The sequence below is a fragment of the Mycobacterium sp. pV006 genome, assembly GCF_041287115.1.
Lineage (GTDB): Bacteria > Actinomycetota > Actinomycetes > Mycobacteriales > Mycobacteriaceae > Mycobacterium.
Window position 1 is genome coordinate 402149 of record NZ_JBGGKT010000001.1, and the last position, 56545, is coordinate 458693.

The window sequence follows — 56545 nt, forward strand, 5'->3', positions numbered from 1 at the left end:
AGGGGTCGTTGAGCAGCTGCCGCGCCTCCGGGTCGAGGGAGGCTTCGCGGGCCAGCTCGGTCATCGACGCCACGGTGCCGCCGGACACGCCACCGGCGAAGGTGCGCACCACGAAGTTGGTGTCCTCGAGCTGTCCGGTGCCGTCGCGTTCGGCCTGCCGGTACAGCGCGAAGACGGTCAGGTCCGACGGGATGGAGTCGAATCCGCACGAGTGCACGATGCGTGCGCCGGTGTCGTGTGCCTGCTTGTGATAGGTGTCGATGCACCGCCGGATGAACAGTGTCTCCCCGGTCAGGTCGGCGTAGTCGGTGCCTGCGGCCGCACATGCGGCCACGAGCGGCTCGCCGTATTTCAGGTAGGGGCCCACGGTGGTGACCACGACGCGGGTGCGCGCAGCCATGTCGGCGAGGGTCGACGGCTGGGAGGCGTCGGCGGTGATCAGCGGCCAGGACTGCGCCTCGGCCCCGAGGGTTTCCCGGACCGCGAGCAGCCGGTCGGCGGAGCGGCCGGCCAGGGCGATCCGCGCGCCGTGCTGGGTCGACGCCAGGTATTGGGCCGTCAGTTTGCCGACGAATCCGGTCGCGCCGTAGAGGACTATGTCGAATTCGCGCTCTTCATCAGCCATGCTTCGACGCTACTCCAGCATTTCGGGCCACTGCTCGTTTGCGCCCAGCACGTGACCGGCCAGGAACGCCAGCACCGCCTGGTACCAGAGCTTGGCGTGCTGGGGTTGGAGCACCCAGTGGTTCTCCGACGGGAAGTAGAGGAAGCGGTGCACGGTGCTGCCGTCGTCGGCTGCGGGCAGCCCCGACGCACTGAGCAACTCGTACCACAGGCGGAGCGCCTCACCGATGGGTACGCGGTAGTCCTTGTCGCCGTGGATCACGAGCATCGGCGTGACGATCTGGCCGACGAAGCGGTGCGGTGAGTGGGCGGCGGTCATCTCCGGTGTCATCTCGCGCGCCCACCAGTACGCGCTGTCGGTGGTGGGCCCGAACTGGTCGAGCGCCCACAGACTGGCGTGGGTGACGATCGCCCGGAAACGGTCGGTGTGGCCGGCGATCCAGTTGGCCATGTACCCGCCGAACGATCCGCCCATCGCCGCGGTGCGGGCCGCGTCGATCCGCGGATGCGCACAGGCGGCATCGGTGGCGGCCATCAGGTCCTCGTACGGTGCCGCACCCCAGGCGCCCCACCCGGCCTGAATGAACTGCTGGCCGTACCCGGTCGACAGCGCCGGGTCCGGCAGCAGCACGGCATACCCGGCGGCGGCCATCACCCACGGGTTCCACCGCCAGTGCCAGGAGTTCCAGCTACCCAGGGGTCCGCCGTGGATCCACACCAGCAGCGGCGCCGGGGTGGTGGCCTCGGGTAGCACCAGCCAGGACCGGACGGTGCGTCCGTCGGCCGCATCGGCGCTCACCTCGGTGAGAGTGCCGGGCAGGGCGGGCATCTCGACGCACGGCAGTGGGGTGACCGAACCGTCGGGGTCGATGCGCACCGGATGCGGCGGCGCGGTGTAGCTGCTGCGCAGGGCGTAGAGCACACCGTCCGGCGCGGCGTGGACGTCGGTGTAGGTGTGGTCGTCGGCGACCAGCGGCCGCACCGTCTTGGCGCCCGGATCGACGGTGAAGACAGGTCCGCGTCCGTGGTCGTCGGCGGTCACGATCAGCGACGACCCGTCGTGCGTCCAGGTCACCGAGGTCGGCCAGCGGTCCCAGTCACCGGTCACCTCGATCGGTTCGTCGTCGCCGAATCGCTTCAACCACAGGGTGATTCGGGGCGCGCGGTCGGGTGCGGAGAGCGTTTCCCGGGTGTAGGCGACGGCGCTGCCGTCGGGCGAGATCGCCGGGGCACCCAGGTCGGCGTGCGGATCGTCGACCACGGTGACGCGCTCGCCGGTGGCCAGGTCGATGCGCACCAGGACGCTACGTTGCGCGGCGCCCGGCACCGGCCGCCGCCACGTCGTCACCAGGAAGGTGCCGTCGCGGCTCAGGTCGACGTCGGCTTCCCGGACCGCGTCGCCGGGGTCCGGCGTCACAGTGCGGACCTCGCCGTTCGCGTCCACCCGCAGCAGGTGCGCGCGGCCCGGCCCGAGGTCGTGGTCCCAGTACCGCACGGGGTAACCGGTGTGCAGCACCGCCGAGACCTTGTTGTCCTTAAGCTTGCCGCGGCGCTTCTCGTCGTCGTCGAGGGTGTCCGCGCCCGCCAGCATCGTGGTGCCGACCACCAGGGTGTCCGCGGTGCGGGCCGTCAACGCGCGATCGACGCCGCCGGGGCACGTGAGCAACTCGCTGGCCTCGCCGCCGTCGGCCGGTAGACGCCACAGCGCGCGGGGCGGGGTGTCGTCGTCGGCGGTGGGACGGACCGCCTGGAAGAGAAGGTCGCCGGTGGCGGTGAAGCACGGCGCGGATTCGCCTTTCGCGCCGTAGGTGAGGCGTCGCGCGGGCTGGTGCCCGCGCGGGTCGAGTTCCCAGATGGCGCTGAGGAATTCGTTGGCCTTGTCGTTGAGTCGGCTGATCGTGGTGACCACGCGCCGGCCGTCGGGCGAGACGGCCAGCCCGGATACCCGGGGCAGCGCGAGGAAGTCGTCGAGATCGTGAAACGGACTGACGCCAGGATCTTTCGAAGCGGGGACCATGTCACCATCTTTCCTCTCGGTAGGGTCGCGTCAGTGTCAGGGTGAGGTCACCGCTTCTTGCGGTGGTTGGATCCTTTACACCTGGTGTCTGGCTCGTAGGGTGCCTGCCGCCTCCGGGTTGGCGAGCATGCGTTTTGTCGGCATCAGGTGTGAAGGACCGGCCGGCGTGACTTGATAGGAGCGTGGCATCGCCCCCACTGAGGTATGTCCGCCGACCGGCCCAACCGTCACCTCACAGTGAAGGAGGCAACCACCATGGTTGTTGTTGGAGCCGATGTACACAAGGGCACGCATACCTTTGTCGCGGTCAACGATGCGGTTCGCGAGCTCGCCGAGAAGACCGTTCAAGCGATCACCGTCGGGCATGCCGAGGCAGTTATGTGGGCCCGCGAACAGTTCGGGGGCGATGTCGTCTGGGCGATCGAGGATTGCCGGCATTTGTCTGCGCGTCTGGAACGTGACCTGTTGGCGTTGGGGCAGAAGGTGGTGCGGGTGCCGCCGAAGTTGATGGCCCAGACCCGGGCCTCGGCACGGACCCGCGGCAAGTCCGATCCGATCGACGCATTGGCGGTGGCGCGGGGATTCCTACGTGAACCGGACCTTCCGATGGCCTCTCATGACGAGGTGTCGCGGGAACTGAAGCTGTTGGTGGATCGCCGCGAAGTCCTTGTGGCGCAACGGACGGCGACCATCAATCGGTTGTTGTGGCGGGTCCATGAGCTCGATCCCGAGCGTGCACCCAAAGCTCGCTCGTTGGATCTGGCCAAGCATCGGGGGCTGCTGGGTGATTGGCTGGACACCCAAACCGGAATCGTGGCCGAGTTAGCCCGCGACGAGTTGGCCGACATCACCCGTCTCACCGAGACGATCAATGCGTTGGCCAAACGTATAGGTGAACGTGTGCGTAAGGTCGCGCCGGTCTTGCTGGCCATGCCGGGCTGTGGGGAGCTGACCGCGGCCAAACTGGTCGGTGAGGCCGCCGGGGTCACCCGGTTCAAAAGCGAGGCGGCCTTCGCCCGTCACGCCGGGGTGGCGCCGGTGCCGGTGTGGTCGGGCAACACCCGCGGACGGGTCCGGATGACCCGCTCGGGCAACCGTCAACTCAACGCCGCCCTGCACCGCATCGCAGTCACCCAGATCCGTCTCGACGGCCTGGGTCAGGCGTACTACCGCCACCGCTTGGCCCAAGGAGACTCCACCACCGAAGCCCTGCGCTGCCTCAAACGCCGCCTGGCACGAGTCGTCTTCGGCCACCTCCACACAGACCACAACAACCGTCAAGAGCCTTGCCAACTGGCAGCGGCTTGACATAGGAGAAACGCATGTCAGCACGGATCGTGGTCGTGGGCGCCGGTATCGCGGGCCTGACCACCGCGGTGGCGCTACGGCAGGCAGGACACACGGTGTCGGTGCTCGAGCAGCGCACCGACATGGGCAGCGGAGCCGGTATCAGCATCTGGCCCAATGCGCTGGCCGCGCTCGACGAACTCGGCCTCGGCGACGGCGTGCGCGAGGCCGGCGGTCAGGTGAGTGCAGGCGCGCTGCGGTGGCGCGACGGCTCCTGGTTGCGCCGCCCGGAAACCGAACGCATGGTCACCGCGCTGGGCGAGCCCCTGGTGGTGATCAGGCGCTCCGTGCTGACCGACATCCTTCGGGCGGGCCTGCCCGACGACGCGGTGCGCACCGGCGTCGCCGTCACCGGGGTGACGGCGACCGGATCCTCGGTGCGGCTGTCCACCTCCGACGGCGGCCCGGTCGAGGCCGACGCGGCGGTCGGCGCCGACGGTGTCGGATCGGTGCTGGCGCGCGCGCTCAACGGAGCACTGCGCAGCCGGTACGTCGGCTACACCGCGTGGCGCGGTGTCGCCGCCCACGCCGTGGACCCGCGCCTGTCCGGGGAGACGATGGGCGCGGGCACCCAGTTCGGGCACGTCCCGCTCGGCGCCGAGCACACCTACTGGTTCGCCACCGAACGGGCCGCTCCGAACAGCAGCGCCCCGGGCGGCGAACTGGCTTATCTACGCCGCAAGTTCGCGGACTGGGCCGAGCCGATTCCCACCCTGATCGACACCACGCCCGCCGCCGATCTCCTGCGCAACGATCTCTATGACCGCACCCAAGCCCGGCGCTGGGCGCGTGGACCGGTGGTTCTCGTCGGAGACGCCGCGCACCCGATGCGTCCCCACCTCGGCCAGGGGGGCTGTCAGGGCATCGAGGACGCCGTCATCCTGGCGCGTTTCGCGGGGGCGACGACCGATCTGCCGGAGGCTTTCGCGCGGTATGCGAAGTTCCGCAGGCGGCGGGTGCTGCCGTTGGTGTTCGAGTCGGCGACCATCGGGCGGATCGTGAATCTACGGCCGGCGGCGCTCAGCGGGTTGGCCAGCCGCGCCTCGGCACTGATTCCGGAGGCGGTCGTGACCGCTCATCTGTCCTCGATCGCCGGGCGGCAGGCTTTCCGGTTGCCGACCGAGAGAAAGGTCAGCGGGCGGCGCGCGGGGTGAAGATCGCGCTGCACATCTTGCGCAGGTCCACCAGACCGCCGAAGACCGAGGTCGGCATGCCCGCGCACCCGGTCGCCCGGACCGGGGTGGTGGCCGGACCCGAAGCGGGGACCGGGGCCGGGGCCTGATTCCAGCCGGAGGCGGTCAGACCCTTGGGGCCGCACTTCGGCCAGGCCTTGAGGCCCTGGGTGCGCAGCACGTTCTCGGCGACGCGGATCTGCTCGTGGCGCGGAGCCTGCGCCGGGTTGCCGTGCCCGCCGTTGGCCTTCCAGGTCGCCGGCTTGAACTGCAGGCCGCCGAAGTGGCCGTTGCCGGTGTTGATGGCCCAGTTGCCGCCGGACTCACAGTTCGCGATGGCGTCCCAGTTGACGGTGTCGGCGTGCGCGGTAGGTGTGTCGCCGAGGGCCATCGGCACGATGGCGAACGCTCCGGACAGTGCGGCGGCGGTGAGGCCCTTGGTGAGGATCTTGGTGATGTTCATCGTTGCGGTCCTTCCCCGACCGTTGTGACTCAAGGTCCGCGTGTGAAGTGGTGGAGCGTTTTCACGCTGCGGTTGCCTGGTCTGTCGGGTGACCCACATCACCTGTTACCGGAGGTGCGAAAGTTTTAGACGTTGCTTATCTGACGTAAGAGACCCCTGAGAACAAGAAAGCGGCGCCGGCACAGGGCCGGCACCGCCTTCTCGACGACGTGTGTCGTGGTCAGCCGCGCGAGCCACAGGTCGGCCAGGCGCCGATGCCCTGCGTCTGCAGCACGTTCTCCGCCACGCGAATCTGCTCTTCCCGGCTGGCGTTGTGGGGCGAACCCGAGCCGCCGTTGGACTGCCAGGTGCTCATGCTGAACTGCAGGCCACCGTAGTAGCCATTGCCGGTGTTGATCGCCCAGTTGCCGCCGGACTCGCACGCGGCCACGGCGTCCCAGTTGACGCTGTCCGCGTGGGCGGTACCGGTCGCCATGGCCATGGGCGCAACGGTGAGCGCGCCCGCGATGGTGGCCAGTCCGAAAGTCTTGCGGATGTTCTTCAACTTCGATCCTTTCGCCTAGCGCATGCCGACGAACGGCCGCGCATCGGCGCGGTCGTATGTCTTGGGGTCAGGTCGCGCCGTCTCGGTCAGGCACAACTGGGGTGGGCCGGAAACCCTCCGGTCTTGTCTCGAGACCGGACCGCGGAAGATCGATGCCTCACGCAGTGCCCCACACACGCTGGTTCGTGGTTTGGTTGTTTGCCCCCGTGGGAGCTGTTTGGGACCGTACAAACCCCTCGGACCAAAGTCATGTCGGCCTCCGGACGTGTCACGGGCAGATCACGGAATGATCACGGCCCAAATAGAGACATGTCTCCGCTGGTCATCGCGCTGATTGACGGAAGCGTCCGTTCCGATCGAAAAGATCGAATTCGTGAGCCAAATCACCTATTAAATGTGAGCTGGCACACGCTTGATCATGGACGGATACGGCTAATGCAGCCCAGATGTGCCACGTCGAGCCGATTCCCGGGCCGGCGACCGCTACCAACTCCACGATCGGTTCGCTAGCACCCTAGGGCGTCTTGCGCGCACAATGGCTGCTACACAACGGTATTCGATGCCGGCAGACGTCTGCCGCCCCATGAATAGTCGCGAAATAGCCAGCGCCGCCACACATCTCGATCCCCCGACGAGGTGGTTCCCTTATGAAGCGGCGAGAAACTAGTGCTCTCGGCACCGCAATTCCTCTTGACGCACAGCGGTTCTCGCAGCGGTAATTGGCGCGGTTACACGCAGTACTTAGATGCTATGACGCGGTATCAGCCACTGCGGCAACATGATTGACTTGCCGCAATGACGGCACAGGACGAAAGACCGCGATATCGACCGGTCGATTCGGTCTCGGTTATCTCGAAATGATCTCGAACAGGATCAGGACGGAATTTCGCTGTGTGGATAGGTAAATTCACACACTATTTGACAGGCTAATTTGCTGACCCAGTTGTGGCGGCTCGACCGCGGCGAGTTGGTCCGGAGTGTTGACGTTGGTGAGCGCGCGCTGCTCGGGCAGCACGATCCGTTGAGTGTCGACCCGATCCACGAGTGCGCGCATGCTGCGATGCCCCGCGTCGATCAGATCGGTCACGCGGTCGGCCAACCCGGTGCGGTACACCCCTGCCAGGTAATGGTCGCGCCCGTCCCAGGGCAACACCACGTCGACGTTCAGGCGATGCGCCGGCGCACTGAGCACGTCGATCACCTCGGCAGTCAGCAGCGGCATGTCCACCGCACAGACGAACGCGTATTCAGCCCCGGCGTCGGCGGCGGCGCGCAACCCGGTACCGGTCGCCAACAGGGGCCCCACACCGGGGGTCTGGTCACGCAGGATGAGGGCGCCGGCAAGCTCAGGCAGCGCCTGACCAGGTGCGGCGACGACGAACACGGGGCTGCATCGCGAGCTGACGACGTCGACCATCCGCTCGACCATCGTCACCGTGCCGGAAGGACCGGTGACGGGGACGGTGGCCTTGTCGCGACCCATCCGCCGCGACGCGCCACCGGCCAGGACGACGGCGGCCAGCAGCGGTGAGGACGTCACACCGTGACGTTAACCCACCGACGTGTGTCGGGGGCGCCAGGCGATCAGTCGACCGTCCACGTGTCCTTGCCGCGCAGCAACGCCTGCAGGGCGGCCATGTCGTGGGGCCGGGAATCCCGTGCGGAAGCGATCTGGTCGCGGGCGGCATCGTCGTAGGTCGGCTTGCTGACCTGACGGAAGATGCCCATCACCATGTGGTCGAGGTTCTGCTCGCTCAACCGCGACAGCGCGAAGGCGTACGCCGGGTCCTCGATGGTGGCGTCGTGCACCACGATCTGGTCGGCCGGCACGTCTGCGGTCTTGGCGATCTCCAGGCCGAACCCGGACTTCACCACGGCGTATGCACCGTCGGTACCGAACGTGATCGGCTCACCGTGGGTGAGGTTGATCAGCCGGTCCTCAGCACCTTCCTTGCGCAGCGCGTCGAAGGAGCCGTCGTTGAAGATCGGGCAGTCCTGCATGATCTCCACCAGGGCGGCGCCGCGGTGCTGTGCAGCACCGCGCAGCACCTCGGACAGGCCCTTGCGGTCGGAGTCCAGCGCGCGACCCACGAAGGTGGCCTCCGAGCCCAGCGCCAGGGACACCGGGTTGAACGGATGGTCCAACGAGCCCATCGGGGTGGACTTGGTGACCTTGCCGACCTCCGAGGTGGGCGAGTACTGGCCCTTGGTCAAGCCGTAGATCCGGTTGTTGAACAGCAGGATCGTGATGTTGACGTTGCGGCGCAGTGCGTGGATCAGGTGGTTGCCACCGATGGACAGCGAGTCGCCGTCACCGGTGACCACCCACACCGACAAATCCGGACGGGCCAGCGCAAGGCCGGTCGCGATCGTCGGGGCACGGCCGTGGATCGAGTGGAAGCCGTAGGTCTCCAGGTAGTACGGGAACCGGCTCGAGCAGCCGATACCGCTGACGAACGTGATGTTCTCGCGCCGCAGCCCCAGCTCGGGCAGGAAGTTGCGGATGGTGTTGAGGATGACGTAGTCACCGCAGCCGGGGCACCACCGGACCTCCTGGTCGCTGGTGAAGTCCTTGGCCTTCTGCGGCTGGTCGGTGGTGGGGACCAGGCTGGTCTTGGTCAGAGGCGTCAGGCCCAGGTCACGGTGGTCGTGGCCGATCAGATCAGTCATTTCGTCTCCTCGCGCGAGCGCTCGTCGGTCATGCGTTCGCTCCCACACCTGTCGCATCGGCGGCAGCCGGCACCTCGATGGTGGCCGCTGCCAGTCGTGCGAACTTGGCTTTCTCGTTTTCCTTATCGCGCAGCGTTCCCTCGAGCGCGGCATCGATGATGCCTTCGACCTCGTCAGCCAGGAACGCCATGCCCTCCACCTTGGTCACCGACTGGATGTCGACGAGGTAGCGGCCGCGCAGCAGCAGGGCCAGCTGACCGAGGTTCATCTCCGGCACGACGACCTTGTTGTACTTGTTCAGTACGTCGCCGAGGTTGGCCGGGAACGGGTTGAGGTGTCGCAGCTGCGCGTGGGCGACCTTGACGCCCTTACGTCGGGCCCGGCGGCAGGCCTCGCCGATCGGACCGTAGCTGCTCCCCCATCCGAGCATCAGGAGTTCCGCGTCGCCGGTGGGGTCGTCGACCTCGAGGTCGGGGACCTTGATCCCGGCGATCTTCTCCTGGCGCAGGCGCACCATCAGGTCGTGGTTCTTGGGCTCGTAGGAGATGTTGCCGGAGCCGTTGGCGGACTCCAGCCCGCCGATGCGGTGGGCCAGTCCCGGGGTGCCGGGCACGGCGAACTGCCGGGCCAGGGTCTCCGGGTCACGCGCGTAGGGCGCGAACGGCTCACCCTCCTTGGCGAAGGTGTGCTCGATGGCGGCGTAGTCGTCGATGTTCGGGATGCGCCACGGCTCGGAACCGTTGGCGATCGCACCGTCGGAGAGGATCATCACCGGCGTGTGGTAGTTGATCGCGATGCGCGCGGCCTCCACGGCGATGTCGAAGCAGTCCGAGGGCGAGCGCGGGGCCAGTACCGCCACGGGTGACTCGCCGTTGCGGCCGAACATGGCTTGCAGCAGGTCGGCCTGCTCGGTCTTGGTCGGCAGCCCGGTCGAGGGGCCGCCGCGCTGCACGTCGATGACGATCAGCGGCAGCTCGGTCATCACCGCCAGGCCGATGGCCTCCGACTTCAGCGAGATGCCCGGACCCGACGTGCTGGTGACACCCAGCGCGCCACCGTAGGACGCGCCGATGGCGGCACCGATGCCGGCGATCTCGTCCTCGGCCTGGAAGGTCATGACGTTGAAGTTCTTGTGCTTGGACAGCTCGTGGAGGATGTCCGAGGCCGGGGTGATCGGGTACGTGCCGAGCACCACCTGCAGGTCGGCCAGCTGACCGGCCGCGACGATGCCGTACGCCAGGGCGGTGTTACCCGAGATCTGGCGGTACTCACCGGTCTTCAGCTTGGCCGGGGCGACCTCGTAGGTGGTGCCGAACGCCTCGGTGGTCTCGCCGTAGTTCCAGCCCGCCTTCAGCGCCAGCACGTTGGCTTCGGCGATCTCGGGCTTGCGGGCGAACTTCTCGCGGATGAACGCCTCGCTGGCTTCGAGCTCACGGCCGTACATCCACGACAGCAGGCCCAGCGCGAACATGTTCTTGGCCCGCTGGCCGTCCTTCTTGCTGGCCCCGATGGCCTCCACCGCGCCGAGCGTCAGCGTGGTCATCGGAACCGCCTGGACGACGTAGTCCGACAGCTCGTCGTTCTCCAGCGGGTTGGCCTCGTAACCGACCTTGGCCAGGTTGCGCTTCGTGAACTCGTCGGAGTTGGCGATGATCAGACCGCCGCGCGGCAGGTCGGACACGTTGGCCTTCAGTGCGGCCGGGTTCATCGCCACCAGCACGTCGGGACGGTCACCGGCGGTCAGGATGTCGTAGTCGGCGATCTGGATCTGGAACGAGGAAACGCCCGGAAGGGTGCCCTGAGGGGCACGGATCTCGGCCGGGTAGTTCGGTTGGGTCGCCAGGTCGTTACCGAACAACGCAGCTTCGGTGGTGAACCGATCACCGGTGAGCTGCATGCCGTCGCCGGAGTCACCCGCGAACCGGATGACGACCTTTTCCAGCTTCTGCCGAGGCGCTCCGGCTGCGCCGCCGTTGTCTCCCACTCGCCTGCCTTCCGTTGCTGCTCGGCTCAAGTTTCGGCAATTGTCCACCGGGGTCACAATCACTGCGACTCGCCGTCGTTTGGACCGCACCAAGTTTTGGTGTCACTGCCAGTACCGATTATGGCACTTCTTTAAGGGTGCCCTATAACCGACGCACCGGCAGAACGCCCCGGGCGCAACCCGAACCCACTGTTCAACGGCTGTCCCGACCAGCACAGTGAGACAAAATTGTGTTGTTCGTCACGTTCATGGGACACGTCGCCCCGTCGCCGATTTTCTTAGAAAAGGTTACCTGCCAGTAGCTGACAGCTAGCGGCTTCGGGGCAGGTCGAAGGCTTACCGAAGGTCAGCGGCCGACCGTGCGAGAGCGCGATTCCGCAAATCTCACGCTGCATCGCCGGCGTCGACGGCCGGGGCCGCCCGCCGCTCGTGCCACCGCAGTCGCAGCAGCAACAGGCCTCGGTGGGCCCGCCAACCCGCAGACAGCGGGTCGCGCCACGCGGGCACATGTGCCCGCGGATCGCCGTGGTGCTCCATGTCCCCCATTGTGCCGTGGACCGGGACAGACGGCCGGTCGAGCGGGTCACGGTCCGGTGTCGGGGCCGTGAACATTCGTCTGCCCGGCCGCACACCACCACAATGGAGGGCATGCCGTCGCGTCGTTCCCGTGTCCGCGTCACCCGCTCCGACGAGTGGGTCGGCTGAATGGGCCGGGTCACCACGCGCCGACGGGTGCACCATGTCACCGGGGACACCTCGGTGGCCCGTCCCGACACCCTCGTCGTCGAGGAACCGCTGGAGATCCGCGTCAACGGGACACCGTTGACGGTCACCATGCGCACGCCGGGCGCCGACGTAGAACTCGCCCAGGGTTTCCTGCTCACCGAGGGCGTCGTCACGCGGCGAGACGACATCGCGACGGTGCGCTACTGCCGCGGCGCCGCCGACGACGGTTCGGGACGTTCGCAGAACACCTACAACGTGCTCGACGTGACGTTGGCACCCGACGTACCGCCGCCGGTGGTCGACCCGACGCGCAACTTCTACACCACGTCTTCGTGCGGTGTGTGCGGTAAGGCGTCGCTGGACGCCGTACAGCTGATCAGTCGCCACGCTCCGGGCGACGATCCGGCCCGGGTGACCGCCGACACCCTGGCGGGGTTACCGGAGCAGCTGCGGGCAGCACAGACGGTGTTCGCGGCCACCGGTGGCCTGCACGGGGCGGCGCTGTTCGGCACCGACGGCACCATGCTGGTGGTGCGGGAGGACATCGGCCGGCACAACGCCGTCGACAAGGTGATCGGTTGGGCCTTGGAGCAGCAACGGATTCCGTTGGCCGGGAGTGTGCTCCTGGTCAGCGGCCGCGCCTCGTTCGAGCTCACCCAGAAGGCGGTGATGGCGGGCATCCCGATCCTGGCGGCTGTGTCGGCGCCGTCCTCGTTGGCCGTCGACCTGGCCGCGCAGTCCGGGCTGACCCTTGTGGCGTTCCTGCGCGGCGAATCGATGAACGTGTACACCCGCGCGGACCGCGTCGCGCGCGAGCCCGCCGAGCAGACGCCAGAGCCCCCCGGAACTTCGTAGCCGGGGGGCTCTGGCGTCTGCTCGCGCAGCGGAATCGGGGATCAGGCGGTCTTGTCGCGACGCTCGTTGCGCGACGGCTTGCGCGGCACGATCGTCGGCAACACGTTGTCCTCGACGGTCTCCTTGGTCACGACGACCTTGGCGACGTCGTCGCGGCTCGGGATGTCGTACATCACCGGCAGCAGGACTTCCTCCATGATGGCTCGCAGCCCACGGGCACCGGTGCCGCGATGGATCGCCTGATCGGCGATGGCCTCGAGCGCGTCGTTGGTGAATTCCAGCTCCACACCGTCCATCTCGAAGAGGCGCGTGTACTGCTTGACCAACGCGTTCTTCGGCTTGGACAGGATCTGCACCAGCGAGTCCTTGTCCAGGTTGGTCACCGAGGCGACCACCGGCAGGCGGCCGATGAACTCGGGGATCAGACCGAACTTGATCAGGTCCTCGGGCATGACCTCGGCGAAATGGTCCTGTGTGTCGATGTCGGCCTTCGAGTGGACCTCGGCGCCGAAGCCCAGGCCGCGTTTGCCGACCCGGTCGGACACGATCTTCTCCAGACCGGCGAACGCACCGGCGACGATGAACAACACGTTGGTGGTGTCGATCTGGATGAATTCCTGATGCGGGTGCTTGCGTCCGCCCTGCGGCGGCACCGACGCCTGGGTGCCTTCGAGGATCTTCAGCAACGCCTGCTGGACACCCTCACCGGAGACGTCGCGCGTGATCGACGGGTTCTCGCTCTTGCGGGCGATCTTGTCGACCTCGTCGATGTAGATGATGCCGGTCTCGGCGCGCTTGACGTCGTAGTCGGCGGCTTGGATCAGCTTCAGCAGGATGTTCTCGACATCCTCACCGACATAGCCGGCCTCGGTGAGCGCGGTCGCGTCCGCGATCGCGAACGGGACGTTGAGCATCTTGGCCAACGTCTGCGCCAAGTAGGTCTTGCCGCAGCCGGTGGGGCCGAGCATCAGGATGTTGGACTTGGCGAGCTCGACGGGCTCGGACCGCGAGTCCCGGGACTTCTCGCCCGCCTGGATGCGCTTGTAGTGGTTGTACACCGCGACGGCCAGTGTGCGCTTGGCGGTGTCCTGGCCGATGACGTAACCCTCGAGGAACTCGCGGATCTCGGCCGGCTTGGGCAGCTCGTCGAGCTTGACGTCGTCGGCGTCGGCGAGTTCCTCTTCGATGATCTCGTTGCAGAGGTCGATGCACTCATCGCAGATGTAGACGCCGGGGCCGGCGATGAGCTTCTTCACCTGCTTTTGACTCTTGCCGCAGAACGAGCACTTCAGCAGGTCGCCGCCATCTCCGATGCGTGCCATGGTGCTGGGGTCCTACTTCCTGTTGCCGTCGATTGTCGATCGTCTCGGTGGGGGTTTACCGACGTCTCGAGTGTTGCCTCGACGCTACCCGCTGTCTTCGCCGCTGTGCGACCGATAACTCGAATAGCGCCTTTGGTATTTAGCTGTGGGTGGCGACAACATATCGCCTGCCGGGCCTCGGGTGGCCCCGGAACGCACACCGTGTCGCGGGCGTGTCGTCGTCGTTACCCGACCGAGAGTACCCAAGCGCGCAGCAACCGCCCGGCTCCCGCCGGATGATTCCGCGACGACCGGTCAGCGCGGGCCCGGGCCGACCGGACCGGGGCCTACGGGACCGGGCCCGACGGGGCCGGGTCCCACCGGACCGACGACTCCCCCGACCCCGGCCGGACCGGCGGGACCGACCACGGGATTCGGCGGGTTGACGTACACGTCGACCGCGATGCACATCGCGTTCGCGGCGCTCCAGTACGTGCCCTCCGGGCAGACCGGTTCCTGGGCCGCCGCGGCCGGTGTTCCCAACGGGAGCGCGACGCCCAGTAGGGCTGTCGACAGTGCGACTGCTGCTTTTCGATGACCGCTCATGACGCCCCCCTCACCGACGAACACGTCGGTATCAGCGTGACACGCTGCGGATCACCCCGGTCCGTTTTGCTCGCTTCCACCGCCGCAGACGCCGATACTCACGGTCGTGACCACCCTTGCCGAAGCGTTCGCCCTGGCCCGCGATGACAGCGGGCTGGCGGTGGTGTCTACGCTGCGCGCCGATCTGACCATCCAGTCGTCTCTGATCAACGCGGGACCGCTGCCGCATCCGGCGAACGGCGATCCCGTCCTCGGGTTCGTCACCTACGGGCGGGTGAAGCTGGCCAATCTGCGGTCGCGCCCGCAGATCGCTGCGACGTTCCGTCGCGGCTGGCAGTGGGCCACCGTCGAAGGCACCGCCGAACTGGTCGGTCCCGACGATCCGCAGCCCTGGCTGCGCGCCGAGGTCCTGCCGCGTCTGCTGCGCGACATCTTCACCGCGGCGGGCGGCACCCACGACGACTGGGACACCTACGACTGCACGATGCGCGAGCAGCGGCGTACCGCCGTCCTCATCACCCCAACGAGGATCTACAGCAACGGGTGACGGGCTGCGTCAGGCCTTCTGGGCCGAGAGCTTGCGGTACTCGAGCACCGTGTCGATGATCCCGTACTCCTTGGCCTGCTCAGCGGTCAGGATCTTGTCGCGGTCGGTGTCCTTGCGGATCTGCGCCGGATCCTTGCCGGTGTGCCGGGCCAGGGTCTCCTCCATCAGCGTGCGCATCCGCTCGATCTCCGCGGCCTGGATCTCCAGATCCGAGAACTGACCCTGGATGACGCCGCCGAGCGCGGGCTGGTGGATCAGCACGCGGGCGTTGGGCAGCGCCAGACGCTTGCCCGGGGTACCTGCGGCCAGCAGCACCGCGGCGGCCGAGGCGGCCTGCCCGAGGCAGACGGTCTGGATGTCGGCCCGCACGTACTGCATGGTGTCGTAGATCGCCATCAGGCTGGTGAAGGAACCACCGGGCGAGTTGATGTACATCGTGATGTCCCGGTCGGGATCCAGCGACTCCAGCACCAGCAGCTGCGCCATGATGTCGTTGGCCGACGCGTCGTCGACCTGCACCCCGAGGAAGATGATGCGTTCCTCGAACAGCTTGTTGTACGGGTTGGACTCCTTTACGCCGAAGCTCGAGTGCTCGATGAACGACGGCAGGATGTACCGGGCTTGAGGCATCATTTCAGGGTTCATTTGTTGAGTCCCGCTCCTGGTCCTTCGCCGTTGATGCTGGCGCTGGTGATGATGTGGTCGACGAAGCCGTACTCGAGGGCCTCCTGCGCCGTGAACCAGCGGTCCCGGTCGGAATCAGCTTCGATGCGTTCGATGCTCTGACCGGTGAACTCGGCGTTCAGGCGGAACATCTCCTTCTTGATCAGAGCGAACTGCTCGGCCTGGATGGCGATGTCGGCGGCGCCACCGGTGATGCCACCGAGCGGCTGGTGCATCAGGATGCGCGCGTGCGGCAGGGCGTAGCGCTTGCCCTTGGTGCCCGCGGCGAGCAGGAACTCGCCCATCGACGCGGCCATGCCCATCGCATAGGTCGCCACGTCGCACGGCGCGAGCACCATGGTGTCGTAGATCGCCATGCCGGCGCTGATCGAACCACCGGGCGAGTTGATGTAGAGGTGGATGTCCTTGGTGGGGTCCTCTGCCGAGAGCAGAAGGATCTGCGCGCACAGCCGGTTGGCGATGTCATCGTCGACCTGGGAGCCCAGGAAGATGATGCGCTCAGCCAGCAACCGCTCATACACCGAGTCGACAAGGTTGAGGCCCGATGAGGCGCCACGCATGTCCATCACGACTGGATACCTGCTTTCTGTGTGTACTTCCGACGCGGTGACCGGTCTTACGGATGACACTAACGAACCCGCGCCGCCGGGGAGTCCCCAGACGGCGCGCGTTCGCTCAGAGCATCACTTGGTGTCGTCGTCTGCCGCGGTCTCGTCGGCAGCGCTGTCCTCGGTGGTGTCTTCGGTGACGGTCTCGTCACCGTCGGCCTCGCCCTGCTCACCCGACGGACCGAAGAACTCGGTGGTGTCGATCTCGTTGCCGTCGGTGTCGGTGACGGTCGCGCCGTGCACCACCGCGGCGACGGTCAGACCGCGACGCACGTCGGCGAACATCGCCGGCAACTGGTTGTTTTGCTGCAGCACCTGGATGAGCTGCTGGGGCTCCAGACCGTACTGCCGCGACATCAGCACCAGACGCTCGGTGATGTCGTTCTGCCCGACCTGGATGTCGAGCTTGTCGGCGATCGCGTCCATCAGCAGCTGGGTCTTGATCGCCTTCTCGGCGTTGGTGCGGTTCTCGGTGTCCCACTCCTCGCGGCTGCTGCCCTGCGCGGCGAGGGTCTCGGCGAACTTGTCCTCGTCGTGGTCGAGGTCGTGGATCGCGTTGTGCAGGGTGTCGTCGATCTGGGCCTGCACGACCTTCTCCGGCAGCGGAACCTCGGTCTGGTTGAGCAGCTCCTCGATGGCCTTGTCGCGGATCTCCTCGGCCTGCTGAACCCGCTTGACCCCGCTGACCTTCTCGCGCAGGTCGGCCTTCAGTTCGTCGATGGTGTCGAATTCGCTTGCCAGCTGGGCGAACTCGTCGTCGAGCTCAGGCAGTTCGCGCACCTTGACCGACTGCACGGTGACGGTGACCTCCGCCTCCTTGCCCGCATGCTCGCCCGCGACGAGCTTGGTGGTGAACACCTTGCTCTCACCTTCGGCGAGCCCGATGATCGCCTCGTCGAGGCCCTCGATGAGCTGACCGGAGCCGACCTCGTGGGACAGGCCCTCGGTGTTGGCCTCCGGGACGTCCTGGCCGTCGACGGTGGCCGACAGGTCGATGGAGACGAAGTCGCCCTCCTCGGCGGCGCGGTCGGCGCCGACGAGGGTGCCGAAGCGCTTCTGCAGCGACTCCAGTTCGGCGTCGACGTCCTCGTCGGTGACGCTGATCGGGTCGACGGTGATCTTCAGCGCGGCCAGATCCGGCAGGTCGATCTCGGGGCGGATGTCGACCTCGGCGGTGAACACCAGCTCTTCGTTGTCCTCGAGCTTGGTGATCTCGATCTCGGGCTGGCCCAGCGGCTGCAGAGACGACGAGCTGACCGCCTCGCTGTAGCGGCCCGGCAGCGCGTCGTTGACGACCTGCTCGAGCACCGCACCACGGCCGACCCGGGCCTCGAGCAGCTTGCGCGGCGCCTTGCCGGGCCGGAAGCCGGGCAGCCGGACCTGCTTGGCGAGCTGCTTGAACGCGCGGTCGATCTCCGGTTCGAGTTCGGTGAAGGGCACCTCCACGTTGATGCGAACCCGCGTCGGGCTCAACTTCTCGACGGTGCTCTTCACGTTGTTGCTCCTCTATGTCTCTATGTCCAGGGCGGATGATTCCGGTCGGGGTGACAGGATTTGAACCTGCGGCCTTCCGCTCCCAAAGCGGATGCGCTACCAAGCTGCGCTACACCCCGGTCGTCGCTGCATGCAGCGTCGGACCACCCGGCGATACTACGGCCTGAACACCGCGCAGCCATATCCAGCCGGGTCGCACCCTGACTGGATTTGCGTTGAGTCGGCCGGTACAGTCTGCCGGTACTGTCAGCTGGCAGTACATGCGGGCGTAGCTCAATGGTAGAGCCCTAGTCTTCCAAACTAGCTACGCGGGTTCGATTCCCGTCGCCCGCTCTAAGAACCGGCAGCCGAGTGGTTGCCGCCCGGCTACGCCGTCGCGCGCGACTGTTGCGGTGCCAGGATTCTGCGCAGGAACGCGACCTGGTCCCGCACGACGCGCTCATGCCAGGGTTGCCTGGGATAGACGTCGAAGTGGTCGCAGGGGTAGTGGTGCACCGTCGCCCGCATGCGGGTCGCCGCGGCGGCGGCCGCCTCCGGCGGCGCAGTCCGGTCCAGGTCACCGATCTGCACGAGCGCCGGACAGTTCACGCGCGCAGCGCTGGTGATGGGCCGGTAGGTCCCCATGTCCAGCACCACCCGCGCGGCGAACTCGTTGCGCCAGGTGGGTCCGGCGATGTCGCGCATCCCGTCGGCGGCCCCGTCCGCGGTCAGTCCGGCCAGCTCCCCGGGCGGCGCGACAATCGGCATGAGCACGGGCGGGCGGCGGAGCAGACCGGCGACCACGTCGCGCGCCCCGCGCGCCATCACCCTTCCGAGGTAGCGGGGTCCGAGGGCGCGCAGCATGTTCGTCACCACGGGCAGACCGTCGGCCGCCGGGGTCAGCGAGATGACGCCGGCCAACCGGGCGTCCTCTGCGGCCACCCGGATCACGTGTCCCCCGGACAGCGACACGCCCCACGCGACGATCCGCGCCGCGTCCACCCCCGGCAGCGCGCGGGCGTGGGCGATCACCGCGTGGTAGTCGGCGACCTGGCGAGACAGGGAGACCAGTTGTCTCGGCTGCCCGGAGGATTGGGCGAAGTGCCGGTAGTCGAACGTCACCACGTCGGTGCCCGCGTCTGCCAGTGCCGCGGCGAAGTCGAACAGCCCGCTGTCCTGGGTGGCGCCGAAGCCGTGCGCCATGACGACGCAGGGCCGCCCCGCTGGACCGGTCAGCGCATCCGTGGCGGCCGCGAAGCGCCGCCCCGAAATGGTCTCCCCCGCAACGCGAATCTGCATCGGGTCGCTCGTCATTGTGCCGCCTCTCCGAATAGTGCCGTGTGCCAGATGTGGATGATCGCCGCGCTCAGCGGACCGGCGGCCTCAGGTCCCGCGTCGGACCGCACGAAGCGGTCCAGGACGCGTTCGTTCATCGAGATCAGCGCGTGTGCGAGCGCCCCGGGATCGGGGATGTCGATGGTGGGCTGGGCGGCGATGTACTCGCGGGCGAATTCCTCGTAGCGCTGTAACCAGCTGTCCCACAACGCTTTCGCCTCGGGATCGGCATCGCGGGCGTCGAGCATCGCCCGGAACAGGGTGCGATGGGCGAGCCAGGAATCGATGGTGCGGGCCATCGCATCGGCGACGATCACACGCGGATCGCCGCCACCGGCCAACGACCCTTCGATGACGAAGACGTCGTTGCGGAAGATGCCGGTCAGCAGTTCGGCGACGACCTCGTGCTTACCGGCGAAATAGAAGTAGAACGCCGGGCGCTTCAGCCCCGCCGCCTGCGCAACGTCGGCGACGCTGATCTCGGCCAGGGACCGGGTCTGCAGCTGTTCCTCGAACGCTTCGAGGATCCGCGCCCTGCTCTCGTCGCCGCGCGGTTGCGGACGGCGCGCGTTGCGCCGCGAGCCCTGTGTGGGCTCAGGCGGCACCGGCAGCCTCACGCGCCCTACCGGCCAGCTGCACCGGCCCGTACTTCTCGACGCGGCGTCGCCCGGCGGGCAGTTCCCGCTTGCGCATGTTGCGTTCGTAGTCCCAGTAGTCCACCTGCTGGGTGTGCCGCGGCTTGTCGGCGAAGTGCCCGACGTACTTGCGTTCGTCGGCGGCGATGACCCGTTTCATCTCAGCCTCCGACGGCGGGCGGTAGGTGCCGGCGAGATACGCCGCGGCCAGCCGGGCCTGGCACTCCACGAACGGGAACAGCGTGGGCACGGCTTGGGCGAAGCCCATGAACAGCAGATCGTCGATGCCGGGTTTGAAGATCCGCTTGTACAGCGGCAGCCGGTTGTCCGGCGCCTCGAGGAACGTGCGGTCGAAGAACGGGAACGTGATGTTGTAGCCCGTGGCGTAGATGATCACATCGGCTTCCACCGACGTCCCGTCGACGAACCTGACCGAACGCCCGTCGAGGCGTTCGATGTTCGGCTTCGCCGTCGCGTCGCCCGATCCCAGCCGCATCAGCAGCTCGGCGGACTGGGTGGGGTGCGCCTCGAGGAAGCCGTGATTGGGCTTGGGCAGGCCGTAGCTCTGCGGATCACCGAACATCAGGCGCGCGAAGGGCTGCATGGCCCGGCGCTGCCACGACAGCGGAATCACCGGCAGCGTCCGGGCGACCTTGTCGGCGGTCTTGCCGAAGATGTACTTGGGCACCACCCAGGCCCCGGACCGCGTCGACAGGTAAACGGTGTTGCGCCAGGACTTCTGAGACAGCTCCGACACGATGTCGGCCGCCGAGTTGCCGATTCCGACGACGACGATGCGCTTGCCGCGCAGATCGAGTGGTTCAGTGGGGTCGATGTAGGAGTGGGCGTGGATGCTCTCGCCGGTGAACTCACCGGGGAACTCGGCCATGCGCGGATCCCAGTGGTGTCCGTTCGCGACGACCAGGACGTCGTACCGGCGCGTCTGGCCGTCTGCGGTGTCGAGTTCCCAACCGCCACGGGGCAGACGCCGGGCGTGCTTGACCTCGTTCTGGAACTGGATGCGCTCCAGCAGTCCGAACGTCTCGGCGTAGTCGTCGAGGTACTCCTTGACCTGGGTGTGGTGCGGGAAGTCGGGGAGGTCGTCGCGCATCGGGAAGTCGCGGAACGACAAGCAGTCGCGTGACGTGTCGATGTGCAGCGATCGGTAGGCGCTGGAATGACCGTTCGGGTTGCCGAAGGCCCAGTTCCCGCCGATGCGATCCGACGATTCGAAACAGTCGTATTCGATTCCGGCATCGGCCAGGTTCTTGCCGGTGGTCAGACCGCTGATGCCCGCTCCGATGATCGCCGCGGTGGGTGATGTAGCCATGGTGCCTACCGTTCCTATGAGGTGAGTCACTCGACGGTAACCAGTTTTCTGACAAGTGTCAAAGAATGCGACGCTCCCGATGCGGATATGTCGCCGTCGTCTGGGTAACCGGCACGCGGACCAACGAGAGAGTGGGAGGTTCGCGTGCGCAACAACCCGATCGATCCGTCGTTCTTCGGGATCGGATTGTCCGAGCTGACGGCCACCGACGGCGTTGCCGCGGTGCGCTTCTCCCCCGGCGAGGTGATCTTCGCCGACGGCGACGAAACCGGCCGGTTGTTCCTGATCACGGCGGGCAGGGTCCGGGTGGGCCGACACCGCGCCGACCGGGAGTGCCTGTTCAGCGTGCTGGGCCCCGGCGAGGTCTTCGGCGAGGAGGCGGTGTTCGACCCGGGACCGACGTGTACGTACGCCTCGGCGATGACCGAGGTCGAGGTGCTCGCGATCGACCGTCGAGCGATGATCTCGTTGTTGATCGCCGACACCGACGCCGCTCAGCGCATGATGCGGGTCATGGCCCGGCGGGTTCGCCGGTTGTCGGGCAACATCACCGACACCGTCTATGCCGATGTCAGCGCCCGGGTCGCCAAGCAACTGCTCGCGCTGGCACAGCGCTTCGGCACCCAGGAAGACGGGGCGATGCGGGTGCCGATGGAGTTGACTCAGGAGCAGTTCGCCCAGTTGGTCGGCACCTCAAGGGAATCGGTCAACAAGGCATTGTGTGAATTCGTCGAACGGGGCTGGATCAGCACTCACCGCGACGCCGTGGTGATCCGGCACTCCGAACCGTTGGCCACCCGCATGCACGGAGCCCGCAGGGCCGGCCGACGTACTCCACAGATGGCGAGGTAGTGACCCGATGCAGATCGATGTGACGTTCGTGGGTACCGCGACGACGCTGATCCGGTGTGGCGACATCACGTTGCTCACCGACCCCAATTTCCTGCACCAGGGCCAGCACGCCTATCTGGGCTACGGATTGGTGTCCAAGCGGCTCAAGCCGCCGGCCCTGTCGATCGATGAATTGCCGCCACTGGACGCAATCCTGTTGTCGCACATGCACGGTGATCACTGGGACCGCGTCGCGCAGAAAGACCTCGACCACGAGCTACCCGTCATCACCACCCCGGACGCCACAAAACGCCTACGCAACAGAGGTTTTCACCGGGCACACGGCTTGGAGACATGGCAGGAGCACCGGGTCCAGAAGGGCGATGTCGCCCTGACGATCACCGCGCTGCCCGGCCGGCACGCGCCCACACCGCTGAATCGCCTTCTGCCACCGGTGATGGGCAGCATGCTCGATTTCTCCTCCGCCGACGGGACCCGACGGCGCCGGCTCTACATCTCCGGGGACACCCTGTTGATCGACGAGCTCGCCGAGATCCCGGTGCGCTTCCAGTCGATCGACGCCGGCATCCTGCACCTCGGCGGGACCCGACTCCCGGCGGGCAACCGGCTGCCGTTCGGGCTCACCGTCACCATGGACGGCCGTCAGGGCACCGAGCTGACGGCGCTTCTGGGCCTGCCCAAGGTGATTCCCGTGCACTACGACGACTACGGCGTGTTCGCCTCTCCCCTGTCGGATTTCGTGACGGCGATGGCCGACCGCGGTCTCGACGATCGCATCGTCGAAGTCGACCGCGGTCAGACCGTCACCATCTGAGCCGACGTCAGGCCCGCGGTCGCGCCGTCCCTGCGTTGCGGTGTGCCGTGTCCCGGGTCAGCGCCACGCCGAGGCCGATCATGACGACGGCCAGGCCCAGGTGCAACCAGTTGTCGGCGTCGTTGAGCGGGACGAAGTTGGCGCCGCTGTCGTAGTCGATGACGAGCCCGTAGAGGAAGAGCAGGAAATAGATGACGCCGCCGCCGATGAGGTACAGGCGGGCGGCCGACCAGGTGCGCGCCATCAGGATGCCTGCCACCCCGAACAGCAGGTGGACGATGTTGTGCAGCACCGACACGGCGAAGATGCCGAGCAGCATGGCACCGGAATGGTGACCGGCGAAGCTCAGCTGGTCGTAGTTGGTTGTGACGCCCGGAATGAAGCCGAGGACGCCCACGAGCAGGAACATTGCACCGACGACGAGCGCGGCCGTCTGTACCCGAGTGCGCGTCATCGCGCCGGTCCCGCGACCGGTTTCTGGTATCGACATTTCTCCCCTTTTCGTCACGTCGTACTGGAGCGGTCGTCCAGCCAGGCGACGAGCTACCCGGTGCGGGGCCCGCGAAACGCGCGCGCCGGTACCGGATGCGCCACATCGGTACGCTGAGAACCATGGAAGGCGCGCTGCTCGTGCTCTTGCTCCTGGTAGTGGCCGCGATCGGCGTTGCGGTGTACGCCGCGTCGAAGGCCTCGTCGCGACGGACGGCGTCCGCCCTGGCCGACGCGAAAGCCGACGCGCGTCGGGTCATCGAGCGCCTCGGCGGTCAGGTCTTCGGTCTGACCGGCACCGACGAGGCGTCCAAGCAGGCCCTCGCCGATGCGTCGGAGCGCTACACCGCCGCGTCCTCACAGATCGAGCAGGCCGACACCGTGCGTCAGGCCGAGTTGGCCAAGGAGAGCGCGGTCGAAGGTCTCTACTACATCCGCGCGGCCCGAACGGCGATGGGCATGGATCCCGGACCCGAACTGGAGACGCTGGCTGGTCAACGCACCGCTGGTGCGGTCACCGAGAACCGCAGCGTCGAGTTCGAGGGACGCCAGATCGCGGCGTCGCCGACCCCGTCTCCGCAGACCCCGAACTACTACCCGGGGGGCCGGGTGGCCGGTCGGCCCGTCCCGGCCGGCTGGTACTCCGAGCCGTGGTGGAAACCCGCCCTGGTGGCCGGCGCCTGGGGTATCGGCTCGGCATTGCTGTTCAGCAGCCTGTTCTCGGGGATGGCCGGCGTCGGCTATGACACCCAGGCCTTCGAGCAGGGCTACGGCGAAGGGTTCGGGGACGGATTCGGTCAGGGCGAACTCGAGGGCGCCGGCGGCTGGGACGGCGGCGACACCGGCGGCTGGGACGGCGGCGACTCGGGCATGTTCGGCGACGGCGGGTTCGGCGGCTTCGACTTCTGACCCGGCAACGTCAGGTCTGACAGGTGGGGCACCAGAAGAGGTTGCGGGCCTCCATGACCGTCGTGAGCACGGGACTGCCGCAGACGCGGCACGGCTCGGTGGCCCGGCGATAGACGTAGGTGCGGGGCCGGCCCGGCCGGTACGACGGTGGCCCGTGGTCGTGTTCGGGTTCGACGACGACGATCTTGCCGCGCCGCACCCCGACCTTCATCAGGGCCACCAGATCGTGCCAGAGCTCGTCGAATTCGTCGGCGGTGATCGCGGTGCCTGGCCGGAACGGATCCATGCGGTGCCGGAACAACAGCTCGCTGCGGTACACGTTGCCGACCCCGGCGATCACGGTCTGGTCCATCAGCAGCGCCCCGATCGGCCTGCGCGACTTGGCGATCCGCCGGAAAGCCAGCGCAGGATCGGCGTCGGGTCGCAGCGGGTCGGGGCCGAGGCGGCCGACGACGTCGGCGACCTCAGGTTCCTCGATCACCTCGCACACCGTGGGGCCGCGCAGGTCGGTCCCGTACTCGGCACCGATCATGCGCATCCGGACCTGACCGACGGGCTCCGGCGGGATCCGGTCCTCCGGCACCGCCCACTCGGTGAAGGATCCGTACAGACCCAGGTGGATGTGCACGACCCGGCCGCCGTCGTAGTGGTGGAACAGGTGCTTACCCCACGCGCTGGCCGTCCGGAGCACCCGGCCGTGGACAGCGGCGGCACCGTCGGCGAACCGACCCTGCGGGCTGGACACGAGGACCGGTGCGCGACCGAACCGGCGCTGGTGCAGCCGGGCCAGCCGGTGCAGCGTGTGGCCCTCGGGCATGCCTAGGCGCCGGGCACCGCGGGGGCGACGTGCGTGGTCTCGTACTCGGACAGGATGTCGATGCGACGCTGGTGACGTTCGGCTTCCGACCACTGGGCGGCCAGGAAGGCGTCGACGATGACCAGTGCTTCCTCGGTGGTGTGCATGCGCCCGCCGATGCCGATCAGCTGGGCGTTGTTGTGTTCCCGCGCCAGCGTCGCCGTCTCGGGGCTCCATGCCAGCGCGCACCGCGCGCCCGGCACCTTGTTGGCCGCGATCTGCTCGCCGTTGCCCGAGCCGCCCAGCACGATGCCCAGGCTGCCCGGGTCGGCGACGGTCTTCTCGGCCGCGGCGATGCAGAACGCCGGGTAGTCGTCGTCGGCGTCGTACTCGAACGCGCCACAGTCGACGGGCTCGTTTCCGGTGGCCTTCAGATGCTCGATGATGGCCTGCTTGAGCTCGTATCCGGCGTGGTCGGCTCCCAGGTAGACGCGCATGGCGGTCACCCTACATTCGCGTCCCGGTGTCCGGGATCCCGAGGGCGGCCGCTCAGTCGAACTGCGGACGTTCGGTGCGGGTGCGCTTGAGCTCCCAGAAGTGCGGATAGGACGCGAACGTCACCGAGGCGTCCCACAGCTTGCCGGCCTCCTCGCCGCGCGGGATGCGCGAGATGACGGGACCGAAGAACGCCACACCGTTGACGTGGATGGTCGGGGTGCCCACGTCCTCCCCGACCGCGTCCATGCCTTCGTGGTGGCTCTTGCGCAGCGCGTCGTCGTATTTGTCCGTGGTCGCGGCGTCGGCCAGCTCGGCGGGCAGGCCGACCTCTTCGAGCGACTCCTTGATGACCCGGGCGAAGGTCGGGTCGGACTCCCCGTAGCCCTGGTTGTGGATGCGGGTGCCCATCGCGGTGTACAGCGGGGCCAGCACCTCCGGGCCGCGCGCCTGCTCGGCGGCGATGGCCACGCGGACCGGACCCCACGCGGCCTTCATCTTCTCCTGGTACTCCTCGGGGAGATCCCGGCCCTCGTTGAGCACGGCGAGGCTCATGACGTGGAAGTTGACGTCGATGTCGCGGACCTTCTCGACCTCCAGAATCCATCGCGAGGTGATCCAGCACCACGGACACAGCGGATCGAACCAGAAATCGGCGCGGGACTTCTCAGACATGGGCGGTCCTTTCTGCGAAATTCAGGAAACGGGTCTGTGCGGCACAACTCACGACGCCCGTCAGGTCTTCCCGTCAGAGGCTAGTGTTTACGGACGTGGCACTTCCTAATCTGACGCGCGAACAGGCCGCCGAGCGGGCCGCCTCGGTCACTGTTGACCGGTACCGGATCGACCTGGATCTCACCGACGGCGCCGGGAAGCCGGGCGAGCGGACTTTCCGCTCGACCACGACCGTCGAATTCGACGCGGTCGCCGGCGCGGACACCTACCTCGATCTGGCCGCCGCGACGATCCACCGCGCCACGCTCAACGGCGCTGACATCGATGTTTCGGGTTACGACGAATCCACCGGCATCCCGCTGACCGGCCTCTCGGAGCGCAATGTGGTGGTCGTCGAGGCGGACTGCCTGTACTCCAACACCGGCGAGGGGCTGCACCGGTTCGTCGACCCCGTCGACGACGAGGTGTACCTGTACTCGCAGTTCGAAACCGCCGACGCCAAGCGGATGTTCGCGTGTTTCGATCAGCCTGATCTCAAAGCCACTTTCGAGGTGCACGTCCTCGCCCCGGCACACTGGGAGGTGGTGTCCAACGGGGCGACCACCGCGGTCGCCGACGAGGGACCGGCCAAGCGGCACAGCTTCGCGGTCACGCCGCGGATGAGCACCTACCTGGTGGCGCTGATCGCCGGACCGTACGCCCGCTGGGACGACGTCTACTCCGACGAGCACGGCGAGATCCCGCTGGGCATCTTCTGCCGACGGTCGCTGGCCGAGCACATGGACGCCGAGCGGTTGTTCACCGAGACCAAACAGGGATTCGGTTTCTACCACCGCAATTTCGGCATCCCGTACGCGTTCGGCAAGTACGACCAACTGTTCGTGCCGGAGTTCAATGCCGGCGCGATGGAGAACGCCGGGGCGGTGACGTTCCTGGAGGACTACGTCTTCCGCAGCAAGGTCACCCGCGCGTCCTATGAGCGTCGCGCCGAGACCGTGCTGCACGAGATGGCGCACATGTGGTTCGGCGACCTGGTCACGATGCAGTGGTGGGATGACCTGTGGCTCAACGAATCCTTCGCGACGTTCGCGTCGGTGCTGTGTCAGGCCGAGGCCACCGAGTACACCGAGGCGTGGACGACGTTCGCCAACGTCGAGAAGTCCTGGGCCTACCGGCAGGACCAGCTGCCCTCGACGCATCCGGTGGCCGCCGACATCCCCGACCTGCACGCCGTCGAGGTCAACTTCGACGGCATCACCTACGCCAAGGGTGCCAGCGTGCTCAAGCAGCTGGTGGCCTATGTCGGTGAGGAGCCGTTCCTGGCGGGTCTGCGGGATTACTTCCGCGACCACGCATTCGGCAATGCCACGTTCGGTGATCTGCTCGGCGCGTTGGAGAAGTCGTCGGGACGCGACCTGTCCGGGTGGGGTCGGCAGTGGCTCAAGACCACCGGGTTGAACACGCTGCGCCCGGAATTCGATGTCGACGAGCACGGCCGGTTCACCCGCTTCAGCATCGACCAGGGCGGCGCCAAGCCGGGTGACGGGGAGACCCGTGTGCATCGGCTGGCCGTCGGCGTCTACGACGACGACGCGTCCGGCAAGCTGGTGCGCGTACACCGGGAGGAACTCGACGTCGAGGGCCCGACGACCGAAGTGCCGGGCCTGCAGGGTGTCTCGCGCGGCAAGCTGGTGCTGGTCAACGACGACGACCTGACGTACTGCTCGTTGCGGTTGGACCCCGAGTCGTTGCAGACGGTGCTGACGCGTATCGCCGACATCGCCGAGCCGCTGCCTCGCACGTTGGCCTGGTCGGCGGCCTGGGAGATGACCCGCGACGCCGAGTTGCGCGCCCGCGACTTCGTGGCGTTGGTCAGCTCCGGTATCCACGCCGAGTCCGAAGTCGGTGTCGCGCAACGCTTGCTGTTGCAGGCGCAGACCGCTCTGGGTTCCTACGCCGACCCGGAGTGGGCGCGCACGCAGGGCTGGCCCGCGTTCGCCGACCGGTTGCTCGAACTCGCGCGCGGCGCCGAGCCGGGATCGGACCATCAGTTGGCGTTCGTCAACGCGCTGTGCACGTCGGTGCTGGCCGCCCGGCACACCGAGGTGCTCTCGTCGCTGCTGGAGTCCGACCCGGCCGAGGCGGGCCTGACCGGCCTGGTGGTCGACACCGATCTGCGGTGGCGCCTCGTCACCGCGCTGGCCCGCTCGGGCGTCGTCGACGGCGACGGCGCGGCGACGCCGTTCATCGACGCCGAGGCCGATCGCGACCCGACCGCGGCCGGTCGGCGTCAGGCGGCGGCCGCCGCCGCGGCCCGGCCGCAGGCCGCAGTCAAGGACGCGGCGTGGGAGCAGGTGGTCGAGGACGACACCCTGGCCAACATCACCGCCCGCGCCATCATCGGCGGGTTCGTGCAGCCGGGTCAGGGTGAGCTGCTGGCGCCGTTCCGGGACCGGTATTTCGACGCCATCTCCGGGGTGTGGCAGCGCCGGTCCAGTGAGGTCGCGCAGACGGTCGTGATCGGGCTCTACCCGTCGTGGGACATCAGCGAGGACGGGCTGGCCGCCGCCGACCGGTTCCTGGCCGATCCCGAGGTGCCGCCCGCGCTGCGTCGGCTGGTGCTCGAGGGTCGCGCCGGGGTGGAGCGGTCACTGCGCGCGCGCAGCTTCGACGTCACCTAGTTCCGGCGAGCGCGCGCGTCTGCGGGCGACACGCCGCCGCGGCACCGGCATCAACGCGCGCTCGTCGGCGTCGCTTACGCTCACGCGGTGGCGGGCAACAACAGTCGTCGGGCACGGGCCGCGCGTCGGCGCAAGCGCCGCGTCGCCGCCGTCGTGAACGACCTCACCGACGCCCAGTGGTCGACGCTCAAAGAAGCGTGGGACGGCTGCGCCTACTGTGGGAGCACCACGGGCACGATGCAGCGCGACTGCGTGATCGCGATCTCGCGCGGCGGGCGCTACACGATCGACAACGTGGTCCCGGCCTGCGCGTCGTGCAACGCCAGCAAGTGCAACGACGAGGTCACCGGTTGGCTGCGCCGCAAGCGCCTCGACGAACGGCGCTTCCTGCAGCGCTACGTCGAGATCCGGGCCCTGCTGACGGCCGCCGACGACGAAGGTGCGGCCACCGTCGCAGCACCCTCGGCGCCGCTACCGTGAGCGCACCGTCGCGAACGCTCAGCGCGGAGCGACGCCTGACGACAGCACCCGCACACCGCTGATCAGACCGTCGATCAGGTTGCCTTCCTTGAAGGAGGCAGCCGCGGCCGACACCCCGAGCGGGGCGGCCTCTTCGATCCCGCGGCCCTTGACCTCCGCGCCGTAGACCACCTCGATGGCGCGCTGGTTGGGCGACACGGCCAGCAGCACGGCGTTGTTCGGGGTGGGCACCCGCGCGAGGATCTCGCGGGCGGTGGCGGCGGTGTCGGCACCCAGATCGCCGATGTAGACGGCGAAACGCGCCTTGGCGGCGCGCGAACCGTACTTCAGCGCGTTGTCGAGCATCACCAGATCCTTGGTCGGGAACGGGTACTGCACCGACAGCTCACCGGGCTCGACGACCGCCGAGATGCGGCCACTGGTGGTGACCACGGTTCCCAAGGGCAGCTCCCGCAACTGACCGGGAGTCGACGTGGTCGTCACCTCACCACTTGCCACTTGCGCCACCTCCGATGGTCAGATGGGAGTCGTGTCCGCCGTGTCCGTGGACGACCGGTGATTCGGCCGCCCACAGGATGGGCTCGTGCGTCCACTTGTCCGACATGTTGTAGGTCGCCGGGTGCGGATCCTTCTCGCGCCAGATGAACAGCGCCAGCACACCGGCCAGGGCCAACGGGACCAGCACGAAGCTGGCGTGAATCAGGGCATCGTTCACGCCCCAAACCGTATCTCACGACCCGGTCAGGCCGCGCCCTCACCCAGATATCGCGCCCACGCCGGGTCGAGTTCCTTGACGGTGGACAGCAACCGCCAGTGCTGACCCTTCGGCGGCAGCGGCGTGGCCACCAGCGTCCAGCCCAGTTCGCTGAGCAGTTTGTCGGCCTTGCGGTGGTTGCACGCCGAGCACGCCGCCACGCAGTTCTCCCACGTGTGACCACCGCCGCGGCTGCGCGGCACCACATGGTCGACCGTGTCGGCCTTCGCGCCGCAGTAGGCGCAGCGGAACCGGTCGCGGTGCATCAGCGCGGCGCGCGTCATCGGGACCCGGGCCCGGTAGGGCACCCGCACGTAGGTGCGTAACCGGATCACCGACGGCACCACGACGGTCCGGCTGGCCGAGTGGATCACCGGTCCCATCGGGTCGTCGTGCACGACGTCGGCCTTGCCGCACATCAGCATGACGACGGCCCGGCGCATCGGCAGCGCCGTGAGGGGCTCGAAGGTCGAATTGAGCAGGAGGACCCGGCGGCGCCCCCACACGGAGTTGTCGACGCGGACGTCGGCGGTGGTGTCGACGCTGTGCAGAGCGCGCGTGGCGGTACCGGCTGTCGGCCCGGGAGAGCCCGCCGCGGCCCGGTGGTGCCGGTGGCCGCGGCCGTTCCTGCGCTGCGCCATACGTCCTCCGCCCGACAGTTCACCACGGATGACCTGGATTCGCACGACATTTCTCATCATGTGCGCTGGTCAGTCCGGTGAACTTTTCGTGACCGGGCTCGGCACCCGCCGATGGCACGCCGCGACGGGCATGGCCACAATGGTGGCGATGGACCCAGTCGAAACACAGCGGTCGTTCTACGACGCCGTCGGCGGACACGACACGTTCCGCACCCTCGTCGGCCGGTTCTACCAGCTGGTACGCGAGGACGAGATTCTGCTTCCGCTGTACCCCGAAGACGACCTCGACGGCGCCGAGGACCGCCTGCGGATGTTCCTGGAGCAGTACTGGGGCGGCCCCCGGACCTACTCGGATCAGCGCGGGCACCCTCGGCTGCGGATGCGTCACGCGCCCTACCGGATCGGTTACCTCGAGCGGGACGCGTGGCTGCGCAACATGCACATCGCGGTGGCCGAGATCGACTCCGCGACCCTCGACGACGCGCGTCGTCACGAGCTGCTGGCCTACCTGGAGATGGCCGCCGACTCGATGGTCAACTCGCCGTTCTGACCGTCATCGCAGCACCAGCGCCGGGTCGCCGCGCCGGCGGTACACCGTGCCGAACCGGGCATCCAGACGCAGCCACGTCGGCATCACCCGTACCCGCACGACCTCCTGCTCCCCCGCCGGCGGCAGGAAACCCATCCCGGTCAGCGCGAGCACGCAGCGCATCGGGATCCCGACGCTCTCGTCGGCGTTGCTGACGTTCACCACGTCCTGATCGAGCAGCGACGTCGGCGGGCCCTGCGGTCCGGAGTGCTCCCGGGCCAGCTGCGTGCCGCGCTGCGCCAGATCCGCCACCACCGCCGCGGGCACGTCGTCGAGGTGGACGAAGCCGTTGTCGGGAGGCAATCCCCCGCGCCACGCCGAGTCCATCGGAAACCCGGGGTCGACGAAACCGTCGGGGGTCATCGCGGCCGTCCCGGCCGCGAGCGCGTCGGCGCCGGCGCACAGATCCACCGGTCGCACCCGACCGGCCACGACGCGACTGGCCAGCACGTCGAACCCGGTTGCGACCCAGGCGACGACGACACCGTCGCCGCGCTGACGCAACCGGATCACCGCGGCCTCGTCGAGCCGGCGCGCCCGATCGACGAAGGCGGCCAGGTCGTCACATTGGGCCTGCGGTGACTGCGGACCCAACCACAGGCCACGCTCGCCGGCGGTCATCGCGACCAGCGTTGCAGGTATTCTCGCTGACGGTCCGAAAGTCGTTGCAGGCGTTGCTCTTCGATGTGCACCGCGGCCAGCTGCGTGTCGGCGATCACCGCGGGACGGGAATCCGGCGCGGCTCCCACGGAGCGGACCTCGTAGCCGATGGTGAAGTCGACTGCCCGGACCCGTTTGGCCCACATCGTCACCTGCAGCGGCGAGTCGACGAGTCGGAGCTGCGCCTTGTAGACGATGTTGACCTCGGCGATCAGCAAACCGATCGTGGTGATCTCGTCGCCGAAGGGCTCCCGCAGGAACGGGATGCGGGCCTCTTCCAGGATGGTGACCATCGTCGCGTGGTTGATGTGCTGGTACATGTCGATGTCCGACCACCGCACATGCACCGGCGCCGTGAAGCCCTGCTGCTCAGTCACCCACTCGTTCCCGTTCCACTCGTCCTCGTCATGCTCCGGATCTGGCGCGCGGCAACCGACAGGGTCGCCAGGTCGTGCTCGCCGCTGTCGTACAACTCACCCAACGTGCGGCGTGCCCGTGTCACGCGGGAGTTGTTCGTCATTTCCCACTCGGCGATCTTCTCCTCCCCACTCTCCTCGGGTTCACCCACCCCCAGCACGTCGAAGGACAGCGCCCGCAGCGACCCGTAGATGTCGTCGCGAATGGCCAGGCGGGCCAGCGAATGCCAACGGTCGTCGCGGGGCAGCCGGGACACCGCGGTCAGCAGTCCGTCGGTGCCGAGGTGGTCCATCAGCGCGAAATAGGTGTCGGCGACCTCCGCGGGATCGCGGTCGATGATGTCGGCGATGTCGATGACGTCGAGCAGGCTGAACTGGTACAGCCCGCTGGCCACGATGTAGGCCAGGTCCTCCGGGACGCCCTGGGAGGTGAACTCCTCGGCTTCCTTGGCGACGATGGCTTCGTCGTCACCGCGCAGCCACCGCGACATCTGCGGGGTCAGCGCGGCGACCTTCTCGGCGAAGCGGTTGATCTCGGCGCCGACCGCCAGCGGCTGGGGCCGGTAGTTCAGCAGCCAGCGGGCGGAGCGGTCGACCAGCCGCCGCAGGTCCAGCGTCATCCGGTCGGTCACCGCGACCGACACCCCCTCCGCCGCCGTGGCACGGATCTGCCGCCACACCCGGCCCAGCCCGAAGATCGCGTCGGCGGCAACGAAACTGCGGACCCCGTCGACGGTCGTCACCCCGACGTCGTCGGTGACGCGGTGGACGAAGGTGATTCCCGCGGTGTCGACGACATCGTTGACCAGCATGGTCGCCACGATCTCGCGGCGCAGCTGGTGGGCACGGATGTCGGAATGGAAGTCCTCGCGCAGCCGCTCGGGGAAGTAGCCGGGTAGCCGCGCGGCGAAAGCCTCCTGGTCGGGCAGATCGCTGGCCAGCACATCGTCCTTGAGCGCGAGCTTCACGTGCGCCATCAGCGTCGCGAGTTCCGGTGAGGTCAGCCCGAGTCCGGCCTCGGCGCGGCGGGCGATCTCCTTGTCCGAGGGCAGCGCCTCGAGTTCGCGGTTGAGTCCCCGCTCGGCGACCAGTTCACGGATCATCCGGGCGTGCACCGACAGCATGCTGGCGGCGTTGGCCCGGCTGGTGCCCATCAGGTCGTTCTGACTTTCGTTGTCGGCCAGCACGAGTCGGCCCACCTCGTCGGTCATCGACAGCAGCAGTTCGGTGCGGTCGTCGGGATCGACCTTGCCGGAGGTGACCAGGGAATCGATGAGGATCTTGATGTTGACCTCGTGGTCGGAGCAGTCCACCCCGGCGGAGTTGTCGAGGGCGTCGGTGTTGATGCGCCCGCCGCACAGGTCGAACTCGATCCGGCCCAGCGACGTCACCCCGAGGTTGCCACCCTCGCCGATCACCTTGGCGCGGACCTGATTTCCGTTGACCCGCACCGCGTCGTTGGCGCGGTCGCCGACCTCGGACTCGCTCTCGGCCTTGATGTAGGTGCCGATACCGCCGTTGAACAACAGGTCGGCGGGCGCCTTCAGGATCGCCCTGATCAACGCCGGGGGTGAGAGTTCGGCGGAATCGTCGTCGAGGCCGAGCGCTTCCCGCGCCTCGGCGCTGATGGTGATGGATTTCTGCTCGCGACTGTAGACACCACCGCCGGCGCTGATCAGCGACGTGTCGTAGTCCTCCCAACTCGAGCGCGGAAGGTCGAACAGCCGCTTGCGTTCCTCCCAGGACCGCGCCGCATCGGGGTCGGGGTCGATGAAGATGTGGCGGTGGTCGAACGCGGCGAGCAGACGGATGTGCCGACTCAGCAGCATGCCGTTGCCGAACACGTCGCCGCTCATGTCACCGACACCGACGACGGTGAAGTCCTGCGACTGGGTGTCGATGTCCATTTCGCGGAAGTGCCGTTTGACCGATTCCCACGCGCCGCGGGCGGTGATGCCCATCGCCTTGTGGTCGTAGCCGACCGATCCGCCGGAGGCGAATGCGTCGCCGAGCCAGAAGTCGTAGGACTTCGCCACCTCGTTTGCGATGTCGGAGAAGGTGGCGGTGCCCTTGTCGGCGGCGACGACGAGGTACGCGTCGTCGCCGTCGCGACGCACCACGTCATCGGGCGCCACGATCGCGCCCGAGGACTTGTCGACGTTGTCGGTGATGTCGAGCAGTCCCGCGATGAACAGGCGGTAGCAGGCCACGCCTTCCTCGCGGGTCGCGTCGCGGTCGGCAGCGGCGTCACCGGTGGGAGCCGGCGGTGACTTGACGACGAACCCGCCCTTGGCGCCGACGGGAACGATCACCGCGTTCTTCACAGCCTGCGCCTTGACCAGGCCCAGGATCTCGGTGCGGAAGTCCTCGCGGCGGTCCGACCAGCGCAGACCGCCGCGGGCGACGAAGCCGAACCGCAGGTGTACGCCCTCCACGCGCGGGGAGTAGACGAAGATCTCGAATTTCGGTCGCGGCAGCGGCAATTCATCGATCAATTCGGCATCGAGCTTGAACGACAACACATTCTGGGCACGCGCGGAGTCCGAAGCGTTGACGAAGTAGTTGGTCCGCAGCGTGGCCTGGATCATCGAGGCGAACGCGCGCAGCACCCGGTCGGCGTCGAGGCTGACCAGGGCGTCGATGTCGGCCGACACCGCCGCTGCTGCGGCGGCGGCGTCGCTGCGGTTGTCCTCGCCGCCGTCCTGTTCGGTGGGCTCGAACAGCGCCTCGAACAGTTCGATCAAAGATCTTGCCGTGCCGGCATTGTCGTTGATGACGGTGGCGATGTGGCTCTGGCTGTAGGAGAAGCCGGCCTGCTTGAGGTACTTGGAGTAGGCCCGCAGGACGGCCACCTGCCTCCAGTGCAGGCCGGCGCGCAGCACCAGCTCGTTGAACCGGTCGATCTCGGCGTGACCGTGCCAGATCGCGGTGACCGCCTCGGCGAAGCGTTCGGCGGTCTCGCGGTGGTGTGGTCCGCCGGCGATGTCGGGGATGCCGCGGTGCGGGGAGATCCGGAACTGGTAGATCCACACGGCGAGCCCGTCGGGGCGGGTCACGGTGTACGGGCGTTCTTCGAGCACCACGACGCCCATCGACTGCAGCATCGGCAGCAGCTGGCTCAGCGAGGCCGAGCGGCCCCCGAGGTACCAGACCAGATGGCTGACGCCGTCGTCCTCGTTGTCGGTGAGCACGAGTTTGACCGAATCGTTTTCCAGCGCTTCGATGATCGCGATGTCCTCGAGGGCGCGTTTCGGGTCGAACGCCTGCTTGTAGGTCTCGGGGAACGCGCCCGCGTAATGCTCGACGACATCGTGGGCGACGGACTCGTCCTGCGCCGCCCCCTGTAACCGGTCACCCCAGGTGCGGGCGGCCTCGGTGAGCAACTCCTGGATGCGCAGCTGGTTGTCCTCGGACACATCGACCTCGCCGGGGCGTGCACCCTCCGGTAGCCGCACGGTGAAATGAACCACCGCCCAGGGGGATTCGCTGACGCGCGCAGCGTAGTCGATGCTCTCCCCGCCGAGTTCGCGGACCAGGATGTCCTGCATCGCGAGTCGCACCGCGGTGGTGTAGCGGTCGCGCGGCAGGTACACCAGACAGGAGACGAAGTGGCCGAGCAGGTCGGCGCGCATGAACAGCAGGGTGCGCCGCCGCGAGCCCAGATCGATCACGGCCATCGCCATCTCGAGCAGGGAGCGGGCGCTCAGCGCGAAGAACTCCGACCTCGGGATGGTCTGCATGACGTCGAGCAGCAGCTGACCAGGATGGCCGGGGTGGCGGTGGGCCAACGCCAGGGCGTCGTTGACGCGCCGCGAGACCAGCGGGATCTCGAGTATGTTCGCGTTCATCGCGGCGATGGTGAACAGGCCGACGAAGCGGTGTTCGACCGCGCCGGCCTCGTCGTCGGGCTGGTGTTCACGGACCACGACGATCTGCGGATAGGCGCCGTAGCGCAGGAAGCTGGGGATGGTGGCCTGGGCCAGGGCCAGTAGTTCGTCCTTGTGGGTCAGTTGCGGCAGCACATCCTCGCGCATCCGCAGCACGCCCAGTCGACTGGCGGCGTCGACGGCCGCGTCGCCGTTGCGGACGTCGCAGCGTTGGTAGCCCAGCAGGACGAAATGTCCGTCGACCAGCCAACGCAGCAGGGCCGCGACGTCCTTGCGGTCGGGACTCGGGAACCGGACGCCGGTGTCTGCGTCGAGTTCGGCGGCGAGGCTGCGCAGCGCGGCGTTCATCCCGGCGGAGTCCAGGGCCACCTGGCGGGCGTCGGCGAGCACCCGCGGCAACAGCCGCTGCGCTTCGGCCAGGGCCGACCGGTCCGCCGCACCGGACATTTCGACGTGCACCCAGGATTCGTCGACGCCGTCGGCGGACCCGGCCTGCGCCACGGGCACGGCGTCGAGAAGTTCGCCGTCGGCACCGCGACGGACCCGGAACACCGGGTTCATGATCGCCTTGTACGCGACACCGACCCGATGCAAGAGCACTGTCACGGAGTCCATCAGCATCGCGGCGTCGTCGGTCACCACCTGCAGCGCCGGCCCGAACCCGCCGTCCTCGTCGGGACCGTAGACCTGCACCAGGGTCTCTCCGCGTGCCCGCCGCTCGGCCAGCCGGACCTGCGCGGCCACTAGCGCCGGCCCAGCCGGCTCACCCGACGGTGTCTGTCCGCGCAGGGGTCCGGTGACGACGGCGTCCGCGCCGGGAGCCCCGCCGTGCGGACCCCGGTACGTGTCGAGGTAGGCCGGCAGCAACCGGTCGAGCAGCTCCGGATCAGCCGCGGGATCCGGCGTGGCGTCGTCGGTTCCGGACTTCAACGACATGCGCGGCTCCTGACTCCCCCGTGCGCACCCGACGTCGTTGTCCGCTACAGCGCCAAGGTGGTTGGCTGTCAGCGCGTGCGCACGTCGAGCCTATCCCCGGGTGAGCTTGCGGTGGGTGACTCTGTGTGGGCGGGCCGCTTCTGCACCGAGTCGTTGCACCTTGTTCTCTTCGTAGGCACCGAAGTTGCCTTCGAACCAGAACCACTTGGCCTCGTTGGTCTCGTCGCCTTCCCACGCCAGGATGTGCGTGCAGGTGCGGTCCAGGAACCAACGGTCGTGGCTGATGACCACCGCGCAGCCGGGGAAGTTCTCCAGCGCGTTCTCGAGCGAAGACAGCGTTTCCACGTCGAGGTCGTTGGTCGGTTCGTCGAGCAGGATGAGGTTGCCGCCCTCTTTGAGGGTCAGTGCGAGGTTGAGCCGGTTGCGCTCACCACCGGAGAGCACGCCGGCCGGCTTCTGCTGATCGGGCCCCTTGAACCCGAACGCCGAAACGTAAGCACGCGACGGAATCTCGTTCTGTCCGACCTCGATGTAGTCCAGGCCGTCGGAGACGACCTCCCAGACGTTCTTCTTCGGGTCGATGCCCGCCCGGTTCTGGTCGACGTAGCTCAGCTTGACCGTCTCGCCGACCGTGACCGTGCCGCTGTCGGGCTGCTCGAGGCCGACGATGGTCTTGAACAGAGTCGTCTTGCCCACGCCGTTGGGCCCGATCACCCCGACGATGCCGTTGCGTGGCAGCGTGAACGACAGATCCTTGATCAGCGTGCGGCCTTCGAAACCCTTGTCGAGGTTCTTGACCTCGACGACGACGTTGCCCAGCCGTGGCGGCGTCGGGATCTGGATCTCCTCGAAGTCGAGCTTGCGCGACTTCTCCGCCTCGGCGGCCATCTCCTCGTAGCGCTGCAGGCGGGCCTTGTTCTTGGCCTGTCGCGCCTTGGCTCCCGAACGCACCCACTCCAGTTCGTCTTTGAGACGCTTGTGCAGCTTCGCGTCCTTGCGGCCCTGCACGGCGATGCGCTCGGCCTTCTTCTCCAGGTACGTCGAGTAGTTGCCCTCGTACGGATAGGCGCGGCCCCGGTCGAGCTCGAGGATCCATTCGGCGACGTTGTCGAGGAAGTACCGGTCGTGGGTGACGGCCAGGATGGCGCCCTTGTACTCGGCGAGATGGTTCTCCAGCCACAGCACGCTCTCGGCGTCGAGGTGGTTGGTGGGCTCGTCGAGCAGCAGCAGGTCCGGCTTGGACAGCAGCAGCTTGCACAGCGCCACCCGGCGTCGCTCGCCACCGGAGAGGTGGGTCACCGGCTCGTCGGGCGGCGGGCACCGCAGCGCGTCCATGGCCTGTTCGAGCTGGGAGTCGATGTCCCAGGCGTCGGCGGCGTCGAGCTCCTCCTGAAGCTTGCCCATCTCTTCCATCAGCTCGTCGGTGTAGTCGGTCGCCATCAGTTCGGCGACCTCGTTGTACCGGTTGAGCTTGGCCTTGATGGCCACGCCGTCCTCGACGTTCTCGCGGACGGTCTTCGTCTCGTCGAGCTGGGGCTCCTGCATCAGGATGCCGACGCTGGCACCGGGCTGCAGGAACGCGTCGCCGTTGTTGGGCTGGTCCAAGCCGGCCATGATCCGCAAGACGCTCGACTTACCGGCCCCGTTGGGTCCGACGACGCCGATCTTCGCGCCCGGAAGGAAGTTCAGGGTGACGTCGTCAAGGATGACCTTGTCGCCGTGCGCCTTGCGGACCTTCCGCATCGTGTAGATGAATTCGGCCATTGCCTCCGCTGTCGCCTTTCTCGATCCCGCTCGTGCAACCGCGGGGATCACCTTGGACTGTGCGATCGTCGGGCCCCATCCTAGGCGCGACACACGCAGTCGCGACGCGGCGGTGCGTGCGGTTACGCGCTGGGCGCCAGGACCCCGTCGACCTGGACCGATCCGGTGTCGTCCGCATCGTCGGTCGCGGCCCCGTCCGCCGACAGTCCGTCGTCGGCCTCGTCGGCCGGGGAGTCCCCGCCGACCGGTTCGGGGTGCCTGCGCCGGTCGATGCTGGCGATGCACCGTGCCAGATCCGGTCCGACCGAGGTGGCCCGTATCTCCGACGAGGACCGCCGGTTGCCGTCGCGGTCCTCGTATTCGTTGGTGTACAGGTATCCAACAACGATGACCGCGTCTCCCTTCCCGAGCGCGGCCCCGGCGCCGGTCACCAGCCGGCCCCAGCAGTTGACGGTCGCATACAGCGAGTTGCCCGGCTCCCAGCCGCCGTCGGCGGTGCGCCGGCGGGAATTGCTGGCGACCCGGAACTTGAACAGCTGCTGATCGCCGACCCAGCGGCGTTCCGGTGCGGTGATGATGGTGCCGACGACGGTGATGGGTGTCTCGAACATGGCAGGTCCTCCCGATTTGCAGTGGCAGCGGGTTGGACACGGCGTCCGACCCGTCTGGTGACACCTGCCATTGATCCGCACCGCACCGACAGCGCCCGTCACGAGCGCGGCCGGACGTCGCGTTCCTGGGGATGGATCCTGATCTGGGGACAGCCGAGCGGGCGCTACTGGCCGGCGCGGTCGCGGCGGGCCAACTCGGCGAGCATGTTGTTGTAGGCCGCGAGATCGGCGTCCTCGTCGCGGTCGGCGGCGCGGTCCAGGCGTTTGGCGGTGCGTTCGTCGCTGCGGCGCCACTGCACGAACAGCGCGATCAGCACGATCACCAGCGGCACCTCGCCGGTGGCCCAGGCGATGCCGCCACCCAGCCGCTGGTCAGCGAGCAGGTCGGTGTGCCAGGGCAGTTGCAGTGACCGGTAGAAGCGCTCCCCGAGCACCGACTGGGTGCCCATCAGCACCACGCCGAAGAACGCGTGGAACGGCAGCGACGCGAAGACCACCGCCAGCTTGGCGATCGGCGGCAGCGGGCGCGGGGTGGGGTCCACCCCGATGACGACCCAGTAGAACAGGTAACCGCTGAGCAGGAAGTGCACATTCATCGCGACGTGGGCCGCATGGCTGCCACCGGTGGCGTCGTAGAGACCACTGAAGTACAGGCCGTAGAAGCCGACGATGAACAGGGCCGCCGCCACGATCGGGTTGGTCAGCACCTTCGAGAACCGGGAGTGCAACGCGGCCAACAGCCACTCCCGGGGCCCCGGCGGGTCGTTGCGGCCCGCGGCCGGCAGCGCCCGCAGCGCCAGCGTCACCGGTGCGCCGAGCACCAGCAGGATGGGCGCGAGCATCGACAGCAGCATGTGCGCCACCATGTGCATGCTGAACATCGCCGGCATGTAGCGCCCGATGCCCGACGACGTCGCGATCAGCAGCACCAGGCAACCCAGCACCCAGGCGACGGTCCGGCCCACCGGCCAGGTGTCGCCGCGACGGCGCAGGCGGCGCACGCCCGCGAGGTACACCAGCGCCGCCACGATGGCTGCAGTGCCCAGGAGAACATCGAAGCGCCAGTCGAAGAGGATCCGCCCCAAGGTGGGTGGCCCGGCCAGGTCATAGCCGATCTCGACGGCGGGGATCGAGATATTGAAATCGGTGGGCGCCGGGGGCGGTGTCCGTCCCAGCGCGACCGCCACACCGAAGGTCAGCGCGAAGATCACCGCCTCGACGATCGCCAACCGCAGCAGCGGTCCGCGCGCGGCGGGATCACGCTGGACGGCGGCCACGCCGCTGCGCCGCTGGCGCCACCCCAGGAAACCGAGCGCGGTCAGCGCGGCGACCTTGGCCAGGACCAGGACGCCGTACCGGGTGGTCAGCAGATCACCGGGCTCGACCCGGACCAGCGCGTTGACCACGCCGCTGAACGCCATGGCCACGAAGCACCACAGCGCGACCGCCGAGAAGCGTCGCGCGGCCACGTCGGCGTGCTCGCCGCCACGCCATGCGTGGGCGGCCAGCGCCAGCAGGCCGCCGGTCCACAGCGCACCGGCGATCATGTGGATGAACAGGCTGTTGGTTGCGACGTCGTGGTTGCCACCGGCCGCCGAGTGGCCGGTGAGCACCAGCGGCAGCAGGGTCACCACGGATCCGGCGAACAGCACCGGCGTCCAGGACCACCGCAGCACCGGAATGGCGACGACGCAGACGATCGCGGCGAACAGCGCCGTCCACCGCCACGCCCCGGCGACCTCGATCAGGTCGGCCACCGACCAGATGTCGGCGGGACTGATCCGCGCCGACAGCGGCTGGCCGCTGACGTCGGACACCGTCAGCGCGACCATCAGCACCGCGCACACCGCCCACAGCCCTGATGCCACCGTGCCGATACGCAACGCGCGGTATCCGCCTGCGTCGAGCACCCCGTTGGTCTGGGGCGGCACCATGAACGCCGCGAACATGAAGGACCCGATCGCGGTGACCGCGGCGATCTCGCCGGCGGCCCGCACGAACGGCAGTCCGTAGGTGGTGACGGGACCCGGGTCGGGCAGTCCGGTCGCGGTCAGCGCGTCGGCGATCGACAGCGCCGACAGCGCTGCGGCGGTGACACCGGCCAGCACGGCGACGCCGTAGAGCAGCGTCCACACCGGGGTCTTGAGGCCGGCGGCCGTCGTCGCCGGCGCGGGGGAAGTCATGGTCCCAGCGTATGACCTTGCCAGCGGCGTTCCATCACACCGCCTGGTGGCGCTGCTCACGCTCCTCGCGTTGCCGGCGCCGTTGGCGCTCGCGGGCGAAGAACTGCCTGCGCGAGTACCGGTCGACGTTGTCCATGTCGATCAGGATCCCGCGCAGCTCCCGACGGAACGCCCTGCGGCGTTCGGGCAGATCGCCGGCGGGCGTCAGGAGGTCCTGGTCGGCGGCAACCTGCCGGGCGGTCGCGAACAGCAGCGCCGACACCGCCTCGGCGCTCTGCGCGATGCCCTGGGCGACGTATTGCTGTCCCAGGCCGAGCGCCTTGGCGGTCAGGTCTTTCTCGGAGATGTCGGCCTCGGCGTCGATCAGCGCGTCGGCGACGATCTGGTAGGCCTCGAAGAACGGCCGCAGCAATGGGCCGGCGATGGCGGGGCGTTTGGCCCGCAGCAGCGCGTCGATGCGCTCGCCTCCGGCGGCGACGTCGTCCTCCCAGCCTTCGTGCCAGTCCATCTCCGCGGCGACGTGTTCGCGGAACGCGGCCGAGTCGGCGAAGTAGAACTCGAACTTCAACAGGTCACGCAGCCGCATCACCTGGTTCCAGAACGCCTCCAGCCGGTCACCGTCGACGCGGGCGGCGTAGGCCAGCGCGAGCTCGGCCAGCGAGGTCTCGAGGAACGCGTCGATCATCGAGTTCCGGTAGAACGCGGCTTCGAGTTCGTCCTGGGGCGCGATGCGCCACACCGGTTCGCGCCCGCCGTCGACGCGGGTGACGGGGTGCCCGCCGGACAGTGCGTCCAACGCGGCCTGCACCCCCTCGGGATTGCGCAGCCGCAGCGCGCTGTTGGTCATCGGCGTCTGCTTGCGTTCCAGGTAGTCCAGCGAGTCCTGCAGCGTGTGGTGCACCTGGTCGAGCGTCAGCGCGATGCCGCGTGTGCTCAACAGCAGCCCCGAGACCAGTGCTGTGGCGTTGACCGGGGTGACCTGCAGGATGCGCCAGGCCACCTCGAACGCCATCTTCTGCAGCGCCAGGCGTTTGGCGGCGTCGTCGGTGGTCATCGGGCCGTGCGGTTCGCCGAGGTATTCGCGCATCGACACCGCCTCGGGGAAGCGGACGTAGATCTTGCCGTAGTTGCGCTCCCCCTGGGCCTTGATGAAGTTGTAGAGCCAGGGCAGTCCCTCGGGCGTCTTCTCGCCGCCGCGGGCGTAGGCGGCGTACTCGGCGGTCTCGTGCAGCTGGTCGAAGCTGATCGACACCGGCTGCAGCAGGATGTCGTCGCTGCGTCCGTCGAGGTAGGCGTCGGCGACGTAGGCCAGCAGACCCAGCTTCGGCGGCAACATCTTTCCGGTCCGGGAGCGGGTGCCCTCGATCGACCAGCTCAGGTTGAAGCGCTTCTCGACGATGTAGCCGACGAACTGGCGCAGCACGTACTTGTAGAGCGGGTCGTCGAGCTTGCGGCGGATGAAGATCACCCCGGACCGCCGCATCAGCGGCCCCATCGCTCCGAACGACAGGTTGATGCCGGCGAAGGTGTGCACCGGCGGCAGCCGGTTCTCCTGCATCGCGACCGGCACGATCACCCCATCGAGGTAGGACCGGTGGGAGAACAGCAGCACCGCCGGATGGTTCTCCAGGCCCCGTCGCATCGCCTCGACCTCGAACTGGTCGTAGTCGATGTGGGGATCGAAGCCCCGGCTGAAGATCGCGCGTCCCAGCGTGGGGATCAGGTCGACGGAGAATCTGCTCCAGCCGGTGCTGAGCTCGTCGAGCATCTCGCCGGCCTTCTCGACCGTCGCGCCGGGGATCTTCTCCAGACCGTCCCGGAACCGGGTCGACGACAGCACCTCCGGTTTGATCAGCCGCGGGGATTTGTATTCCGGGCCGAGGAGGCGCAGCTCGACCCGTTCGATTGCCAGGATCGCCCGCCGCAGCACGAAACGTGCGAATTCCCGGGGATTCTCGGCGACGGTGGTGTCGCTCCACCGCTGACGCAACTCGGACACCTTCGCCGGGTCACCGGCCACCACGCGGGCGCGGGACGGATCTCTGCGCAGGATGGCGCTCTGCAGGACCTGCGGCGGACGGTAGGTGTCGCGTCCGGACAGCACCGCGACGATCTTCGAGCGGGTCGGCAGGCCACCGGGGACCCAGAACACGCGCACCGGCACCACCAGTCGATCCCGGTGGGACTGCAGTAGTTCGACGAGTTGGGCCAGCACCGCGGCCGGCGGATCGTCGTCGACGGGGAGTTTGAGCACCTCGATCTTGGCGTCGGGATGTTCGCGTCGCTGCCGCGCCAACCAGTCGTTGAGCAACCGCTCCTCGGCGGGCGACGAGACCGACGCCAGCACCAGGGTGTCGTCGGTGGGGGTGAACGCCGCGATGTCGTCGGCCCGCATCTTCATGACTGTCCCGCACCGCCGGTTCGCTTGGCGGGCACCTTCTTCGCCGCTTTCTTCGTGGCCTTCTTCGTGGGCTTCTTGGTGGGTTTGGACGCGTTGCGGGTGTAGAGGTCGGGAACGGGGAGCTCGTGGTGGGGCCAGTTCTTCAAGGTGTCCAGGTAGAGCTGCCGGATCTCCTCGATGCGTTCGGGCAGGTTCTCGTGCGTCCAGTCGTCGACGGGGATCGGCGGGTAGACGACGACGTCGACGGTGCCCGGGTTGAAGGTGCTCGAATCGCGGGCGGCGATCACCTCGGCGTTGCGGATCACGATCGGCACGATCGGGATGCCCACCGACATCGCGATGCGGAACGGCCCCTTCTTGAAGGGACCTACCTCGGTGGTGTCCAGCCGGGTGCCCTCCGGCGCAATGAGGATCGACACCCCTTGACGGGCAAGGTCTTCGACCTTGCGTAAGCCCTCGACGGCCTTTTCCGGGTCGTCGCGATCGATGAACGCGGCATCGAGGATCTTTCCGATGGTGCCGACGATGGGGTCGCTTTCGAGTTCCTTCTTGCCCACAGTGGTGAAGTCGCTCTCGATCAGCCGGCCCGCGATCAAGGGGTCGGCCTGGTTGCGGTGGTTGAAGATGAACACCGCCGGGCGCTGCGCGGTGAGGTTCTCCTTGCCCAGCACCTGCAGGTTGATACCGATGGTGTTGAGCAGGGTGCGTCCGAACATCGAGGTGAAGAAGTTCACCCCGGTGCGCTTGCTGCGCGTCAGCAGACCGACGCCGAGGGCACTGGCTGCGATGGGCACCATGGAGGCCACCCCAGCGGCCGTGCGCAGCTGCGACATCGGGCTGGCGCCGCTGCGGCTGCTGAACCGCAGCACCGGCCATCCCCGCTTGGCCGCGATGGCAGCCATCTTGCCTTCCGGGTTGGTCGGGCGGGGGTTACCGACCAGGTACATCAGCGCGACGTCCTCGTCGCCGTCGGCGTAGAAATAACTCTGCGACAGGTCGATGTCGTGTTCGGCCGCGAATTCCTGTACCGCGCGGGCCTTTCCGGGACCCCAGATGATCGGCCGTTCCACCTCGCCGGTGATCAGACCGTTCTCGTCGGTCTCGAACCTGTTGCTCAGCACGTTGGCGATCCCGAGGAAACGCGCGACGGGCTCGACCTGCACGGTCAACGCCGAGGAACTCAGTACCACGGTGTGGCCGCGGGCCATGTGCGCGCGGACCAGCTCACGCATCTCGGGATAGATCCGGCTGACGATCTTCTGCACGAACAACCGCTCGGCGAGCTCGTCGACGTCGGCCACCGAGTTGCCCCGCAGCATCCGGGCGCCTTTGCCGATCAGGTCCTCGAACTCCGAGCGGCCGAGTTGGTGGTTCAGGCCTGCCTGCACCATCCCGATGAACTCCCCCACCGACATCTGCCGACGGCGCAACCGGTCCTGGGTCATCACCACGCCGGTGAAACCGGCGACCAGCGTGCCGTCGAGGTCGAAGAACGCCCCGACGTGGGGGCCTTCCGGGCTGGCCAGGATCTCGGCTACCGAGCCGGGCAAACGCATTTCGCCGTCGGGCGACGTCATCGCGGTGTTCCGTTCCGTGAGGGGGACGAGGACTGGGAGGTGAAGGTGGCCGGTACCGCCCGGCCCTCACCGCCGAGGGCGAGGACTTCGTCGAACCCGTCGAGCAGGCAGCGCGCGAACAGACCGGCGTCGACGATGGAGGCTCTGTCGTAGCGTGCGGTGATCGTGCAGTACCCCGACCGCGATACCAGCACCACCATCATGGCCACACCCGGCAGGGGGCCGATCCCGTACTGCCGCAGCACCTTTGCCCCGGCGATGTAGGTGTCCCCGGCGTAGACGGGTACGTTGCTGGCCTGCACGTCGGAGTTGACGATCGAACCCGCCATCGTCTCGAGGATCGGGTCGGGCAGCAGGCTCACCACGGGCGCGATGGCGCCGACGAGGTCGAGGGCCCGCTCGTCGCGTTTGCGTGTCATCTGTGCGCGGATCTCCTTGATCCGCACCGCCGGGTCGGACAGCCCGATGGGCGCGGCGAGGTTCACGCCGACGAATCGGTTGCCGCCGGCCGGGTCGGCCTCGGAGCGCAGGTTGACCGGCACCGCCATCGGCAGGGTGTCGACCGGTACCCCTTTCGCGCGATGGTAGAGGCGTAGGGCGCCGCACAGACCGGCCAGGTAGGCGTCGTTGATGGAGCCGCCGGCGGCCTTGGCGGCGCGGTGCAGATCGCCGAATTCGATGTCGATGGCCTCGCTGCGTGAGGACAGGCTGCGCCGGCGCAGGATGGGTGACGGATCGGCGACGGGTCCGATCACCCGCGCGCCGGAGAACGCGTAGTCGACGGCACTGCCGACACGTGAGACCGGGTCCCGCACAACATGAGTTACGGCCGAAGCGGCACCGAACAGCGCGTCGCGCATCCCCCCGAGCAGCGTGCCCGGCAACCGGTTCAGGCCGGCGCGCATCAGGTCGTTGGGCGACAGATCCGACGGGACCGGAAGCGGCGGCACGACCTGGGGGTCCGGTTCGCGTTCGAAGTCGTAGAGCGTGGCGAACATCTCGACACCGCCGACCCCGTCGGTGACCGCATGACTGAGATGCACCATCAGCGCGGCGCGACCGTCCTGAAGCCCCTCGATGAGCGTCGCGGTCCACAGCGGACGGGAGATGTCCAGCGGCGACTGGGCAGCGACCTCCGCGAGGTCCATCACCTGCCGCCACGTCCCGGGCTCGGGCGCACGGACCCGCCGCAGGTGGTAGTCGAGGTTGAAATCGGGGTCGACCACCCAGCGCGGCGCCGCGGTCGGCAGGGTCGGGGTGACGACCTTCTGGCGCAGCCGCAGGACCTTCCGGGAGGCGTACTCGAAGCGGGTGCGCACCTGGTCCCAGTCCGGGGTCAGGTCGAGCAGTTCGACGGTGAGAATGCCTGATCGGGTGCGCGGGTTGGCTTCTCCGCGGTGCAGGATCTGGTCGAGCGGACTCAACTCCTCGGGGAGTCCGGCCGCGTCCAGCTCCGGCGTGTTGCTCATGCGCACCAACCTAGTCGGCGCCGGTGTTCTCGGAGGCGGCTTTAGTGCCGTCGCCGCGCCCGTCGTTTCTGCCGAGGGAGATACACTGCTCGGCGCTGCCTCCGTAGCTCAGCGGATAGAGCAGCCGCCTTCTAAGCGGTTGGTCGCAGGTTCGATCCCTGCCGGGGGCGCTCAGACAGTGTGTGGCTTCGGTGCATGATCGAGTCTCGGGATGTCGATTTCGCGGGTCGCTGCGAAGGCGGGCGTGTCGCGCAGTCGCTGCACGCCTGAGTTGCGCCGTATGAGGCGGAGGCCGGCCGAGGCCGAATAGCCGCCTAGGAAGCGGCTGCGCGGCGGGCGGCCTCTACCAAAGCTTCAGCCGCGCGTTTCGACCGCTTACGCTCCTCTGCGGTGGCTGACTGATGGGTATACGCCACCTTCGACTTCACATTCAGCAGCGCTCGCAGGTGCTTTTCCGCCCCGGCGTCTGCCTTCGCAAGTAAGGCGACGGCGTCGTTATGGTTCTCACCGGCGGCGTAGACACCAAGACGCACACCACATATGACGTCAGCAGCCGCGATGCCCGCGTTGACCAACAGGGAGACGGCGGCATCTGGCAGATCGTCATCGATCAGGATCGCGCCGTCAAAGAACTCGACAGCCTTCTTGAGACGACCACGGCGGATGGTATCGGAGCTGGGTCTCGTACGTTCAGTCATCCGATCGCCGCTTTCCTGCGCGTACAGGTTTCACCTGTTTGAGAAGCCACGCCCGCGATCCGGCCACGGTGAGCCCATGCTCGAGGACCTGTTGCACTACCGGTTCAGTTCTCGCCGTCGTCAGCTCGATCTCGGAGTACTCCACTACACGTGCGTCGTTACCCGTCCAGGCAGTGACCGCCGAAGCGAGCTCGTTCACCTGGCGCGTCCACACGGCATCAGGCGTGCCCGTCGCGCTGACGAGAAACAGGTCAACATCGCTTTCCGGCGTCATCGTGCCACGCACCGCTGAGCCGAACACCGCTGCGTAGACGGGAGGGTACTGCCACCCACCGAGTTCATCTTCGAGCCGCTCGAGGAACGTGCCGAAGAGTTTCGCCAACGCCAGGATCGGCGTCGCCGCGAGGTGTGCTGCATTCAACCGGTAGGTAAACGCGTTGCCAACGCGTTCTGAGAGAACAACACCCTGTGCGACGAGTCTTCCGAGAACCTTCCGAATCCCCTCCTCGGAATAGGAGTTCAGCACTCGGTGAATCTGACCTGTCGTGAACGTGACATCGGGCGCCGCCAACACAGCTAAGACATCTCCGTCCAGGGTCGGCGTGACCGTCGCGAACGGGCGGCTCATCTCCACGGTGTACCTCCGAGGCGTCACCAACTATAGTTGGTTTACCCGTACTATAGTACGGGTGGTCAGCCTTCACCACCTGCGCAGTACGGACTCACGAATCGCGTTGCCGTCATTCGACCTTCATCACCACCAACCATCAGCGCAATAAGCTCCTGGTCGGAAACTCGTCTCCGCCTCGACCTCTGCCGGGGGCGCTCAGACCTCAGCGAGGAATTTCAGCAGCACGTCGTTGAACTCGTCGGCGTGGCTGATCGGGATTCCGTGCGGACCGCCGGCGACGACGTGCAGCCGCGAATCCGGCAACGCCTCATGGGTGCGCCGGCCCGCGCCCTCGAACGGCACGGTCTGATCGGCGTCGCCATGGATGACCAGAGCGGGCACCCCCACCTTGGGCAGGTCCTCCCGGAAATCGGTGCCGCCGAAGGCCGCCATGCACGCCAGCGCCGCGGGCTTGCCGGCCTGCGCGCACATCGCCAACGCGTGCTGCCGCTGATCCTCGCTCACCGCGAGCCGGCCGTCGGCGGTGAAGACATCGGTCATCATCTGCTCGTAGAACGCGTCCTGGTTCGTCGTCAGCGCGGTCGCCATCTTCGCGGCCTGGGTGGCGGTGAGCGGACCCTCGGGGTTGTCCTTGCGCTGGGACATGAACGGGGTCACCGAGGAGGCGAACACGACGCTGCGCAGGCGCGCGACCCCGTAGCGCGCGCAGTAGCTGGCCACCTCGCCGCCGCCCATCGAGTAACCGACCAGCGTGGCGTCGTGCACATCGAGTTCCTCGAGGAGCGCCGACAGGTCGTCGGAGAGCATCTCGTAGGTGTAGCCGATCAGCGGTTTGTCGCTGCGCCCGAAGCCGCGCCGATCATAGGTGATGACCCGGTGACCGGCCGCGGACAGCGCCTCGACCTGGGCGACCCAGGAATCGGCGTTCCAGGGCCATCCGTGGATCAGCACCACGGGGCGCCCTGAGCCGCCGGTGTCCTCGACGTACAGCTTCGTCGTGCGGAGCAGTCCGCGGTGCGCGGTGATCACGGCCATCGGCAGGCATCCTCTCGAGTCAGGTTCGCAAAACCCCTGTACCCAGCCGGCCACGATCACTACCGGCCGATCCCGCCGGGGCAGTCGGCGGTTACGCGAGCAGCGAAAACGGGTCTGGACGGCTGGCACCCGTGCGAAAGTCGGTCCATGGCGGTCCAGCACACGTCCCTGCGGCACGACATCGACGGCGTCGGCTTCGATTCCGTTCTGGTCCAAGCGGATACCACCACTGATGCGCCGACGGTGTTGGTGTTCCACGGGATGGAAGGGCGTAGCGATGCGCAGCTGGGCTTCGCCGAACGGCTGACCGAATGGGGTTACCAGGCCGTCGCCGTGGACCTGTTCGGCGAGGAGGTCACCCGCGGCGGTATCGAGGCCACGACCGCGGCGATGACCGGTTTCCTCGACGACCGCACCGCGCTGGCCCACCGCCTGGCGACCGTCTACGCGACGTTGACCGCGGTCTCACAGATCGACCCCGACCGTGTGGCAGCCATCGGATTCTGCTTCGGCGGGTTGTGCGTGCTCGACCTGGCCCGCGCCGGCCACCCGGTGATCGGTGTCGCAAGCTTCCACGGGCTGCTGACCGCACCGCCGGCCTCCGACCGCCAGGTGACCGCGAAGATCGCGGTGTTCCACGGGTGGGACGACCCGTATGCCCCGCCGGAGGACGTCGTCGCGCTGGGACAGGAATTCTCGGGTCGCGGCATCGACTGGCAGCTGCACGCCTACGGCAACACGGTGCACGCATTCATGGCGCCCTGGGCCGCCGACCCGACGCGCGGCATCCAATTCAGCGAATCCGCGTCCCGGCGAGCATGGACTTCGCTGGGACTGTTCCTCGGCGAGTGTTTCACCACCGGAGCGCGAGCTCACTGAGCACAACTCGCCCCGATGTCCCCCACGCGATACGGTACTGCTCGAAACTTCGGGGAGGGTCCGGGCAGAAATGAGCAAATTCAGCAGCGTGTCTGCGCTGGGCGCCGCGGCTGTCGTGGCCGCAGCCGCGGTGACCGCACCGCCGGCAGAGATGTCCTCGCGGCCCGTCGACCCCGCCGCGCTGATCATCGTGGGTAGTTCCACGAAGCCGGACCCGTCGGGCAACGAAGCCTTCTTCCGCGGCTTGTTCAACCAGGCCCCCTACAACCCGGGCGGGGCGGCGGGACCGGACCTGGTCAGCGTGAACTTCCGGGGCGGGACCCGGGCGCTGCGGGAGGCGCTCGACGCCCACCCGGACGAGCCCAACGCAGTCCTGTCCTCCGGCTGGGGCGCAGCGAACGCGAGCCTGGTCCTGACCGGGCTGGACCGCTCCGGCGCGCCGGTTCTGCCGAAGACCGTGTTCGTCCTCGACAACAACGTGTCCCGGCCCGACGGCGGATTCGGGACGCGCTACCCGCTGTTCGCGCTGATCGGGGTGAACCCGTTCCCGTCACCGGTCGACACGGCCGCCGCAGCTGTTGTCGACATCGCCTACCAGTACAACTACAACTCCAACGCACCCGCGGACCTGCTCAATCTCGTCGCGCACGTGAACTCTCTGGTCGCCTACCTCTACGACTACCGTGATCAGACGCAGATCGACCTGCCGGTGGACGTGGCCGGCCGGCCCGCGGTGACGTGCGGTTCCGCCAACACGTGCGCGGTGCTCGTCGGCGGCGCCGATCCGCTGCCCTGCCCTGATGCGCGGTGCGACGCACCCGCTGGGGACCGCATCGCCGCCTATGTCACCACCCGCGGCAACACCACCTACGTCACCTACACCACCGACGAACTACCGCTGACCCGGCTGATCCGGCAGACGCTCGGTGACACGATCGCCGACGTCTCGGCTCCGCTGCTCAAACTGATCGTCGACTCGGCGTACTACGACGGAAACCCGATCCCATCGGACCCGAGCCGGTACCGGCCGGCCCGCCTGATGCCGTCCTGGGGTGAGCTGACCCAGACCGCGGCCAAGGTGCCCGCGGCCCTGCGTGAGGGTGCCGAGGCGTTGTCGGACAGGGATTCTCGGAACTCGGCAACCGTCGTCGTCAACGATCGGGACGACACGGCACCGGAGGCTCCCGACGCCGAGCGAGATACCGGCGAGGATGTCCTCGACGCGGCACTCGAGGAGGCGGCCCGGGAAGCGACGGGCGCCGAAGATCCGGAGCCGACGACCGCGGACACCGACGCCACGGAGGAACGATCCGGGTCGTCGGATTCGGCGCAGCGCGACAGACGTCCCTCCAGGACGGGCGCGGATCGGTGAACCCGCCGGTGCGGCACGCGGCCTCACCGTAGGCTCGCCTGCGATGCCCACCACCGTCGAGGACCGCCTGGCCGCCCTGCCGGACTCCGGGTACGTGTACCGCACCGCGTGGCGGGTGGCCACCGGAGACATCGGCAGCGACCTGAACCTACGACTCGACGGTGTCGCGCGCTACATCCAGGAGGTCGGCGCGGAGAACCTCGTCGACGCCGGGGAAGCCGAGGCCCACCCGCACTGGCTCGTGCAGCGCACCGTGATCGACGTGATCGAACCGATCGAGTTCCCCAACGAGGTGACCTTCAGCCGGTGGTGCTCGGCGCTGTCGTTGCGCTGGTGCACGATGCGCGTCGATCTGGTCGGCAGCGACGGCGGCCGCATCGAGACCGAGGGCTTCTGGATCGCGATGAACGCGAAAACGCTGACGCCGCAACGGGCCACCGATTCATTGATCGAGAAGTTCTCCACCACCACCGCCGAGCACCGCCTCAAATGGCGACCCTGGTTGCGCAATCCCGACGACACCGACCACGCGGTGCCGTTCGCGTTGCGTCGCACCGACATCGACCTGTTCGAACACGTCACCAACACCGCCTACTGGCACGCCATCCACGAGGTGGTCGCGGTCGCGCCCGAGGTCTGCACACCGCCCTACCGCGCCGTGGTCGAGTACCGCAAACCGATCAGGTACGGCGAGGACGTCACGATCCGCTGGGCGCAGCGTGAGGGTGCGGGCTCCCCCGAGGTGCACATCGCGCTGACGGTGAACGACGAGGTGCGGGCCGCGGCTCTGCTGCGCAGGCTGCCGATACGCTGAGCGGGTGTCCGAACTCGTACTGACAGAGGTCTCCGATCACGTCGCGCTGATCACCATCAACGACCCCGACCGGCGTAACGCCGTGACCGCCGAGATCTCGGCGGCGCTGCGCGCGGCGGTGTCCGACGCCGAGTCCGATCCCGACGTGCACGCGGTGATCGTGACCGGCGCGGGCAAGGCGTTCTGCGCCGGAGCCGACCTGAGTGCGCTGGGTGCGGCGACCGAGGACGGGCTGCGAGTGATCTACGACGGCTTCCTGGCGGTGGCCGACTGTGCGTTGCCGACCATCGCGGCGGTCAATGGCGCTGCCGTCGGCGCCGGGTTGAACCTGGCGTTGGCCGCCGACGTGCGGATCGCGGGTCCCGCGGCGATGTTCGATCCGCGTTTCCAGAAGCTCGGTATCCACCCTGGCGGGGGTGCCACGTGGATGCTGCACCGGATCGTGGGGCCGCAGGCCGCGCGTGCGGCGCTGTTGTTCGGGATGCGCTTCGACGCCGAGGCCGCGGTGCGTCACGGGTTGGCGCTCGAGGTCGCCGATGACGCCGTCGCCGCGGCCCGGGCGCTGGCGGCCGGGCCGGCTTCTGCGCCGCGCCAAGTGGTGCTCGACACCAAGGCGTCGATGCGCGCGACCGCGCAGCCGGGCACCGACGACAGTGCGGCCCACCGGCTCGCCGTCGACATCGAGATCGTCCCGCAGGCACGTTCGATCGAGTCCCCGGATTTCGCGGCCCGCCTGGCCGCGGCCAAGCGCCGCTAGGTCAGAGGTCGAGCAGGGCCAACCGGGGATCCTCCACCAGGTTCCGTAGCTCACCGAGGAACCGCGCCACCTGGGCGCCGTCGGCGACACGGTGGTCGAACACGCAGGTCAGCCGCATCGTGGGGCGTGCGACCACGGCGCCGTCGATGACCACCGGCCGGGGCTTCACAGCGCCGACGCCCAGGATCGCCGCCTCGGGATGATTGATCACCGGCACTCCGTCATCCAAGCCGAGCGCCCCGAAGTTCGACACGGTGAACGTGGAACCCTGCATTTCGGCCGGCGTGATGCTGCCGTCCCGGGCCGCGGCGACCAGCCGGGCGACCTCGTCGGCGAGCTCACGGGTGGTGCGCGTTTGCGCCTCGGTGACGACCGGCACCAGCAGCCCGCGCGGTGCGGCGACGCCGACACCCAGATGGACCGCGTCGTGGACGTGGATGCGAGGACCGTCGGCGGACTCCGACCACGTCGCGTTCAGCGCGCGATGGCGACCCAGCGTGAGCACCAGCAGACGCAACAGGAGCGCGAACGGGGTGATCGACTCGGCGCCCATACCGACCAGACCGTCGCGCAGCCGCAACAGTTCGGTCGCATCCACTTCCACCGATGCGGCGGCATCGGGGATCTCGTGATGGGACAACGACATTCGACGCGCCATCTTGAGGTGGACACCGGTAACCGGTTGCGACGGTCCCGCCGTCGCCGCGGCGAGCACGTCGTCGCGGGTGACGATACGGTCCGGTCCTGTCGGGTCGACCCGGCCCAGGTCGACGTCGAGGTCGGCGGCCAGCTTGCGCACTGCGGGCTTGGCTCGGACCCGCCGCCGGCTGCCGTCCATGCTGTCGTCGGTGCCGTAGCCGACCAACACCGGTTTGCGCGAACGTGTGTCGCCGGTGTCGGTCGCGATGCGCACCAGGACCGAGCCCACCGGCAGCGTCTGGCCCGCGTCGGCGCCGAGTTCGGTGACGCGTCCGGCGAACGGGCTCGGGATCTCGACCTGCGCCTTGTGGGTCTCCACCGTGCACAGGGTCTGGTTCAGTGTGACGTCGTCACCGACGGCGACGTGCCAGTCGATGATCGTCGCGTCCTCGAGTCCCTCCCCGAGGTCGGGCACCAGGAACTCCTGCACGGTGGTCATGGTGCGGTCATCGCTTTCTCCACACAGTCGAGCAGACGGTCCACGCCCGGCAGCCACAGTTTCTCCAGTCGCGCGGGCGGATAGGGCGTGTCGAAGCCGGTGGCACGCAACACCGGTGCCTCCAGGTCATAGAAGCACTCCTCCTGGATCCGCGCGGCGAGCTCGGCACCGAACCCCAGCGTGCGCGGTCCCTCGTGCATGACGACGGCGCGGCCGGTCTTGCGCACCGACGCCGCCACGGTGTCGAAGTCCAGCGGGTTCAGTGCGCGCAGGTCGATCACTTCGATTCCTGCCGAAGATATTTCGGCGGCGTTGAGGGCAGTCGCGACCAGCGGTCCGTAGGTGATGACGGTGACGTCGTCACCTCGACAACGGATTTCGGCGTGCCCGATCCCCGGGGCCGGCGCGTCGAAGTCCACCACCTCTTTGGCCCAGTAGCGGCGTTTGGGTTCGAGGAAGATGACCGGGTCCGGACAGGAGATCGCGTACCGCAGCAGCCAGTACGCATCCGTGGGGGTGGCCGCCGTGACCACCTTCAGCCCGGCGGTGTGCAGCCAGTAGGTTTCGGTCGACTCCGAATGGTGTTCGACGGCACCGATTCCGCCGAACGACGGGATCCGCACCGTCACCGGCATGGCGACGTCCCCGCGGGTCCGCATGCGATATTTGGCGAGGTGGCTGACCATCTGGTCGAACGCCGGTGCGGCGAACCCGTCGAATTGGATCTCCGGCACCGGGACCATACCGCGTACGGCCATCCCGATCGCGATGCCGATGATCGCCGACTCGGCCAGCGGTGTGTCGAAACACCGTTGCTCGCCGAAACTTCGGGCCAGTCCGTCGGTGACGCGGAAGACGCCGCCGAGGGTGGCCACGTCCTCGCCGAACACCAGCACGCGGGGGTCGGCGCGCATGGCGTCGTGGAGAGCGCGGTTGATGGCTTGCGCCATCGACAGCGGCGCGGCTTCGGGCACGTCGTCGTCGAAGCCGGAGGGGCGCTCGATCAGCTGTGTCATCGCTCAGGCCTCCTTCGCCAGCTCGGCCAGCAGCTGGTCACGCTGACGCGCCACCTCTGGGGTGATGTCGTGGTACACCGTGTCGAAGACCTCGCCGATGTCGGGGTCGGGTGCGCCGATCACCGCGTCGCGCAGCTCGGTGCGCATCCGTTGCGCGCGCCGGCGCACCCGGTCTTCGAGCCGCGCGGTCCATACCCCGCTGCTCTCCAGATAGGTGCGGTAGCGGGCGATGGGATCCCGTGCGCGCCAGCGCTCGACGTCGTCGTCGGAGCGGTACCGGCTCGGGTCGTCGGAGGTGGTGTGCGGCCCCATCCGGTAGGTCACCGCCTCGACGAAGGTGGGGCCGCCCTCGCCCCGCGCCCGGGTGGCGGCCTGCTCCATCACCGCGTAACAGGCCAGGACGTCGTTACCGTCGACGCGCTCCGCGGGCATGCCGTAGCCGAGGGCACGCTGGGCCAGCGTCGGACCGGCGTGTTGCCGTTCGACCGGCACCGAGATGGCCCACTGGTTGTTCTGCACGAAGAACACGCACGGGACACCGAACACCGCCGCGAAGTTGAGCGCCTCGTGCACGTCGCCGGTGGAGGTGGCGCCGTCGCCGAAGAACGCCACGGTGACCGAGTTCTCGTCCAGCCGCTGGGCGGCCATCGCTGCTCCGACGGCGTGGAGTGCATGGGTACCGATGGGTATCGCCACCGGCGCCACGCACCGGTCGGTGAAACCCAGGCCACCGTGCCAGCTGCCCCGCCACAGCGCTGCGAGGTGCGCCGGCGGGATCGCTCGCACCAGGAACGCGCCCAGTTCGCGGTACTGCGGGAACAGCCAGTCGGTCTTGCGCAGGCACGCCGCCGCACCGACCTGGGCGGCCTCCTGCCCGCGGCAGGACGCGAACAACGCGAGCTCACCCTGCCGCTGCAGGTTGACGAATTCGGTGTCGAGTTCCCGGGTGAGGACCATCGACTCGTAGAGCCAGGCCAGGGTTTCCGGGGGGAGGTCTCGTCGGTATCGGGCTTCACCGGTCGGGGCGCCGTCCGGCGCGATCAGTTGTATCGGCTCACCGAGTTCGGCGAACGTCGACCATCCAGCCATACCGCCTCCTGTGGCCACTGGCGGCGGATCGCGCCGTCAGACGACTGAGGTGCTCAGCGCGGCGACGGTCGAATCAACCCCCGGGTGTGGGGGTGTCGGCCGAACACCGGGATGTG

General features: G+C 68.0%; 51 protein-coding genes, 3 tRNA genes and 1 pseudogene (1 of these 55 only partly in view). 16 read left to right on the forward strand and 39 right to left on the reverse strand.

All coding sequences use genetic code 11. The features are described from left to right. Both ACAG25_RS01875 and ACAG25_RS01880 read right to left on the reverse strand, forming a co-directional pair. Positions 1-625, reverse strand: partial view of a trans-acting enoyl reductase family protein gene (locus ACAG25_RS01875; RefSeq protein ID WP_370486580.1) — the 5' end (the start) only. The gene continues 629 nt to the left of window position 1, outside the view; only the first 625 of its 1254 coding nucleotides appear in the window; its start codon is at positions 623-625; its stop codon lies beyond the left edge, outside the window. Positions 626-634: 9 nt separating this feature from the next. Beyond that, positions 635-2641: a prolyl oligopeptidase family serine peptidase gene (locus ACAG25_RS01880; RefSeq protein ID WP_370486581.1), complete on the reverse strand. Its 2007-nt coding sequence runs from the start codon at positions 2639-2641 to the stop codon at positions 635-637. Between the two features lie 237 nt (positions 2642-2878). Between ACAG25_RS01880 and ACAG25_RS01885 the strand changes: the two genes are divergently transcribed. Continuing rightward, complete coding sequence (locus tag ACAG25_RS01885) at positions 2879-3949, forward strand: IS110 family transposase (protein WP_370486582.1); 1071 nt, start codon at positions 2879-2881, stop codon at positions 3947-3949. Positions 3950-3963: 14 nt separating this feature from the next. After that, positions 3964-5142 (forward strand): FAD-dependent oxidoreductase, encoded by a 1179-nt coding sequence (locus ACAG25_RS01890; protein ID WP_370486583.1) that lies wholly within the window; start codon positions 3964-3966, stop codon positions 5140-5142. Here the strand turns inward: ACAG25_RS01890 and ACAG25_RS01895 are convergent. The 6 genes and pseudogenes from ACAG25_RS01895 to ACAG25_RS01920 all read right to left on the reverse strand — a co-directional run bounded on the left by ACAG25_RS01895 (position 5120) and on the right by ACAG25_RS01920 (position 11358). Continuing rightward, on the reverse strand, positions 5120-5623 hold the full coding sequence (locus ACAG25_RS01895) for a transglycosylase family protein (RefSeq protein WP_370486584.1): 504 nt from the start codon (positions 5621-5623) through the stop codon (positions 5120-5122). The genes ACAG25_RS01890 and ACAG25_RS01895 overlap by 23 nt on opposite strands. Positions 5624-5843: 220 nt before the next feature. After that, positions 5844-6077 (reverse strand): annotated as a pseudogene (locus ACAG25_RS01900) (transglycosylase family protein); the annotation flags it as partial. A gap of 997 nt (positions 6078-7074) precedes the next feature. Beyond that, a complete protein-coding gene (mobA, locus tag ACAG25_RS01905; RefSeq protein ID WP_370486585.1) occupies positions 7075-7707 on the reverse strand; it encodes a molybdenum cofactor guanylyltransferase in 633 nt (210 codons plus the stop codon). Positions 7708-7751: 44 nt separating this feature from the next. Continuing rightward, on the reverse strand, positions 7752-8837 hold the full coding sequence (locus ACAG25_RS01910; RefSeq protein WP_370486586.1) for a 2-oxoacid:ferredoxin oxidoreductase subunit beta: 1086 nt from the start codon (positions 8835-8837) through the stop codon (positions 7752-7754). Positions 8838-8865: 28 nt separating this feature from the next. Beyond that, positions 8866-10851 carry a 2-oxoacid:acceptor oxidoreductase subunit alpha gene (locus ACAG25_RS01915; protein WP_370486587.1) on the reverse strand — a complete coding sequence of 662 codons (1986 nt, stop codon included), beginning with the start codon at positions 10849-10851 and terminating at the stop codon, positions 8866-8868. 354 nt (positions 10852-11205) lie between these two features. Then, complete coding sequence (locus ACAG25_RS01920) at positions 11206-11358, reverse strand: hypothetical protein (RefSeq protein ID WP_370486588.1); 153 nt, start codon at positions 11356-11358, stop codon at positions 11206-11208. A 168-nt stretch (positions 11359-11526) separates the two neighbouring features. Between ACAG25_RS01920 and fdhD the strand changes: the two genes are divergently transcribed. Next, a complete protein-coding gene (fdhD, locus tag ACAG25_RS01925) occupies positions 11527-12402 on the forward strand; it encodes a formate dehydrogenase accessory sulfurtransferase FdhD (RefSeq protein ID WP_370486589.1) in 876 nt (291 codons plus the stop codon). Positions 12403-12443: 41 nt separating this feature from the next. Here the strand turns inward: fdhD and clpX are convergent, their stop codons facing one another. Next, complete coding sequence (gene clpX / locus ACAG25_RS01930; protein WP_370486590.1) at positions 12444-13724, reverse strand: ATP-dependent Clp protease ATP-binding subunit ClpX; 1281 nt, start codon at positions 13722-13724, stop codon at positions 12444-12446. 294 nt (positions 13725-14018) lie between these two features. Continuing rightward, positions 14019-14309 carry a hypothetical protein gene (locus ACAG25_RS01935; RefSeq protein ID WP_370486591.1) on the reverse strand — a complete coding sequence of 97 codons (291 nt, stop codon included), beginning with the start codon at positions 14307-14309 and terminating at the stop codon, positions 14019-14021. 106 nt (positions 14310-14415) lie between these two features. Between ACAG25_RS01935 and ACAG25_RS01940 the strand changes: the two genes are divergently transcribed. After that, a complete protein-coding gene (locus ACAG25_RS01940) occupies positions 14416-14856 on the forward strand; it encodes a TIGR03618 family F420-dependent PPOX class oxidoreductase (RefSeq protein ID WP_370486592.1) in 441 nt (146 codons plus the stop codon). A 9-nt stretch (positions 14857-14865) separates the two neighbouring features. On the opposite strand, the gene ACAG25_RS01945 is transcribed toward ACAG25_RS01940, so the two are convergent. The 4 genes from ACAG25_RS01945 to ACAG25_RS01960 all read right to left on the reverse strand — a co-directional run bounded on the left by ACAG25_RS01945 (position 14866) and on the right by ACAG25_RS01960 (position 17761). Next, on the reverse strand, positions 14866-15501 hold the full coding sequence (locus ACAG25_RS01945) for an ATP-dependent Clp protease proteolytic subunit (RefSeq protein WP_370486593.1): 636 nt from the start codon (positions 15499-15501) through the stop codon (positions 14866-14868). Next, positions 15498-16100, reverse strand: a complete 603-nt coding sequence (locus tag ACAG25_RS01950; RefSeq protein ID WP_370486845.1) for an ATP-dependent Clp protease proteolytic subunit — start codon at positions 16098-16100, stop codon at positions 15498-15500. The genes ACAG25_RS01945 and ACAG25_RS01950 overlap by 4 nt, the downstream gene beginning before the upstream one ends. Positions 16101-16223: 123 nt before the next feature. Beyond that, positions 16224-17642 (reverse strand): trigger factor, encoded by a 1419-nt coding sequence (tig, locus tag ACAG25_RS01955; RefSeq protein WP_370486594.1) that lies wholly within the window; start codon positions 17640-17642, stop codon positions 16224-16226. A gap of 45 nt (positions 17643-17687) precedes the next feature. Then, positions 17688-17761, reverse strand: a tRNA-Pro gene (locus tag ACAG25_RS01960). A gap of 143 nt (positions 17762-17904) precedes the next feature. On the opposite strand from ACAG25_RS01960, the gene ACAG25_RS01965 reads away from it, so the two are divergent. Then, positions 17905-17975: transfer RNA gene (locus ACAG25_RS01965), tRNA-Gly, on the forward strand. Between the two features lie 33 nt (positions 17976-18008). Here ACAG25_RS01965 and ACAG25_RS01970 read toward each other — a convergent pair. The 3 genes from ACAG25_RS01970 to ACAG25_RS01980 are packed head-to-tail and all read right to left on the reverse strand — an operon-like array spanning position 18009 to position 20921. Beyond that, positions 18009-18920, reverse strand: coding sequence for an alpha/beta hydrolase (locus ACAG25_RS01970; RefSeq protein WP_370486595.1), 912 nt, complete (start codon positions 18918-18920; stop codon positions 18009-18011). An 11-nt stretch (positions 18921-18931) separates the two neighbouring features. Beyond that, entirely contained in the window at positions 18932-19573 is a 642-nt protein-coding gene (locus ACAG25_RS01975) for a TetR/AcrR family transcriptional regulator (RefSeq protein ID WP_370486596.1), read from the reverse strand. Beyond that, complete coding sequence (locus ACAG25_RS01980; protein ID WP_370486597.1) at positions 19551-20921, reverse strand: flavin-containing monooxygenase; 1371 nt, start codon at positions 20919-20921, stop codon at positions 19551-19553. The genes ACAG25_RS01975 and ACAG25_RS01980 overlap by 23 nt, the downstream gene beginning before the upstream one ends. A gap of 144 nt (positions 20922-21065) precedes the next feature. Here ACAG25_RS01980 and ACAG25_RS01985 point away from each other — a divergent pair, with 144 nt between their 5' ends. Further along, positions 21066-21773, forward strand: a complete 708-nt coding sequence (locus tag ACAG25_RS01985; protein ID WP_370486598.1) for a Crp/Fnr family transcriptional regulator — start codon at positions 21066-21068, stop codon at positions 21771-21773. 7 nt (positions 21774-21780) lie between these two features. Continuing rightward, complete coding sequence (locus ACAG25_RS01990) at positions 21781-22587, forward strand: MBL fold metallo-hydrolase (RefSeq protein ID WP_370486599.1); 807 nt, start codon at positions 21781-21783, stop codon at positions 22585-22587. Positions 22588-22594: 7 nt separating this feature from the next. Here the strand turns inward: ACAG25_RS01990 and ACAG25_RS01995 are convergent, their stop codons facing one another. Further along, a complete protein-coding gene (locus tag ACAG25_RS01995; RefSeq protein ID WP_370486600.1) occupies positions 22595-23041 on the reverse strand; it encodes a DUF4383 domain-containing protein in 447 nt (148 codons plus the stop codon). A 158-nt stretch (positions 23042-23199) separates the two neighbouring features. Here ACAG25_RS01995 and ACAG25_RS02000 point away from each other — a divergent pair, with 158 nt between their 5' ends. Continuing rightward, positions 23200-23985: a DUF1542 domain-containing protein gene (locus ACAG25_RS02000; protein ID WP_370486601.1), complete on the forward strand. Its 786-nt coding sequence runs from the start codon at positions 23200-23202 to the stop codon at positions 23983-23985. A 10-nt stretch (positions 23986-23995) separates the two neighbouring features. Here ACAG25_RS02000 and ACAG25_RS02005 read toward each other — a convergent pair whose 3' ends face one another. The 3 genes from ACAG25_RS02005 to ACAG25_RS02015 are packed head-to-tail and all read right to left on the reverse strand — an operon-like array spanning position 23996 to position 25951. After that, positions 23996-24802, reverse strand: coding sequence for an Fpg/Nei family DNA glycosylase (locus ACAG25_RS02005; protein WP_370486602.1), 807 nt, complete (start codon positions 24800-24802; stop codon positions 23996-23998). Between the two features lie 2 nt (positions 24803-24804). After that, positions 24805-25278, reverse strand: coding sequence for a ribose-5-phosphate isomerase (locus ACAG25_RS02010; protein ID WP_370486603.1), 474 nt, complete (start codon positions 25276-25278; stop codon positions 24805-24807). 52 nt (positions 25279-25330) lie between these two features. Then, the gene (locus ACAG25_RS02015) at positions 25331-25951 is read right to left on the reverse strand and encodes a DsbA family protein (RefSeq protein ID WP_370486604.1); all 621 of its coding nucleotides are present in this window, start codon (positions 25949-25951) and stop codon (positions 25331-25333) included. A gap of 95 nt (positions 25952-26046) precedes the next feature. Between ACAG25_RS02015 and pepN the strand changes: the two genes are divergently transcribed. Together pepN and ACAG25_RS02025 are read left to right on the forward strand one after the other, a co-directional pair. Next, on the forward strand, positions 26047-28632 hold the full coding sequence (pepN, locus tag ACAG25_RS02020) for an aminopeptidase N (RefSeq protein ID WP_370486605.1): 2586 nt from the start codon (positions 26047-26049) through the stop codon (positions 28630-28632). A gap of 87 nt (positions 28633-28719) precedes the next feature. Then, entirely contained in the window at positions 28720-29112 is a 393-nt protein-coding gene (locus tag ACAG25_RS02025; protein ID WP_370486606.1) for an HNH endonuclease, read from the forward strand. Positions 29113-29130: 18 nt separating this feature from the next. On the opposite strand, the gene ACAG25_RS02030 is transcribed toward ACAG25_RS02025, so the two are convergent. From ACAG25_RS02030 to ACAG25_RS02040, 3 genes are read right to left on the reverse strand one after another with little or no spacing between them, the layout of a single operon-like run. Then, positions 29131-29610 (reverse strand): DUF5130 domain-containing protein, encoded by a 480-nt coding sequence (locus ACAG25_RS02030; protein WP_370486607.1) that lies wholly within the window; start codon positions 29608-29610, stop codon positions 29131-29133. After that, positions 29597-29827: a hypothetical protein gene (locus tag ACAG25_RS02035; RefSeq protein ID WP_370486608.1), complete on the reverse strand. Its 231-nt coding sequence runs from the start codon at positions 29825-29827 to the stop codon at positions 29597-29599. Before ACAG25_RS02035 ends, ACAG25_RS02030 begins: the two co-directional genes overlap by 14 nt. Before the next feature lie 26 nt (positions 29828-29853). Further along, the gene (locus tag ACAG25_RS02040; protein ID WP_370486609.1) at positions 29854-30507 is read right to left on the reverse strand and encodes an HNH endonuclease; all 654 of its coding nucleotides are present in this window, start codon (positions 30505-30507) and stop codon (positions 29854-29856) included. Positions 30508-30655: 148 nt separating this feature from the next. Here ACAG25_RS02040 and ACAG25_RS02045 point away from each other — a divergent pair, with 148 nt between their 5' ends. After that, positions 30656-31057, forward strand: a complete 402-nt coding sequence (locus ACAG25_RS02045; RefSeq protein WP_370486610.1) for a globin — start codon at positions 30656-30658, stop codon at positions 31055-31057. 3 nt (positions 31058-31060) lie between these two features. On the opposite strand, the gene ACAG25_RS02050 is transcribed toward ACAG25_RS02045, so the two are convergent. From ACAG25_RS02050 to ACAG25_RS02090, 9 genes are all read right to left on the reverse strand, one after another. Further along, positions 31061-31717: a hypothetical protein gene (locus ACAG25_RS02050; RefSeq protein WP_370486611.1), complete on the reverse strand. Its 657-nt coding sequence runs from the start codon at positions 31715-31717 to the stop codon at positions 31061-31063. After that, complete coding sequence (locus tag ACAG25_RS02055) at positions 31714-32133, reverse strand: acyl-CoA thioesterase (RefSeq protein ID WP_370486612.1); 420 nt, start codon at positions 32131-32133, stop codon at positions 31714-31716. The genes ACAG25_RS02050 and ACAG25_RS02055 overlap by 4 nt, the downstream gene beginning before the upstream one ends. Then, positions 32130-36995: an NAD-glutamate dehydrogenase gene (locus tag ACAG25_RS02060; protein WP_370486613.1), complete on the reverse strand. Its 4866-nt coding sequence runs from the start codon at positions 36993-36995 to the stop codon at positions 32130-32132. Before ACAG25_RS02060 ends, ACAG25_RS02055 begins: the two co-directional genes overlap by 4 nt. A gap of 90 nt (positions 36996-37085) precedes the next feature. Next, a complete protein-coding gene (gene ettA, locus ACAG25_RS02065) occupies positions 37086-38759 on the reverse strand; it encodes an energy-dependent translational throttle protein EttA (RefSeq protein ID WP_370486614.1) in 1674 nt (557 codons plus the stop codon). 122 nt (positions 38760-38881) lie between these two features. Next, positions 38882-39370 carry a single-stranded DNA-binding protein gene (locus ACAG25_RS02070; protein WP_370486615.1) on the reverse strand — a complete coding sequence of 163 codons (489 nt, stop codon included), beginning with the start codon at positions 39368-39370 and terminating at the stop codon, positions 38882-38884. A gap of 164 nt (positions 39371-39534) precedes the next feature. Continuing rightward, complete coding sequence (locus tag ACAG25_RS02075; protein WP_370486616.1) at positions 39535-41553, reverse strand: cytochrome c oxidase assembly protein; 2019 nt, start codon at positions 41551-41553, stop codon at positions 39535-39537. Positions 41554-41587: 34 nt separating this feature from the next. Beyond that, positions 41588-43954 carry a glycerol-3-phosphate 1-O-acyltransferase gene (locus ACAG25_RS02080; RefSeq protein ID WP_370486617.1) on the reverse strand — a complete coding sequence of 789 codons (2367 nt, stop codon included), beginning with the start codon at positions 43952-43954 and terminating at the stop codon, positions 41588-41590. Beyond that, positions 43951-45510 carry an HAD-IB family hydrolase gene (locus ACAG25_RS02085; RefSeq protein ID WP_370486846.1) on the reverse strand — a complete coding sequence of 520 codons (1560 nt, stop codon included), beginning with the start codon at positions 45508-45510 and terminating at the stop codon, positions 43951-43953. Before ACAG25_RS02085 ends, ACAG25_RS02080 begins: the two co-directional genes overlap by 4 nt. 17 nt (positions 45511-45527) lie before the next feature. Then, positions 45528-47000 (reverse strand): wax ester/triacylglycerol synthase family O-acyltransferase, encoded by a 1473-nt coding sequence (locus ACAG25_RS02090; protein ID WP_370486618.1) that lies wholly within the window; start codon positions 46998-47000, stop codon positions 45528-45530. A 97-nt stretch (positions 47001-47097) separates the two neighbouring features. Here ACAG25_RS02090 and ACAG25_RS02095 point away from each other — a divergent pair. After that, positions 47098-47170, forward strand: a tRNA-Arg gene (locus ACAG25_RS02095). A gap of 144 nt (positions 47171-47314) precedes the next feature. Here ACAG25_RS02095 and ACAG25_RS02100 read toward each other — a convergent pair. The 3 genes from ACAG25_RS02100 to ACAG25_RS02110 all read right to left on the reverse strand — a co-directional run bounded on the left by ACAG25_RS02100 (position 47315) and on the right by ACAG25_RS02110 (position 49364). Next, the gene (locus ACAG25_RS02100) at positions 47315-47698 is read right to left on the reverse strand and encodes a hypothetical protein (RefSeq protein WP_370486619.1); all 384 of its coding nucleotides are present in this window, start codon (positions 47696-47698) and stop codon (positions 47315-47317) included. Beyond that, on the reverse strand, positions 47691-48332 hold the full coding sequence (locus ACAG25_RS02105) for a nucleotidyltransferase domain-containing protein (protein ID WP_370486620.1): 642 nt from the start codon (positions 48330-48332) through the stop codon (positions 47691-47693). The genes ACAG25_RS02100 and ACAG25_RS02105 overlap by 8 nt, the downstream gene beginning before the upstream one ends. Before the next feature lie 192 nt (positions 48333-48524). After that, entirely contained in the window at positions 48525-49364 is an 840-nt protein-coding gene (locus ACAG25_RS02110; RefSeq protein ID WP_370486621.1) for an alpha/beta fold hydrolase, read from the reverse strand. A gap of 147 nt (positions 49365-49511) precedes the next feature. On the opposite strand from ACAG25_RS02110, the gene ACAG25_RS02115 reads away from it, so the two are divergent. The 4 genes from ACAG25_RS02115 (at position 49512) to ACAG25_RS02130 (ending at position 53186) form a co-directional block, all read left to right on the forward strand. Next, positions 49512-50243: a dienelactone hydrolase family protein gene (locus tag ACAG25_RS02115; protein WP_370486622.1), complete on the forward strand. Its 732-nt coding sequence runs from the start codon at positions 49512-49514 to the stop codon at positions 50241-50243. 70 nt (positions 50244-50313) lie between these two features. Beyond that, a complete protein-coding gene (locus ACAG25_RS02120; RefSeq protein ID WP_370486623.1) occupies positions 50314-51615 on the forward strand; it encodes a PE-PPE domain-containing protein in 1302 nt (433 codons plus the stop codon). Between the two features lie 43 nt (positions 51616-51658). After that, positions 51659-52429, forward strand: a complete 771-nt coding sequence (locus tag ACAG25_RS02125; RefSeq protein ID WP_370486624.1) for an acyl-[acyl-carrier-protein] thioesterase — start codon at positions 51659-51661, stop codon at positions 52427-52429. Positions 52430-52433: 4 nt separating this feature from the next. Beyond that, positions 52434-53186, forward strand: a complete 753-nt coding sequence (locus tag ACAG25_RS02130) for an enoyl-CoA hydratase (RefSeq protein WP_370486625.1) — start codon at positions 52434-52436, stop codon at positions 53184-53186. Position 53187: 1 nt separating this feature from the next. Here the strand turns inward: ACAG25_RS02130 and ACAG25_RS02135 are convergent, their stop codons facing one another. The 3 genes from ACAG25_RS02135 to pdhA are packed head-to-tail and all read right to left on the reverse strand — an operon-like array spanning position 53188 to position 56429. Then, positions 53188-54324 (reverse strand): dihydrolipoamide acetyltransferase family protein, encoded by a 1137-nt coding sequence (locus ACAG25_RS02135; RefSeq protein WP_370486626.1) that lies wholly within the window; start codon positions 54322-54324, stop codon positions 53188-53190. Next, positions 54321-55340 (reverse strand): alpha-ketoacid dehydrogenase subunit beta, encoded by a 1020-nt coding sequence (locus ACAG25_RS02140; protein ID WP_370486627.1) that lies wholly within the window; start codon positions 55338-55340, stop codon positions 54321-54323. The genes ACAG25_RS02135 and ACAG25_RS02140 overlap by 4 nt, the downstream gene beginning before the upstream one ends. Positions 55341-55343: 3 nt before the next feature. Beyond that, positions 55344-56429, reverse strand: coding sequence for a pyruvate dehydrogenase (acetyl-transferring) E1 component subunit alpha (pdhA, locus tag ACAG25_RS02145; protein WP_370486628.1), 1086 nt, complete (start codon positions 56427-56429; stop codon positions 55344-55346). Positions 56430-56545 lie beyond the last annotated feature (116 nt).

Coding starts and splice junctions, on each gene's coding strand:
- ACAG25_RS02090 (WP_370486618.1), bottom strand. CDS start 47,000: ATGAGCAACACGCCGGAGCTGGACGCGGCCGGACTCCCCGAGGAGTTG.
- ACAG25_RS02005 (WP_370486602.1), bottom strand. CDS start 24,802: ATGCCCGAGGGCCACACGCTGCACCGGCTGGCCCGGCTGCACCAGCGC.
- ACAG25_RS01920 (WP_370486588.1), bottom strand. CDS start 11,358: ATGGAGCACCACGGCGATCCGCGGGCACATGTGCCCGCGTGGCGCGAC.
- ACAG25_RS01895 (WP_370486584.1), bottom strand. CDS start 5,623: ATGAACATCACCAAGATCCTCACCAAGGGCCTCACCGCCGCCGCACTG.
- ACAG25_RS02115 (WP_370486622.1), top strand. CDS start 49,512: ATGGCGGTCCAGCACACGTCCCTGCGGCACGACATCGACGGCGTCGGC.
- ettA (WP_370486614.1), bottom strand. CDS start 38,759: ATGGCCGAATTCATCTACACGATGCGGAAGGTCCGCAAGGCGCACGGC.
- ACAG25_RS02045 (WP_370486610.1), top strand. CDS start 30,656: ATGGACCCAGTCGAAACACAGCGGTCGTTCTACGACGCCGTCGGCGGA.
- ACAG25_RS01880 (WP_370486581.1), bottom strand. CDS start 2,641: ATGGTCCCCGCTTCGAAAGATCCTGGCGTCAGTCCGTTTCACGATCTC.
- ACAG25_RS02000 (WP_370486601.1), top strand. CDS start 23,200: ATGGAAGGCGCGCTGCTCGTGCTCTTGCTCCTGGTAGTGGCCGCGATC.
- pdhA (WP_370486628.1), bottom strand. CDS start 56,429: ATGGCTGGATGGTCGACGTTCGCCGAACTCGGTGAGCCGATACAACTG.
- clpX (WP_370486590.1), bottom strand. CDS start 13,724: ATGGCACGCATCGGAGATGGCGGCGACCTGCTGAAGTGCTCGTTCTGC.
- ACAG25_RS02070 (WP_370486615.1), bottom strand. CDS start 39,370: ATGTTCGAGACACCCATCACCGTCGTCGGCACCATCATCACCGCACCG.
- ACAG25_RS02040 (WP_370486609.1), bottom strand. CDS start 30,507: ATGGCGCAGCGCAGGAACGGCCGCGGCCACCGGCACCACCGGGCCGCG.
- ACAG25_RS02110 (WP_370486621.1), bottom strand. CDS start 49,364: ATGGCCGTGATCACCGCGCACCGCGGACTGCTCCGCACGACGAAGCTG.
- ACAG25_RS02015 (WP_370486604.1), bottom strand. CDS start 25,951: ATGTCTGAGAAGTCCCGCGCCGATTTCTGGTTCGATCCGCTGTGTCCG.
- ACAG25_RS01890 (WP_370486583.1), top strand. CDS start 3,964: ATGTCAGCACGGATCGTGGTCGTGGGCGCCGGTATCGCGGGCCTGACC.
- ACAG25_RS01910 (WP_370486586.1), bottom strand. CDS start 8,837: ATGACTGATCTGATCGGCCACGACCACCGTGACCTGGGCCTGACGCCT.
- ACAG25_RS01935 (WP_370486591.1), bottom strand. CDS start 14,309: ATGAGCGGTCATCGAAAAGCAGCAGTCGCACTGTCGACAGCCCTACTG.
- ACAG25_RS01970 (WP_370486595.1), bottom strand. CDS start 18,920: ATGCAGATTCGCGTTGCGGGGGAGACCATTTCGGGGCGGCGCTTCGCG.
- ACAG25_RS01945 (WP_370486593.1), bottom strand. CDS start 15,501: ATGAACCCTGAAATGATGCCTCAAGCCCGGTACATCCTGCCGTCGTTC.
- ACAG25_RS02010 (WP_370486603.1), bottom strand. CDS start 25,278: ATGCGCGTCTACCTGGGAGCCGACCACGCCGGATACGAGCTCAAGCAG.
- ACAG25_RS02100 (WP_370486619.1), bottom strand. CDS start 47,698: ATGACTGAACGTACGAGACCCAGCTCCGATACCATCCGCCGTGGTCGT.
- ACAG25_RS02075 (WP_370486616.1), bottom strand. CDS start 41,553: ATGACTTCCCCCGCGCCGGCGACGACGGCCGCCGGCCTCAAGACCCCG.
- ACAG25_RS01995 (WP_370486600.1), bottom strand. CDS start 23,041: ATGACGCGCACTCGGGTACAGACGGCCGCGCTCGTCGTCGGTGCAATG.
- ACAG25_RS02120 (WP_370486623.1), top strand. CDS start 50,314: ATGAGCAAATTCAGCAGCGTGTCTGCGCTGGGCGCCGCGGCTGTCGTG.
- ACAG25_RS02135 (WP_370486626.1), bottom strand. CDS start 54,324: ATGACCACCGTGCAGGAGTTCCTGGTGCCCGACCTCGGGGAGGGACTC.
- ACAG25_RS02060 (WP_370486613.1), bottom strand. CDS start 36,995: ATGTCGTTGAAGTCCGGAACCGACGACGCCACGCCGGATCCCGCGGCT.
- ACAG25_RS02050 (WP_370486611.1), bottom strand. CDS start 31,717: ATGACCGCCGGCGAGCGTGGCCTGTGGTTGGGTCCGCAGTCACCGCAG.
- ACAG25_RS02080 (WP_370486617.1), bottom strand. CDS start 43,954: ATGAAGATGCGGGCCGACGACATCGCGGCGTTCACCCCCACCGACGAC.
- ACAG25_RS02085 (WP_370486846.1), bottom strand. CDS start 45,510: ATGCGTTTGCCCGGCTCGGTAGCCGAGATCCTGGCCAGCCCGGAAGGC.
- fdhD (WP_370486589.1), top strand. CDS start 11,527: ATGGGCCGGGTCACCACGCGCCGACGGGTGCACCATGTCACCGGGGAC.
- ACAG25_RS02140 (WP_370486627.1), bottom strand. CDS start 55,340: ATGACACAGCTGATCGAGCGCCCCTCCGGCTTCGACGACGACGTGCCC.
- ACAG25_RS01950 (WP_370486845.1), bottom strand. CDS start 16,100: ATGCGTGGCGCCTCATCGGGCCTCAACCTTGTCGACTCGGTGTATGAG.
- ACAG25_RS01980 (WP_370486597.1), bottom strand. CDS start 20,921: ATGGCTACATCACCCACCGCGGCGATCATCGGAGCGGGCATCAGCGGT.
- ACAG25_RS02125 (WP_370486624.1), top strand. CDS start 51,659: ATGCCCACCACCGTCGAGGACCGCCTGGCCGCCCTGCCGGACTCCGGG.
- ACAG25_RS01990 (WP_370486599.1), top strand. CDS start 21,781: ATGCAGATCGATGTGACGTTCGTGGGTACCGCGACGACGCTGATCCGG.